This is a genomic window from Companilactobacillus paralimentarius DSM 13238 = JCM 10415, from assembly GCF_001434985.1.
GTDB classification, from domain to species: Bacteria; Bacillota; Bacilli; order Lactobacillales; family Lactobacillaceae; genus Companilactobacillus; species Companilactobacillus paralimentarius.
The window spans coordinates 1-43,698 of the sequence record NZ_AZES01000017.1 but is presented as its reverse complement, the minus strand read 5'-3'; the positions used below and the strand labels follow the sequence as shown (position 1 = coordinate 43,698).

Sequence of the window (43,698 nt, the reverse complement as noted above, 5' to 3'; positions counted from 1 at the left end):
ACTTGGATTCAATTTATTTTGTCCAAGTGGCTAACTTGTTATTGAAATTTTCGAATAATTTATTTTCGAAATAAACTGTTATTAACAAAACTATTATCAAAGCGGGAAAAATCAATTTACCTCTCATTAGCTTAAACTGTCAGTTGATCTTTCAGTTTGGCTAAACTCTTCTCACCAATCCCTGAAACATTAATTAAATCATGTAGTGTCTTGAATTGACCATGTTCTTCACGATAAGCAATGACTTTTTCGGCTTTTTTAGGACCTATACCTGTCACATCTTTAAAATCATCAACTGTCGCCGTATTAATATTCACTATTTTTTTGTTTTGAGTATCGTTTGATGAATTTGTACTGGTAGGAGTTACTTTCTCACCTTTAATTGGAATATAAACCTGCATCTGATCAACTACTCTTTTGGCTTGGTTGATTTGTTTCAGATCTGCGTTGGCAGTAAACCCACCAGCTGTCTGTATCACTTCTTGTATGATTGCTTTATCCTTTACATGGTAAACGCCAGGCTTTTGGACGGCACCTTGTACATCAACAACTATCATCTATGGTTCTTTTGCTTTCGAATCAGTTTTACTCTTTTTAGTTTCATCTTTTTGAGTTGTTAATTCTTGCTTAGGCTCTAACGTACTAGTAGGCGTTACCTTGTGGAAAAGGAAAAAATATCCTCCTAGTACTACAATTACGATACCCGTCAATAAAACAATTTTTTTATTTCGAACGTATTGATAAACTTCTTCCATTTCAATCACCTCAAATTAAATTACGAAAAAAAACAGCCCTTATTTGGACTGTTTTGTTTTTTCAAGATAATTAATTGCATCATTTAAGTTCTTTACGGGTACAATTTTCATCTTCGTATGAATTTTTTTAGCGGCACGTTTGGCTAAATTGTAATTGTTAACGTAACCTGGTTCATATTTTTTAATTTCTTTTGTTACAGGATCATCCGGAGCAAAGAAAATTGTTGCGCCCATTTCGGAAGCTGCATAGACCTTCTTCTCAATTCCTCCGATAGGACCAACTGTTCCATCTGGGGCAATAGTTCCTGTTCCCGCAATAGTACGACCAGCTTTCAAATCTTTATTACTGATTTGTGAGTATACTTGCAAAGTAAACATTAAACCTGCCGAAGGTCCACCAATACTGCCCGCATCAATTTTTGTTGGAGGATTACCCTTAGCCTGTGTGTTATCAGTCAAAGTAATACCTAAACCGTATCGTTTAGTATCTGCTAGTTTAACAAGTTTACCTGAAGCTGACTTCTTTTTACCATCACGTACGAAATTAATTTTGACAGTAGATTTTTTATTCTGCTTCTTAACATAATTGATAAACTGAGCCGAGTTCTTAAAGTGGTAGTTATTGATGGATGTGATCGTATCACCAACTTGCAATTTATTCTTAAAAGCAGAGTTATCCATGATATCCATAATATAGACACCTAAATACTTCTTAGTAAATGGCTTTCCCGCCTTGGAATAAGCTGCTTGAATCGCGTTATTAGTTGCTGATTTCATATAGTACTGTTGAACTTGAAAATATTGTTGGCTATTTTCATTTCCCATCAATTCTTCTTGTGAGTAAATAGTTTCAAAATCATTTCCCAATGACTTAAGCAATGTAAATGGCGTCCCACTTACAATTCCAACTGTCGTTAATAGCAAGTTACCCTTTTTCTTATCTTGCTTACCATTGACCTTTACAAATTGAGAAGTATCTTCGGCACTACCTGGAACTTCTAAATAATAACCTGTTGGTGTAAAGAAGAATGCCATGACAACAATAAAAATAAATATAGCACCAAAGATTTTATTTCTAGTTTTGTTAAATCTCAAAATAGTTTATTCCTTCCTCAATTTCTTTATCAATTCTAAAGCGACTGCTTGAGGTACAAATTCCGATATATCGCCACCAAACCTGGCCACTTCTTTCATCATTGATGATGATATCGTAGCATATTGATCATTTGCTAGCAGGAATATCGTTTCAATATTCTTATCTAAAACTTTATTAATTGAGGCTACGCCTGACTCATAACCAAAATCATCCGGATTACGCATCGATCGAACCATGAAACCGGCCCCTAATTGACGAGCCAAATTAGTTGAAAGTTCCGATTTACCATCTACGACAGAAACATTACTTAGATCCTCGATTTCAGCTTCAATGAAGGCTTTCTTTTCCTGATAAGAAAATAAATATTTTTTTGATGTATTAGTCATAGGTGCTACGTACAATTTATCAAACAACTTGGAGGCACGACGGATTATATCCAAATGACCATTAGTAATGGGATCAAAACTACCTGCATAGAGTCCAACTCTTTGTGACATACTTATCCTCCAAACTGATACAATGCAACTTTGGTATCTTTATAGTTCTTTTCTTTGAGTAAATCTATTTTGCCAAAATTAGCGAGGTCAATATCATAATCTGTTTCATCAACAATAATGGCGCCAGGGTTTAATAAATCCCCTTCTACCATATCTTCTATGATCTGCTCTGTGATCTTCATACGATAAGGTGGATCCAAAAATACCAAATCAAATTTTACTTGATCATTTTTAAATTTAGTTAAAGCTTCAGTTGCCGCAGTTTTCATAACCACAAAACTTTCATTGGCACGAGTCTTATCAACGTTCTCTTTGATTGTATTAATAGCTTTATAAGCTTTATCAACTAAGTAAGCTGTTTTATAACCACGCGATACAGCCTCGATACCTAAACTACCAGTTCCTGCAAACAGATCTAGGGCCACACCATCATCAACTAGATATGGCGTTAACATGCTAAAAACCGCTTCCTTAACTTTAGCTGATGTAGGGCGAGTATTATTGCTAGGAACTGCCTTTAAATTCAATCCACGAAACTTTCCTGATACAACTTTCATTAATTTTCCTCTTGCTTACTTTCAGAAGTTTTTAAAACATAATGTTCATCTAATTCTTTACGATGAGCCAATGAAACTCTTTTTACGTAATTCTTGGAATTCAATTCTTTTCTAACTTCTGCAACTCGATTAGAGTTTACGTACATCATTACATATTTCATTTTAGGGGAAGTGTAGTAGATTGTACCGTAACGTTGCAATTTCTTCCGCCATTTGAGTGAATAGACCCAAACATACAAAGCTTGGCGCTCCACTTTTTTAAACATAAGATCACCTTGTTCTTTCAAATTTATTCGTAGCATCCAGATTAAGCACGATTCCTAAAGCAATCGACAATATCAGCATACTGGACCCACCATAACTGATGAACGGTAAAGTAACACCTGTTAGAGGAATCATACCGAGTAATCCTCCCACGTTAAGTATTACTTGCGTCAACATCATTGTTGCCACTCCATAACAAACTAAAGCATTATAATTTTTCTTAGCACGGACACCAATAAGGATGATCCGTAATATAATCAACGCTAAAAGTGATAACACAACGATATCACCTACTAAACCCAATTCTTCACTGATAACAGCTAGAATAAAATCGGTATGTGGTTCTGGTAAATAGCCACGTTTTTGAATCCCATTACCTAAACCAACACCAAAAACACCACCATTACTAATTGCATAAAAGGAATTAACCAACTGTGCACCAGCGTGCTGCTCCAATTTAAAGGGATGTTGCATCGCAAGAATACGTTGGTATTGATAATGACTAGTAATAATTGAAGGAGCCAATTTAAAAATGCCATAGATTGATAAGCCTAAAAAAGCACCTAAGCCCACACTCAATCTAACAATATATTTACCGGGAATCGTTGAAGCACCCAAAAGAACCCACGTAATTAGCGAAATAACGATAGCTCCACCAAAGTCAGGTTGAATCAAAAGTAAAATAACAATTATTGCTACCACTAAAATTGGAGGTAATACTTCAAAACCTATTTCTTTCCAATTTTGATACGACAACAATCGTTCTTGTTTACTAGTTAGTACAAAAGATAAATACAAGATCAGAACCAACTTAGCTAATTCCAATGGTTGATAATTAAATGGTCCAATAGGAATCCACGCTACCGCACCATTAACACGTAAACTGGGAAACAATTTACCTAAAATTGGTAACGCTGCTAAGGACAGTACTGTAAAGAGCAACGCATACTTAATAAAATGACGATTTTTAAAAATCTTAGCTTTAAGGATAAAATTGAAATAACATAAGAATAATCCCAGTATTGCAAAAATGGCCTGTTTAACTAAGTATTGCGTGGTGCTTCCGCCAGAAACCAGTGAATTGTAAAAACTGGCTGAATAAACCATAACGATTCCAATACCTAGTAAGATGATATATGGAATAACAATCCATAAGTCAATTTTTTTTAATTTTTTCACATCTTAGCTCCTAAAATCTAATAATAAGATTATACCACCAAATAATACCAGAAAAAAACTGTCCTACCTTGTCTTTTTGGCATAAAAAAAGAAGCTAAGGAAATTCATCCTTAGCTTCACAGATAATCTATTTATTTAGACATTTTCTTTGTTTTGTCAAACTTCTTACGTTCGTTTGTGTTTAAGATCTTCTTACGTAATCTAACACTCTTAGGTGTTACTTCACAAAGTTCGTCTTCATTTAAGAATTCGATTGATTGTTCAAGTGACATTGCCTTTGGAGTCTTGATAGCAGCAGCATGATCTTTACCTGAAGCACGAGTATTTGTAAGGTTTTTACCTTTAGTAACAGTAACAGCGATATCTTGATCACGACTACTTTCACCAACGATCATACCTTCATATACATCAACACCAGCACCGATGAACAATGTACCACGATCTTCAACAGATTGTAGTGAATAGGTAGTTGATGGACCTTGGTTGATTGAAACCAAAGCACCAGTTCTTCTACCTGGGTTCCAATTTCTAACAACTGGCTTGTATTCTGAGAATGTATGGTTCAAAATACCATAACCACCAGTCATTGATAAGAACTCTGTTGAATATCCAATCAAACCACGTGAAGGTGCTGAGAAAATAAGTCTTGTTTGACCATTTCCAGTACTTTCCATGTTTTGCATATCACCCTTACGTTGTGACATTGAGTCGATAACTGAACCAACGTATTCGTCAGGAGTATCAATAGTTACTTCCTCAAAAGGTTCACACTTTTGATTATCAACTGTCTTGTAAATAACTTCTGGACGTGATAGTTGTAATTCGAAACCTTCACGACGCATTTCTTCAACAAGGATTGACAAGTGAAGTTCACCACGACCTGAAACTAGCCATGAACCAGCTTGGTCTGTGTTTTCAACTTTAAGAGAAACATCAGTATGTAATTGTCTTCTTAAACGATCTTCGATCTTTCTAGCAGTGACTTCTGTACCTTCACGACCAGCGAAAGGTGAGTTGTTTTGCAAGAATGTCATTTGTAGTGTTGGTTCATCAATACGTAGCAATGGAAGTGCTTCTTGATGGTCAACTGGTGTAACAGTTTCACCAACATAGATGTCTTCCATACCAGAAACAGCAATTAAATCTCCGGCTTTAGCTTCATTGATTTCAACACGGTTCAAGCCCATGAAACCAAATAGTTTTGTAACACGGAAGTTCTTTGTAGAACCGTCAAGCTTCATAACAGTAACACTGTCACCAACCTTGATCTTTCCACGGAAGATACGTCCGATACCGATACGACCAACGTAATCGTTGTAGTCTAGTAAGGCAACTTGGAATTGTAGAGGTTCATCTGAGTTGTCAACTGGTGCAGGGATTGTCTTCAAAATAGTATCAAAGATAGGGTTCATTGTGTGTTCTTGGTCAGCAGGATCATCTGAATAACTTGATGTTCCGTTAATAGCTGAAGCATAAACAACTGGGAAATCAAGTTGTGAGTCATCAGCACCTAATTCGATAAATAATTCAAGAACTTCGTCAACTACTTCAGCAGGACGAGCACCTGGTCTATCAATTTTGTTGATAACAACAATTGGTGTTAAGTGTTGTTCCAAAGCCTTCTTCAACACAAAACGTGTTTGTGGCATTGTACCTTCATAAGCATCAACAACCAAAAGTACACCATCAACCATCTTCATAATACGTTCAACTTCACCACCGAAGTCCGCGTGTCCTGGTGTATCCAAAATATTGATCTTCTTGCCATCGTAATCAACAGCAGTATTCTTAGAAAGGATTGTGATTCCACGTTCTCTTTCAATAGCATTTGAATCAAGGGCACGATCTTGAATTTCATAATGTGATCCTAGTGTGTCTGATTGTTTTAACATTTCGTTAACTAATGTAGTTTTACCGTGGTCAACGTGAGCGATGATCGCAATGTTTCTAATATCTTCTCTTCTCTTAGTCAAATTAGTTCTTCCTTCCATAAATACGTGTTTAAATTACTAGCAATAAAAAAACTGTGAAACTTCTCACAGTTCACTAACGCGTTTTGACTGTCGTCAGTGCTTCAGAAACAACTTTCTGAGTACCAACTATTACGACTTGTGATTTTAGCATATTTATTGGTGCATCGTCAATACTTACCACACTCATACCTGCAGCTTCACATAAGACACGCCCGGCAGCCAAGTCCCATGGTGCTAAGTATGACATATACATGACTTCTTTTCCAGTCAAGAGATGACCAAAAATAATTCCTGCACTTCCATAAACCCTGAAACCACTACTTTTCTTAATGACATCCTGAACATTAAATTTATTAGCCAAAGCCATCGGTGCCGAAACATCGACTAAACCTTCAACCAAAGGTAAATTTCTTGGAATATCTATTCTCTCATCATTAATGAACAAGCCAATTTCTTTACCGCCGTGGTAAATGTTATTACCCATAACATCTATAATAGCACCAATTAATGGTTTACCATCAATGTAAGCGCCAATCATTGATGCAAAATCGTCTCCACGTTTAACAAAATTCATTGTACCGTCGATTGGATCAACAAAAAATACCAATCCTGACATGTCTGTTACTAAGTCACCATAGCCCTCTTCACTAACAATCGTAGCCTCAGAAAAAGCTCTTTTTAGTTCGGAATTAACATAACGTTCAGTTTTTTTATCAAAATTTGTCACTAAATCATTTCGATTCTTTTTTGTATCAACTGATTTCTTTTTTAGAGCATCATCTCTCAAACTCTTACCCACATTTTGTAAAAGTTCTACTAGAAATTTATCTATTTCCCTACTGTCTACTGTCATTGTGAATCCTTACTTTCTCGCCTTTTTTTGCTGTACGACACTTTTTAAACACTTGATAGATAGAATAGCCCGATTCAAACTCAAATTCTTTGTCTAATTTCTTTTGCTCCATTTTCATTGGAACCACTTGTTGGAATGAGCGATATTTTTGCAAAAAATCATCGCTTTTTATACTTGATTCGTAGGCTTTTTCAACCGCATTATATAAAGCAATCACTTTAACAATTTCATCTTGTGACCATGTCTCATCAAGAGGATAACTGTAATTATGCATTGATAGCTCCCTTCATTTTTACTCTACTATACAAAAAAAGCGATACAATTGCATCGCTTTTTTACGGAAATAATTAATTTAGTATACGAAAAATCCTCTTTTCGGTTTCTAAACGTTCTTCCCTTTTCTCTATTAAATGTGTGTTGGATAGCCAATTAAAATATCGGCAGCTTCTTGAATAGGTTCACCCAAAGTTGGATGTGGATGAATTGTGAGCGCAATATCCTCAGCATTAAGTTGACAGTTAACAGCTACACTTAATTCAGAAATCAAATCACTAGCTCCTGGTCCAACGATTTGACCACCTAGTAAAGTACCTGTGTCTTTTTGAGCAATCAATTTAACGAATCCTTCAGCAGCATCAAGTGAGACAGCACGTGCATTTCCGGCGAATGGGAATTTGGCCACTTTGACATCAATTCCTTTATCCTTAGCATCTTTTTCTGTCAAACCTACACTAGCTAGTTCAGGATCGGTGAAACAAACCGCAGGAACACCAATATAGTCGTTAGCTGTATGTTTACCTGAAATTGCTCCAGCAGCTGTCTTAGCCTCAAAGAAGGCTTTGTGGGCCAAAGCTGGTCCTGGTGTAATATCACCAATTGCATAAATATTATCGACGGAAGTTTTACCTTGTTCGTCTACTTCAACTAAACCTTTTTCAGTCAATTTAACATTAGTCATTTCAAGTCCAAAATTATCAGTATTTGGACGACGACCAACGGTTACCATACAATAATCAGCACTGATTGTTGTTGGCTTGCCATCGACTTCATAAGTTACTTCAACACTATCACCCTTGTTTTCACTCTTCTTGGCCATAGCGTTTGTAATAATTGTAACGCCCTTCTTTTCAAGATTCTTTTTAACGATTGAAACCATATCTTTTTCAAAGTTAGGAATAATGTTAGGTGAACCTTCAAGGATGGTTACATGTGAACCCAAATCAGCATATGCTCCGGCTAATTCTGTTCCGACATAGCCACCACCAATAATGACGAATTCCTTTGGAACTTCTTTCAAATTAAGTCCGCCGGTTGAATCGATGACACGATCATCAAACTTAAATCCTCTAATTTCGATAGGACGACTACCAGTTGCTAAAATTAAGTGCTTGAACTTGATGGTTTGTCCACCACCATTGTCCATGAACTGTCTAGGACCACTTGGCATAACTCTCAATTGTGTATCGCTATCTAAATAAGCTTCACCATTGATTAATTCAACATGATGTTTCTTCAAAAGCATTTGCACACCGCCAGTCATTCTGGCAACGACTTTTTCATCTTTCCAAGCTTGAGTTTTAGTAAAATCAATTGTGGCATCACTAGTGGTAATTCCATAAGTTGATGAATCTTTGGCTTGTTGTAGTCTGTGTCCAGCTGTAATTAAAGCCTTTGATGGAACACAACCAACATTTAAACAAACACCACCAACAGTATCTGATTTTTCAATAATAGTAACATCTTGTCCTAATTCTGAAGCTCTGATTGCTGCAACGTAACCACCAGGGCCGGAACCAATAATAACGGTATCTTTTTCTATTACGTTTTCTGCCATGTTAACTAGCCCTCCATTAATAACATATCTGGATCATGCAACAATTTCTTCAAAAGATTCAAAGCATTTTGTGCTAAAGCACCGTCAATCAATCTGTGATCGTAACTCAATGATAACTTCAACATGTTACCTACTTGAATGTTGCCATCCTCATCAACATAAGGTTCTTTAGCAATTTTACCAACACCAAGAATTGCTACTTCTGGATAATTAATAACTGGTGTGAACCAGCCACCACCAATAGAACCGACATTACTAATTGTAATTGAACCACCTGACATCTTATCCATGCTCAATTTGTTGTCATAAGCAGCTTGTGAATTTTCAGTGATTTCTTTAGCAATTTCAAACATACCCTTAGAATCAACGTTCTTAACATTTGGAACATAAAGTCCATGTTCTGTGTTAGTTGCAATACCAACATTGTAATAATGTTTGTAAACAATCTCTTCAGTAGAGTCGTCAATTGAAGCATTCAATTCTGGATATTCTTTCATTACGGCAACCAAAGCTTTTACGATATAAGGTAAAAATGTTAAATGAATGCCCTTATCAGCGGCAATTGCTTTATATTTCTTACGGTTGGCCATCAAAGCGCTTACTTCAACGTCATCAAAACTAGTTACGTGTGGAGCTGTGTGTTTACTATTGAGCATTGCTTTAGCAATAGCTTTTCTAGTCATAGACATCTTCTCACGTGTTTCGAGTTCTGGAGTAGCCGACTTGTATGGTGTAATTGTATTTGTTGATGCTGGTGCTGCCGGTGCTGCAGATTGAGTAGCTGCTTGTGGTGCAGCACTACCATCGAATGAATCTACATCAGCTTTAGTAATCTGTCCGTGCTTGCCACTAGGTGTGACCTTTGCCAAATCTACACCTTTGTCACGAGCATACTGGCGGACTGAAGGCATTGCCAAATAGTGAGCATCAGCTGATCCAGTAGCTGGACCGGCAGTAGCTTCTTCTTTAGATGCACTTTCAGTTGTTTTATCAGAATCGGACTTTTCAGCTTCTTTATCATCTTTAGCTGGTTGGTCATCGTCACCTGTATCAGGAGAACCATCGTCAATCACAATCAAAGTGTCACCGATCTCAACTGTATCTCCCTCTTGAGCAACGATTTGTTTAACAGTACCAGCAACTGGTGAAGGTAGTTCTTCAACAGATTTGTCGTTTTGAATTTCTACTAAGGAGTCATCTTCTTTAACTGTGTCTCCTTCTTTTACTAGCCAGCTGGCGATTTCACCTTCGGCCATCCCTTCACCTAATTCAGGTAATTTAAATTTGTAAGCCATAGTTGGATTCCCTTCCTTCGATTAATTAGTAGTTGAGAATTTCATTTACTTTTTCTTCAATTTCTTTTGCACGTGGAATCCAAATGTCTTCACCTAAAGCAAATGGATATACACTATTTGGAGCTGCAACTCTACCAATTGGTGCATCAAGAGAAAGAACCGCATCTTCGGCAATAGCTGAGGCAACTTGTGCACCCACACCAGCTATTTTTTGTGCTTCTTGAACGATAACTACTTTATGAGTCTTTTCGATTGACTTAAAAATTGTGTCGGTATCAATTGGTGAAACTGTTCTAAGATCAATAACTTCAACAGAGATATTCTTCTTTGCCAAATCATCAGCAACTTTCAAAGCTTCATTTACTTCAGCACCGTAAGCTACGATAGTGATGTCATTACCCTCACGAGCAACATTAGCCTTATCCAAAGGAACTGTATACTTGCCATCAGGAATATCATCTTTCATTGAACGATATAATTTCAAATTTTCCATAAATAGTACAGGATCGTTATTTTCAACTGATGAAATCAATAATCCCTTAGCATCATATGGATTACTTGGCATAACAACACGTAATCCTGGAGTACTTGCAAAAATATTTTCCAAGTTATCAGCATGCATTTCAGCTGTATGGGTACCACCACCATAAGGTGTACGAATTGTTACGGGTGCTGTCTTTAATCCGTCAAAACGGAAACGCATTCTAGCTTCTTGACCAATAATTTGATCAACAGCTTCAAGTGAAAAGCCCATAAATTGGATTTCAGGAATTGGACGCCAACCAGTTAAGCCTAATCCAGTTGCTAATCCTAAGATTCCTGATTCAGCTAAAGGTGTATCGAAGACACGATTTTCACCGTATTTCTCTTGAAGCCCTTGAGTCGTTCTGAAAACACCACCGTTTTTACCAACGTCTTCACCAAAGATCAAAGTTTTTGGATCATCTTCAAGAACAATGTCTAAGGCGTCTGTAATTGCTTGAATGTAAGTTTTCTTAGCCATTTTTACTTCGACTCCTTTGCTTCAAATTTAGCGATTTCTTTCTTCATTTCTGGAGTTGGAATTTCAAAGGTACGTTTCAACATATCTGAAACCTTATCCTCGGGAACTGCATCAGCTTCCTTAATTGCTTCCTTGAATGAAGCTTTATATTCATCAACTAACTTATCTTCTTGTTCTTCAGACCATAGACCCTTGTCTTCAAGAACTTTTCTTAAACGAATTAATGGATCTTTATCAAACCATGGTTGTTCTTCAGCCTTAGTTCTGTAACGTTTAGGGTCATCACCAGCACTTGAGTGAGCACCGAAACGATATGTTAAGGTTTCAATCATTACAGGACCATTCCCAGCTGTAATATATTCACGAGCAGCTTTAGCTACAGCATAACAAGCTAAGATATCCATACCATCAACTTGAATACTTGGAATACCAGCAGCAACAGCCTTTTGAGCTAGTGTTGGGGCAGATGTTTGTTTTGCACGTGGTGTTGAAATGGCAAAACCGTTATTTTGAACAATGAATAGAGCAGGTACTTTAAAAGCACCAGCAAAATTCATTCCTTCGTAACTATCACCTTGGGAAGTACCACCATCACCAGTATAAGTAAATGCGATAGCATCCTCGCCGTTCTTCTTTAGACCCATAGCTACACCGGCTGCCTCATCATATGCGGCACCAATGATAATTTGTGGCATCATAGAACGAGCCTCAAACTTGTTACCAGCAACATGTCCACGTGACCACAAGTATGCTTGAGTTACTGTTGCACCATGTTGAATTAATTGAGGCACATCACGATAAGCTGGAAGAAGATAATCATTCTTCTTCATTGCCAAAACAGTTCCCATCTCAGAAGCTTCCTCACCTTCAGTCGGTGCATAGAAACCCATCCGACCTTGGCGAGAGAAGTTCATTGTCTGTTCATGCAATGCACGCTCCCATACCATCTTTTTCATAAACTCAACTAAATCATCATCTGAAAATGAATCAAAGACTTCTTGATCTGTTATCTCAGCTTTTTCATTCAATACTTGAATGGGTTTTGAAACATTTGATAAATTATTTTTAAGTGCTTCAAAATCAACAATTGGTTTATTTGCCATTCTCCACAGTCCTTTCATAAAAACTTATCCCTTGTGAATTCTGTAAGGGCTTTCATATAAATTTAGTCTAACATTGATTGCTCAAAAAACAAGTAGTTTGGGCATCCTTTGAATATAAAATATTTTATAATAGTTTGTGAAAGTGGTCACTATTTTCCTAAATCTATCTCATTTTCTGAAGCTCCAGTCTTTAATTCTGAAACCATAGCATTTAATGAAACAGTGGCCATATTTTTAACCGCCTTAGTTGTATAAAATGCGATATGGGGTGTCAGAATAAATCTTGGACTTTTAATTACCTTATCTAGTACTTCATCAGAAAATTCTTGATCACTTAAATCAGAATTGAAGACGCCAACTTCTTTTTCATAAACATCCAAAACAGCCCCATAAAGCTTACCTGATGCTACAGCATCATATAGATCCTTTGTATTGATCAAGTCACCACGTGCTGTATTAATAACGATAGCGTTATCTTTCATTTCAGAAATCGACTTACTATTAATTAAAGTATTACCTTTACCAAGACTTGGAATATGTAGAGTTACCACATCAGATTCCTTTAATAGAGTATCGAGATCATCGACATACAATCCTTCTTTTTCCAATTCTGGATTGTGAAATTTATCATATGCTATAACTTTTGCTCCAAATCCTTGATAAATTTTTATAGCTGCACGGCCAATTCTTCCGGTACCAGCGACACCCACTGTAAGTTGATTTAGCTCACGGCCGATATCCGGAGCCCATTGAAAATCATGTTGGTCCACTTTTCTGATCATATGTTTTAGATTTCTTAACAAGGCCATTAGACCGGTAACTGAGTATTCTGCAATAGCCTCTGGTGAATAACTAGGTACATTAGTTAAACGAATCTGATTCTTCTTAAGAGCTGCAAATGGAACATTATCAACACCGACATTTCGGAGTGAAAGAACATGAATTCCATATTCATTCATCGTATCGAAAATTTTCTCATCATATGGCAATTGTTGATAAGCAACAATTCCGTCGTAACCCTTTGCTAGCTGAACGGTCTCAGGCGTTAGTAAATCGGAAACGATTTTTACTTCTATATTACTCTCTTTAGACCATTCCTCGATATATTTCTTTTCATCTTCTCTGACACCAAAGTCAATTAATTTCATATAAAACCTCCAGTAGCAATATTTATGCATTATCGTGTAATCGATAACATATAAGAATATTTTATCATGTACCCCCTTCTCAAAACAAAGATAGTACATTCGAAATCGCTTTCTAAAAATTCTCAGACATGTTTTTTATCAAATCCTTCTATTTTTGTCGAAAAATAATCTATAATAGATATACTGAAGTATTTTTATACAATTAAACATTTGGAGGAAACTATGTATTTTATGAAAGATATCGTCCGTGATGGCGATCCTGTTTTAAGAAAAGTTGCAGCAGATGTTAAATTCCCATTAAGCGATGAAGATAAAGCTTTGGCTGCTAATATGATGGAATATCTTGTTAAGAGTCAAGATGAAGAATACGCTGAAAAACACCAACTACGTGCTGGCGTCGGTTTGGCTGCTCCTCAAGTAGGCGTTTCAGAAATGATGGCCGCTGTTTTAGTACCAAACGAAGAAGATCCTGATAAGCCTCTTCTAAAAATCACTTTGATCAATCCTGTTATTGTCAGAAATTCAGTTCAAAAGGCTGCTTTATCTGAAGGTGAAGGCTGTCTCTCAGTTGATAAGGACGTACCTGGATTCGTACCACGTGCTGATCGTATTACTATTAAATATGATGATTTTGAAGGTAATTCTCAGACATTACGTGTCAAAGGTTACCCTGCTATCGTTTGTCAACATGAAATTGATCATTTGAATGGTCATTTATATTATGACAAGATCGATAAGAAGGAACCATTCACTCTCGATCCAAGTACTGTTGTAATTTCTTAATACAGCCTTCAAGTATACTTACTATTTTATATATGGTAGAATTGTGCTATCTATTGATTAACGCACAAATGGACTAGAAAAAACGTCAAATGAAACTGACCTGTTTCATTTAATTCGATTTAAAGGAGAAAATCATATTGATTTATAAAGTTTTATATCAAACAAGCGAACTAGATAACCCCCGTCGTGAATTTACACATTCACTATACATGGATGCTGAATCAAGCATTGCTGTACGTGAAGCAGTTGAAAAGAATACCGACTATAACATTGAATTTATTCAGGAACTCGACGAAAAGCACTTAGAGTACGAAAAAAAGAGTCCTGAGTTTAAATTGACGGAGTTTTAGTTAATGTCATTTAAAGTTAAAAATAATGAAGTTGCCGTTTTTGCCATCGGGGGCCTTGGTGAAATCGGTAAAAATATGTATGGAGTTCAGTATCAAGATGAGCTAATTGTTATTGATGCAGGAATTAAGTTTCCCGAAGATGAACTTCTTGGGATTGACTACGTCATTTCCGATTACAGTTATTTAGTAGAAAACAAGGATAAGATCAAGGGACTATTTATCACTCACGGTCACGAAGACCACATCGGTGGTATTCCTTATCTACTCCAACAGCTTCCAAATATCCCTGTTTACGCCGGTCCATTGGCATGTGCATTGATCAAGGGTAAATTGGAAGAACACGGATTATTAAGAACTACAGAAATGCATGTCTTACATGAGGATGATGTTATCAAATTCCCTAAGACAAGTGTTTCCTTCTTTAGAACTACCCACTCTATCCCTGATACTTTAGGTGTCGCTGTCCATACGCCACAAGGTATTATCGTTGAAACTGGTGATTTCAAATTTGATTTGACTCCAGTTGCTGGCCTACCATCACCCAACCTACAAAAGATGGCTGCTTTAGGACAAAAAGGTGTCTTGTGTTTACTATCAGATAGTACTAATGCTGAAATCCCTACATTTTCAAAATCTGAACGTTCAGTTGGTTTGACAATTCATCAAATATTCGAAACTATCAGTGGCAGAATTATCTTTGCTACCTTTGCTTCTAATATTTATCGTATATCACAAGCTGTCGATGCTGCTATTCAACAGGGACGTAAGATTGCTGTCTTTGGACGAAGCATGGAACAAGCAATCGAAAATGGTCGTGAACTAGGTTATCTTAATATTTCTGACGATATGTTGATTGATCCACATGCTTTGAATCAGACACCTGCAAATGAAACTTTGATTCTTTGTACCGGATCACAAGGTGAACCACTAGCTGCTTTGAGTCGTATTGCTAACGGAACACATAGACAGATCACTATTCAACCTGGGGACACTGTTATCTTTTCAAGTAATCCAATTCCTGGTAATACTATCAGTGTTAATCACTTGATTAATCAATTATCAGAAGCTGGTGCCGAAGTCATTCATGGTAAAGTTAACAACATTCATGCTTCAGGACATGGTGGACAAGAAGAACAAGAATTAATGCTTCGTTTAATGAAGCCTAAGTTCTTCATGCCGATTCACGGTGAATATCGTATGTTGAAGATTCACACTGAACTTGCTGCTCTCTGTGATGTTCCTCAAGATCATTCATTCCTCTTGGAAAATGGTGATGTTCTAGCATTAACTAAAGACAATGCTAGAGTTGCAGGTCACTTCCCCGCTGGCGATGTTTACGTTGATGGCAAGGGTGTCGGTGATATTGGTAATGTTGTTATTCACGATCGTCAAGTTCTTTCAGAAGAAGGAATGGTCGTTGTTGTAGCAACTATTGACTATCAAAAGCACATTGTTCTAGCCGGTCCTGATATCCTTTCTCGTGGCTTCGTTTATATGCGTGAATCAGGTGAATTGATCAACCAAGCACAAAAGCGTGTTTTCCACTTGATCAAGAATGCTTTTGATGATGACGAGAATAAAGTAACAGAAGCTATTCTTAAACGAGTTATTATTGAAGGATTACAAGAATTCCTCTACAAACGTACTGAACGAAATCCTGTTATTCTTCCAATGCTTATTGGAACTTCAATCTAAATTCAATTTTAAAGTAGATCACTTGATCTACTTTTTTTATTTAAAGGGTTACAAAATGGAAAAAACTGAAAGAATCGAAATAATTTTAAACCATCACGCTGGAAGTGGACGTGCTCAAAAAGCTTGCAACAAAGTTACAAGTTTTCTAAAACAAATAGATATTCCATACGAAATTCACTTAACTAAATGTAACGGTGATGGTCAAAGAATTGCTAAGCAATTAGCCAATCTCCATCAAGCTAATAAAATTGTCGTCATCGGTGGCGATGGTACTTTAAATCAAGCCGTTAACGGTATTAAGTCTTCTAACTATCCAGACACCGCCTTAGGCTATATTCCCGGTGGTTCTGGTAATGACTTTTGTCGTGGTATTAAATTAAAGACCAAAGATCCAGTCATTTTAATGCAAGCTATCCTTTCCTTGAAAGAACCACGGATGATTGACGTTGGGAAAGCTACTAGCAAAGACTTTTCTCATTATTTTATTAATAATATTGGAATCGGTTTTGACGCTAGTACCGTCTATTACACCAATCATTCAGAAAGAAAAGAATTTCTCAATAATTTAGGCTTAGGAACACTCTCCTACTTTACCAACCTGCTAAAAGTACTTAAACGTCAGAAAGCCTTCGGATTAGATGTCAATTACCAACAACATCAAAAACACTTCGATTCTGCTTACGTCGTTGTTGCAACCAACCATCCCTATTTTGGTGGTGGCTTTGCTATTGATCCTACCGCATCTCCTTTTAACCATCATTTAAATTTGGTAGTGGTTAAGAAGATCAGTACACCTAAACTTGTTAAATTATTGACCAGATTGTTAACAAATGGATCACACTTACAAGATAAAAATGTTTGGCATATTGAAGCTGAACAGTTCGAATTAAAAAATTACACCGAACAACATGGCCAAATGGATGGCGAAGAATTAAATCAACATGAATTTGATTTTAATTTCGAAACTAGTCGACACCCGTTCTGGTTACCTATAAAAAATAACGCTTAATGTGACTTCTCAATCACACTAGGCGTTATTTTTTTAGAGAAAATTATATGGAGTTACATTATCCATACCAATCATTGGATCAATAGAATTATTCATTACCATATCCAATGTTAAATGATAATCCTTCGGTTCAGCCTTATCCTCTTCAGGCTCTTCCCTTTTAGGGTTAATTTTAAAAGTAGCAAAAATTCGTTCCTTTAAAGTAGTCTGACGTTCGTTTGACTGATCACGAATGGACCTTTCAAAAGCCGAACGGTCGCCAACCATAATCAAGAGACGTCTTGAACGAGTTACTGCTGTATATAGTAAATTACGACGTAACATTCTTGATTCTTCATTGACTAAAGGTAAAATAACCATTTCGAACTCCGAACCCTGAGCCTTATGAATCGAGGTACAGTAAGCTAGAGAAATATTAATCCAATCCTTACGATCCAATGAAACTTCATTACCATCAAAATCAATAATTAGTTTATCAACGTGATCGGTATTTTCCTTAGCTAAAATTATCCCGACAATTTTACCAATCTCACCATTAAAAACATTATCTTCTGGAGTATTAACCAAATAAACGACTTTATCATTAATCCGATACTTAGTATTACCAACAGAAACTTCTTTTCGTTTAGGTGCCATTGGATTCACAACATTTTGAATAACAACATTCAAATTATCAATACCTGCTTGACCTCGATACATCGGTGCCAAGACTTGAACATCAGCAATATCAAACCCACGGTCCTCTGATTTGCTAACAATTTGTGATAGAACCTCTGGAACATTTCGACTATTACAATTGATAAAACTTCGATCAGCTTTATTTTGGAAAATAGCATCATCAATAATACCTTCATTAATATCATGTGCCAATTGAATAATAGTTGAATCCTCATCCTGACGGTGAATTTCATTCAAAATTGTTGTTGGGAAAACATCGCTGTTGATCAAATCTGAAAACACTTGTCCTGGTCCTACTGATGGTAACTGATCTTTATCACCTACAAGAACAACTTGTGTACCAGGTTGAACTGCATTGATTAGTGTTCTAAAGAGTTTTGTATCTACCATGGACATCTCATCAATAATCAAAAGCTTACAATCTAAAGTTGGTTCGGCAAATTCATCATCTTCAGTTCCTGTTAAACCTAGTAAACGATGAATTGTCATTGCTGGTAAACCAGTAGACTCACCCATATGTTTAGCCGCCCGACCTGTTGGTGCAGCTAAAGCAATCGCATAATCTTCAGAACTAGGATCAAGTGTTGCATCATTTAACTTAGCATAAGATGACACAATAGCATTAATAATAGTAGTCTTACCAGTTCCAGGACCACCGGTTAAAAGAAAAATTGAATGCGTTAATGATTGTTCGATGGCTTTTTCTTGTGACTCATCATATTGAACTTTAAAAGTCTTTTCAACATGTTTCAATTCCTTTTTAAATTGATGTTTGGTCCATTCCACACCTTTAAAAGTATCAGTAATCATTTTAAGTGACTGTGCAATCGACCATTCACTATCAGACAAATTCTTTTCGTAGACGTGTCCATCTTCAACTGCCAATGCACCATCATTGACTAGTTTTTTCAAGCCTGATAATAATTTTTTATTCAAATCCGGAGTTGAATTGGCATTCAGAACACCACTTGCACGTTTGATCAGATCATTCTGAGATACAAAAGTATCCCCCGTTTCATTGATGATCAAACTAACCATTTGAATCAAAGCACCCTTAATTCTTCGAGGATCATCACCCGTGATACCCAAACGTTTAGCTAATTCGTCAGCACGTTTAAAACCAACACCTTTGACATCCAAAACTAACTGATATGGATCCTCTGTAATTTTATCCAACGTTTGAGCACCGTATTTTTGAAAAATGCGAGCACTCAAAGTAGTTCCAAAGCCATAATTATTCAGTTGGTACAGTACTTGCTCGGTTAGATGATTCTTAGAAATTTGATCAACAATATTGTTAGTTTTTTCTTCACCCAACTTCAAGAAATCGAGAGCATGAGGATCTTGCAAAATTTTATCAATTGCATTCTCTCCCAGCTCATCAACAATCTTTTCAGCCTTCTTTTTACCGATACCGGGAAATTCATCGCTGGAAAAGAAACTAATCAATTCTTTACGTCCACTAGGACGACTACGCTTATAAGAAGTGGCTTGAAATTGTTTACCGTATTTTGGATGATCAACCATATTGCCTTCAAAACGATATTCTTCTTCTTCTGAAATTTCACCAAAACTACCAGTTACGACAATATCATTAGCATCCCAATCTGTATTGGTTTTCTTGATCTTGATCGTAAAGATTTTAAATAAATTTTCAGGATTCTCAAAGAATATGGCTTTAACGGTGCCAACAAAATACTGTTTATCACTTTCAGTCATTCTTCTCTCCTTGTTGTTTGATAAATTCTTGGAGATCGGCTAATTTTTTTTCATGTTTCAAATAGTAGGCCTGATCTAATTTTTTAGATTCATTTAAATAACTTTGATAATCCTTCTTAAGATTCATTGCACATAATGCCATATTAAAGTAATTCTTGGCCTCTGGATGGATTTCATTAGCTGTCCTGTAAAATCCTAAGGCCTCATCAAAATTACCGTTAGCCAGCAATAAATCGGCTAATAATTCATTAGCTTGTAAATCTTTGGGAGCTTTTTCAACAGCTGTCAAAGCGTACATAATTGCTAATTGACGTTTTCCCTGCTGATCCAATGTTTTAGCCATCATAAAATAAGCTTCAAAGGCATAATTATCATCAATCAGATTCTGGAAAATTTGATTAGCTTTATCATACTTATCAGCCAAATAATAAACATTTCCCAAGTTATAAAGTAGATCTTGATTGTCTTTAAACATTTCCAAGGAACGAGCCAAAAGTTCTTCAGCTTGCTCCAAATCTCCAGCTTGCACTAAATAAGTTGATAATTGTAAAATTTCTGGTAATTGTTTCGGATTCTTATTTAAATCAGCAACAAGTAATTTAATTGCCTCTTGTTTATTCCCATCGTTAAATAATTGTTCTGCTTTTTTATCCATCTAATACCTCAAATCGTATCGGAACTCTCAAGTTTCTTGTGTAAGTATCCCGTTTCATTCCATTCGACCAACTTATATTGGCCATCTTTATATTGTAAATGTGTCAAACTTGTATTTGACAATCCACCATCTTTTCTAATTTCATCAACTTTTGTACCTAATAATGATTGAATCATCGTAACTAAAGCAGCACCATGACTAACAATTACAACACTACCTTTTTCATGATTGGCTTCAACAATCCTTTGCACAGCATTCGTTGTTCTCTTTGCTACTTCTTCAAAAGACTCCCCACGAATTAAATCATAATCGTAATCTTTAGGTTGATGCCTAAAAGCATAAATAACTTCAGGCATTTCACGCTCTAACTCTGAAAATTTACGACCTTCCATAATACCTAAATCGAATTCTCGTAAATCACCAACAATGGACAAGTCAATGTCACGATGCAAATCTTTAATTAAAGTTTCAGCTGTTGTTCTAGCACGTGGAAGTGGACTTGAATACATATGATCAATCTCCACATTTTCCAATCGCTTTGCTAACAAGCCAATATCATGCAAGCTTTCTGACAACAAAGGCGAATCCCCATGTCCACCCTGATATTTTCCCTCTAAATTCCATTGGGTCTTTCCATGTCTGACAAAATACAATTCCATTTTTCTCTCACCTTACAAAGTTAATTAATTACAATTATGGATTTTTTAACATCTTTTTTCAAGTTAAGCCCAATTTTTACAGAGAATAAAAAAACATCCGTTAGAGATACACATATCATCTATGTGTATTACAAACTCTAACAGATGTCTATTTTTTAATCATTAAATATATTGTAACTTCTTTGCAGCCATGTAAGCAGCATCGATAGTAGCACCGCCAAGGCACTCCTCACCATCATAGAAAACAACCTCTTGTCCAGGTGTAATCGCACGAACAGGATTATCAAACTCAACGTTAACCTTACCATCACCTAATACGTGAACTGTAACGCCAGTATCTTGTTGACGATATCTGAACTTAGCTGTGGCATGGAAAGTATCGCCATAATCTAAGCCTGTGATGAATGAAAGATCTGAAGCTTCTAGATGATCAGCATACAATCTAGGATTATCGTATCCTTGGTCAACATAAAGAACATTCTTCTTCATATCCTTACCAACAACGAACCAAGGCTCGTTAGACTTACCGTTACCACCGATACCAAGTCCTGATCTTTGACCGATTGTGTAATACATTAAACCAGCATGATCACCCTTGATCTCACCAGCAGGTGTCATCATCTTACCAGGTTGTGCAGGCAAAAACTCGCTCAAGAACTTACGGAAGTTTCTTTCACCAATGAAACATACACCGGTTGAATCCTTCTTCTTAGCCGTAGACAAACCAGCCTCTTCAGCAATACGACGAACCTCTGACTTTTGCATACCACCAATTGGGAACAAAGCCTTTTGAAGTTGCTCTTGTTGAACAGTACTTAGGAAGTAAGTCTGATCCTTGTTGGCATCGCCACCACGTAACAAATGAACAACGCCATTGTCATCGCGGAATGATTGAGCATAGTGACCCATTGCAATGTAGTCAGCATTTAGCTTGTTGGCATAGTCCAAGAAAGCTTTGAACTTAACCTCTTTGTTACACATAACATCAGGATTAGGAGTTCTTCCCTTACGATATTCGTCTAGGAAATACTCAAATACACGATCCCAATATTCTTTTTCAAAATTAACTGAGTAATAAGGAATACCAATCTTATTGGCAACCTTAGCAACATCTTCATAGTCCTCAGTTGCAGTACATACACCGGAGTCATCTGAGTCATCCCAGTTCTTCATAAATACTCCGATAACCTCATAGCCTTGTTGTTTCAAAAGAAGTGCACTAACTGACGAGTCAACGCCACCACTCATACCTACTACAACACGCTTCTTCTTATTATCCATTTTAAAACCTCATTTATTTTGCTAATACATGTTTTTCTTTCAAAAAGTCCATTAAATATCTGTAATCTTGAATCTCTTCTTCAGAATCCTTCAATTTAAAGATATTAATATTGTGCATACCACTTTTATCGGTAATTGATAGTTTCAAACTACCTAAATCTTTACTAACAACAGCCTTAACAAAAAATCTAGCTGCATATGGGGAAGTCCCATTGAGTGGATGTTCCAAACGGAATCCACCCTTGTTAGTTTCCTTAAAACCACTATCCATTAGTGAATAACGTTTGACCTCTGGACTTAATTCATAAACTTCTTGGTCCCCAAGTACTTGAGCTTGTTTTTTATCCATATTTATCATCCCTTATAAATAATCATTATTAGTTATAAGTTTGAATAAAATTAATTAATTAGTCAAGTCGGAAACGATATCTACTAACTTATTTGTAAATTTAACAATTTCGGCCTCAGTATTGTCCTTACCAAAACTAATTCGTACTGAATCATTAATTTTAGGACTATCCTCACCAAACATTGCTACTAAGACATGAGAAGGTTCCAAACTACCGGCCGTACATGCAGAACCACCAGAAATAGCGAAGCCTTCAAGATCTAAACGAGTCAACAAGACCCCACGATCAATACCTGGCAAATACAAATTCATCACATGATTTAATGCATGACTATCAGTAGGCCCATTAATTCCAAAAGGAATATTGTTTTCTTTCAAAATTTCTTGAATCTTTTGTTTGAAACCAAAATAACGATTTTGACGAGCTTTCTTTTCATCTGGTGTGATCAATTGTACTGCTTTAGCAAAACCAGCAATGGCAGGCACATTTTCAGTTCCTGCACGACGTTTAGTTTCTTGATCTCCACCCTTAACAAAAGATGGAATATGAATATCGTCATTAATATATAAAAAACCGATAAACTTAGGACCATTGATTTTATGTGCTGATGTTGAAAGCATATCAATGTGTTCAGCTTTGACATCAATATCTTCCATGCCATAAGCTTGTACAGCATCCGTATGGAAAAAGGCTTGATGATCTTTTAATAATTCACCAATTTCTTTAATAGGATTCATTGAACCAACTTCATTATTACCATACATGATTGTTACTAAAATAGTATCATCACGTAACGCATCTTTAACTTGTTGAACAGTAACTTCACCACGTTCATTAGGCTTAAGATAAGTAACTTCAAAGCCAAGTGATTCCAAGTAGGCTAATGGTTTCAAAATAGCTTCGTGTTCAATCGCTGTTGTTATAATATGTTTTCCTAATTTTTGTCTAGATAAAGCTGTTTCAACGACAGCCGTATTGTCACTTTCAGTACCACCACTTGTAAAAACAATTTCTGAATTTTTTGCATTGATACTTTGAGCGATTACATGCCGACTTTCATCTAAAACTTTACGAGCTTGACGCCCAAAATAATTGGTAGCAGAAGCATTACCAAAATTATTTGTCATTTGATCGCTGATCACATCGACTACAGATGTAGCCATTGGTGTCGTAGCAGCATTATCTAAATAAACAAATGCCACAATAAATCCCCTCTATTCTTGGTCTAAAAAGTTCAGCAACATTGTTACTGATTTGCGTCCAGCTTGTAGAACAAATTCGTCAAAGTTTACACTAGCACTTTCGTCACCAACATCACTCATTGAACGAATAACAACGAATGGTGTTTTGAATTGTGTACAGACTTGAGCCACAGCTGCACCTTCCATTTCAGATGCTAAGGCATCTGGGAAAGACTTTTTAATTGTAGCAATTTTTTCAGCTGCGTCAATAAATTGGTCTCCAGTTACAATCAAACCAACACGTGATGTCAAACCTGTTCTCTTAGCAGCGGCCGCAATCTTTTCAACATAAGTCTTATCTGCATTAAAGTAAAGCTCTTGTTGAGGTAACTGACCAACTTTATAACCAAAGCCAGTTGCATCAACATCGTGATAAGCCATCTTGTCTGAAATAACAACATCACCAATATGTAGACCTTCACCAATACCACCAGCTGAACCAGTATTAACAATAAAATCTGGTTGATAACGTTCATTGATAATTGTCGTTGTCATTCCCGCTTGTACTTTACCAATTCCACTTTGAGCTAAATACACTTGATGATCTTTATAATTACCAATTGTAATATCTACTCCAGCTACAGAATCTTTTTTAACATCGGTTAAAGATTCCTTCATTAATTTAATTTCTTCTTCCATTGGAACGATTACACCAATTTTCATACTTTACTCCTCAAATAAAAAATAATATTAAAAACACTAAGATAATTAGGCCGAATACTGTAATGATTGCAATATTTAACTTTTTTTTCAAACGATTTGTCTTATTATCAAAAGATTGCATTTTTTCTTCAATAATTTGCTCAGGATGCTGTTTTGCATACTCTTGTTCAGCTCGACGGCGTTCCTGCATACGCAACTTTTCCTGTTGCTGTTCAACCTGATCAGCTCGTACTACGGTCTGTGGTTGATCAGTTGATTTAATTTTTGAATGATAATAGTCTTTCAATTTAGAAAACATTTATTTTTCCTTTGCTTCCATTAATTCCCAGTAAGTAACTGCATAGATTGATTTGGAGTCACAAATAACACCTTTGTCAATTTGTTCTTTAGCCTCAGACAATGTTAATTCTTCTACATTTAAAAATTCATCAGGATCCAATGGACGTTTAAACTCGACTTTCTTCAAATCAGTTGCTTTAAAGACCGTCAATTTCTCATTTGAATATCCAGGACTGGCAAAAAAAGCTGTCACTTTTTCAAGATTATCAGTTGTTAATCCTAATTCTTCATCCATTTCGCGTAAGGCGACCTCTTTCAAGTCACTACCTTCATCCGAATCAATTTTACCAGCGGGAATTTCCAAAGTTTCTTGTTCTAAAGGTGTCCGCCATTGTCTAACAAAAATCATCTTGCCATCATTAGTAAATGGAATAATTGCGACAGCTCCATGATGTTGAACAACTTCACGAATATCAGGGATTCCGTTTGGCAAAACTACTTGTTCTACATCAACATCAAAAATTTTGCCTCCGAACATTCTCTTCTTAGCAACAATCTCTTCATAATATCTTGAATCTTCTTTACTCATTACTTGACCTTCCTGACTTTATTAATCTTACGACCGACATCACAATTGCAATCAAACAAATAACTACTGCAAATGACATTGTAACACGCATCCCGTCAATAAAAATATCCGGTCTACCTTCAACGTAAGTAGTGACTGACTTACCATAGAATTTACTCATTGATAAAAATAGGACTGTTGTGGAAACAGAAACTCCAATTATCATACCTAAATTACGAGATAAGGCATTCAATCCACCAGCAATTCCTAAATCTTTAGTCTCAACTGAACTCATAATCATTGTATTATTCGGCGCCTGGAATAAACCATTACCCAAGCCATTTAACCCGATACACAATAAAATAAACCAGATTTCTGTCTTCAAATTGAAAGCTAAATATCCCAATTGGGCCAATTCGATTACAACCAATCCAACAATTGTTAAAACAATTGGATTAACCTTTGCTGATATTTTACCAGAAATAGGAGCAACTACAACCTGTACTAATGGAAAAGCCATTAAGATGTAGCTTGCCGTTGAAGCAGCGATACCCAAGGCATTTTCTAAATAGAATGGTGAAATCACATTGAAGAAGAAATTAGTGACGAAAATAAAGAATCCCGCTACTAGTCCTAACGTGAAATTATGATTACGAAAAATTCTTAATTCAATCATCGGATTAGTAACTTTTTTCTCAATCGTCAAGAATATTCCAAAGAAAATTATAGCAGCTACAAATGCCACAATAATATAAGGATTAGTAAATCCAATTGATTGACCAACAAAAATAGCTCCAAAGAAAAGCAACAATGTTACAAAATATGCTGCAAAACCAGTTTTATCAAATTTAACTGGATTGGTTTTTTCCACTTTAGGCAAATTGACATAGCCCAAGATCAATGCTACCAAACCAATTGGAATATTGATCCAAAAAATATAACTCCAGTGAAAATGGCCTAAAATTAAACCACCAATTCCTGGTCCGGCAATTGCTCCTATAGATACAAATGAACCAATATAGCCCAAAGCATAACCGCGTTCTCGTAAGGGGAATGTTTCAGTAATAATGCCGTTATTAGTAGCCATTGCCATTGATGCACCAGTAGCTTGGATTACTCTACCTACCAGTAGCATTACTAAATTATCACTCAAACCACAAACGATGGAACCGATAATAAACATTACTGAACCAATCTTGAATACTTTTATTTTACCGATTGAATCAGCAATTTTTCCAAACATTAATAAGAAAATACAAATTGTGACTAAATAAATGGAAACGACCCACTCAGCCATATTCATTTCGATATTCAAATTTTTACTAATAACCGGCAAGGCAATATTTACAATTGAACCGTCAAGCGTTGCCATTAAAGTAAAAATACCAACTGAGATCAGAATCATCCATCTTCTTGGATTTGCTTGCTCGTCCATATTTTTTCTCCTATTTTCTCCTCAAAGAAAAAGAAAGCACTATTCAGCGCTTTCTTCTTTTTTGATATTAATATTAACAGCTTGTGGTCCCTTATAACCAGGTGCAATCTCAAAAGTAACGCCGAGACCTTTTTCAATATAAAAGTCCTCACGATTAAGAATTGAGTCCGCAAAGAAGAAAATATCTTCTTCCCCATTATTTATAAAACCAAAACCACGGTCCTTATTGAACCTTACTATTTTTCCTGTGAACATTATTCACCATTCCTAATCATCAAAGCCCTCAGTCTTTGTTTCTGGATACTCTTCAGCAACAATCTTAGCACATCTAGCACAGAATGTTGGATAATTACTATCACTACCAACGTCAGTCTTGATCATACGACATCTTTGACAAACGTCTCCTTGAGCCTTTTCAACTAAAACATCAGCAAGTTCATACTTATCGGCATTGGCTAATTCTTGATCTGAAAGTTCAAATTGAGAAACGATTAATAATTGACCAAAATTACTATCAATTTTATCAAGAACAGCTTTTAAGTCAGTACTTGGATGAACGGTTACTTTAGCTTCAAGTGATTTACCAATCATTTTATCAGCACGGGCAACTTCAAGTGACTTCAAAACATTGTCTCTAAAGTCCATGAAGGTTGTCCAATCACTTTCGATTTCAGCTTGATCAGGAAGATCTTCAACTTCTGGCATTTCTGCTAATTGAACATAATCTTCTGATTCTTTAAGGTATTCCCAAACTTGTTCCATAGTATGTGGCAAGATTGGTGTCAACATCTTAGCTAATTTAACAACTACGTCATAGATAACAGTTTGCATTGAACGACGAGCATGTGAATCCTCAGCATCAATATAAACAACATCTTTGGCAAAATCTAAGTAGAATGTTGACATTTCATTAACAATGAAACTAACAATTGATTTCTCAACGTCAGCAAAATCATATTTGTCATAATCTGCCAAAACATTCTTAACTAAGTCATTCAACTTGACCTTGATATATTTATCTTCTGGACGAAGATCACTATATGCGACAGCGTTAGTCTTTGGATCAAAATCAGTTGTGTTAGCTAACATGAATCTGATAGTATTTCTGATCTTACGGTATGTTTCAGAAACTTGTTTAAATGAGTCAACTGAAACAGAAACATCAGAACTTGAGTCAACTGAAGCAACCCAAAGACGGATAATTTCGGCACCAAATTGTCTTTCGATATCACTAGGTGAAATGACATTTCCAAGTGATTTACTCATTTTAACGCCATTCTTATCCAAAGTGAAACCTTGTGACATAACAGCCTTATATGGTGCAACTCCATAAGCAGCTACGGAAGTTACTAGCATTGAGTTGAACCAACCACGATACTGATCAGAGCCTTCAAGAATTAAGTCAGCTGGGAATGTTAAATTATCACGAGTCTTAGCAACACCTGAATGAGCTGTCCCAGAGTCAAACCAAACATCCAAGATATCAGTTTCCTTAGTAAACTTACCATTTGGACTACCTGGATTTGTATAGCCTTCTGGAAGAAGATCCTTAGCATCCTTTTCGAACCAAACGTTAGAACCATACTTACCTACTAGGTCTGCTACATGGTCAACAGTTTCCTTAGTCATGATAGGGTCACCATTTTCGGCATAGAAAATTGGTAGTGGAACACCCCAAGCACGTTGTCTTGAAATTACCCAATCACCACGATCACGAATCATGTTGTAAAGACGTGTTTTACCCCAAGCAGGTTTGAAGTCGATTTTTTCGATTTCATCAAGAATTTGTTGTCTAAACTTATCAATTGAAGCAAACCATTGTGGTGTAGCACGGAAAATAACTGGTTTCTTAGTACGCCAATCATGTGGATAACTGTGAGTGAAGAAACTTAATTTCAATAATGAACCATTTTCCTTCATACGTTCAGTAATCATCTTGTTAGCATCATCGTAGAAGACACCCTCATATTCTGGTACTTCATCTGTGAAACGACCTTGTGCATCGATTGGTGAGAAAACAGGCAACTTGTATTTCATACCAACAACAAAGTCATCAGCACCAAATCCAGGAGCTGTATGAACCAAACCAGTACCATCATCAAGTGTAACGTGGAATCCAAGAATTAATTCTGATTCACGATCATAGAATGGATGTGTAGCTGTCAAACCTTCAAGTTCAGCACCCTTAAATGTTTTAAGAATTTCAACATTTTTCCAACCAAGTTGTTCTTGAACGAATTGGATTCTTTCTTGAGCAACAACATATTTCTTACCATCAGCATTAACTTCAGCGTAAATAAATTTAGGATTTACACAGATAGCTTCATTAGATGGAATTGTCCATGGAGTTGTTGTCCAAATGATGAATGAAGCATCACTGTCAACTACACCTTTACCATCGCGTACTTTGAAGGCAACAAAGATTGATGGTGACTTGATGTCCTTATATTCAACTTCAGCTTCAGCTAGAGTTGACTCAGATGATGGTGACCAGTAAACAGGTTTCTTACCACGGTAAATGTAACCTTTATCGACCATTTCACCAAAGATCTCTAATTCAGCCTTTTCAAATTCAGGTTGGTAAGTAATGTATGGGTGATCCCAGTCAGCTGAAATACCTAAACGTTTGAACCCAGCCATTTGTTTCTTAATTTCACCCTGAGCGAAATCGTAACATAACTTACGATATTCGGACATGCTCATTTCCTTACGTTTGACACCCTTTTTAGCCATTTGTTGTTCAATTGGAAGACCATGAGTATCCCAACCAGGAACATAAGGTGAACGGAATCCATTCATTGATTTGTAACGAACGATAATATCCTTTGAAACCTTATTTAATGAATGTCCCATATGGATATCACCATTAGCAAATGGAGGTCCATCTAGTAATTCAAAAGTTGGTTTACCTTCGTTTAATTTTTGTCGCTTTTCGTAAAGTTTGTTTTCTTCCCAAGCCTTTTGCCATTCAGCTTCTTTGTTTGGCAAATTACCACGCATTGGGAACTTAGTTTTACCTAAGTTAAGAGTATCTTTTACTCGCATTCTTTCACCCCTTCTAAAATAAAAAGAACCCATCCAATCTAGGACGAGTTCTCGCTATACCACCTATTGGTAAATTAATATACGGTTTTTTAAGAGCCGATATACCTAAAGAATTTTTACTAACCTCACACCATTTGCTAGCTCGCTGAAAAAATTTACTCTAAGCACTTATTCTCTTAATTTTCCTTCGAATCACCATCAGCGTCATCTTGAAAATTGAACGTAGGTTCATTTTGTTGATGATTAATCGTATAAGATTCGTCTGGTTGGTCATTCTGAATATTATCATTATAATTCATTTGATCTGACTTTGAAACCTGATCTTGCATATTTTCATTATTTTGTACATTAGGTTGATAGTCTTGAGTAGTACCATTGGCTTGATCACCAATTTCCTGTTTTAATTTTTCAGTAGATGTACTGTCATTAAGCTTAGACCACTCAGGATTTTCAACCATGTCAAGTTGTTGCTTGAGCATTCCTTGAAGACCTTGACGGAATGAATTAACTGATTTTTTCAAATTATCAGTCTCAATGGTGACTTGACGGGCACGATCAGATGCATCCTGCAAAATCCGATTAGATTTATCAGTTGATTGATTTAGTAAATCACGAGCTTTTTTCTGAGACTCTTCTACAATAATCTGTGCTTCCTGTTCTGATTCGGATTTCACCTTTTCAGCCGCTTCTTGAGCAACCAAAATAGATTGATTCAAAGCATCCTTCATATCAGTAAAATACTTTAATTGGTCAGTAGTATCTTTAAGTTGTTTTTCTAACTCAGCATTTTTTTGTAATGCCAGATTATAATCTTGAGCTGCTTGTTTCAGAAAGTCATTCACTTGGTCGCGGTCATAGCCTCTAAATTTACTATCAAATTCTTTATCATGTATTTCTACTGGTGACAATACCATAACTTCACGCCCCTATTATTTCTTAATAACATTTACGAACAGAATATATTTATTATTCTTTGATCGTCCCATAATGTCGTTAATTCTTATTCTACCAAAACCTCTTACACTAAGTGTATCAGTTATTGTAATAAATGAACTAGCATTCTTATTAACAGCCCAATTTATTTGAACTTTCCCATGATCTACCAGCACTTTAGCATTTTGTCTGGATAAATCGTAAACGGTAGCGACGATTGTATCCAAACGTAATGATTGTACATTGATTGTCTCATCCGTTGAATCATCTTTGGGTAATAACAGATCTTGAAAATCCTTTTCCATCAAATGCACCTTGAACGGACCAATTTTCTTAACTTGTTCCTCAATATAATCACTCATTGATTTGAAAACAAAAAATTGCCAATTTTCACCATCAGTAATGATGTCACCAAATCGATCACGGTCAATTCCTGAACCAGTCAACGATCCGAGAATCTGTCCGTGATGTAAATTAGCAAATTTTTCTGGATACCGAATTTCATACATGGATATATCATAATCAGATTCCTGAGGCACAAAATAGTCAGGAGCAATTATTCCCCTGACCCTTTCAGCACTATCATATCCACCAAAATAATGTACAAATAAATCATCATACTTATTAATCAGATTGTTTAAAATTGTTTGCTCTCTTAAATTTAAAAAATCCGTCAATTGTGGAGTATACATTGTTTGAGCCTTTAACAAAATATCGCTCATCTTATCAATAAACGGTTTTTCCTCAGGTCTAAAATAACCTCCACCCATGACTCCTTTTTTATCTTCCATCATAAAATTATCATAAAAATCACTTTCTGCAATAATCGTATTAATATTATGGCAATTATTGGAGAGAAATCAAAAAGGCCAATACTTGTTGGTATGACTCTTCTGATTAGATTTAAGAATGGATTTACCATTGAAGCAACAAATCTTCCAAAAGCAGAGTTATATAAAGCTGGTACGAATGACATCAAGCAATATACGAATAAAATAAATTCGTACAATTCAAACGCCCAACTAATGATAAATGGTAGTCCACTTACAATTCGATCCATATCTTTCCTCGACTTACTATTCGTTTATGTCTGGTATACTTCCATCAATTTCAAACTTCGGTGGTGTGCAAAGAAAGATTTTTTCCCCAACACGTTTAATCTCGCCATTTAAAGCAAAGATAGTACCAGTTAAGAAATCTACGATTCTCTTTGATTGTTCATCATTGACATTATTAAAATTAACGATCACAGCTTTATTATTCAAAAGTTGTTTAGCAATAACCTTTGCGTCAGAGTAAACTCTGGGTTGATAAATAGCAATCTTACTATTGACCGCACTTCTACTCTCACTTGCTGCACTCATTGATACGACCTTTTCATTATTTGAATAATTTTTTTTAGGTTGAGGCGTTTCGACTGGTTTTTCTTCAAAGTCTTCATCGTCATTAATTCCAAAAAAACTGCTTAGTTTTTCAAATGCCATAAGAAAATCTCCTTTTATTTATTGTTACGACGTTTAAAGATTGGAGGAGTTGAATCATCGTCATCATCGCTTAAATCGATAGTTTCAGGTTTTTGGAAAATTTCAAAATCACCTTTTTCACCGGAAACATCCTTTGGTTTAGATGCGTCACGATTAATATCCCAAGCGGCCAATGGATCATTATTAGTTGCTTGTTCCTTTGGCTTAGCTGATTGTTCTTCAGCGTTATCAGTTGCTTTATTTTGATTATTATTAAAAGCAGCTCTTGGATTATTTAAAGGACGTCTAGCTGGTTCACGCTTCTTATCTTCACTTTCAACACCCGTAGCAATTACAGTAACCTTAACTTGGTCACCCAAAGTATCATCAATTGAAGTACCAAAGATAATATTAACATCTGAGGTAGCTTGTTCGGAAACAATTTGCGCTGCATCTTGAGCTTCAAACAATGATAAGTCTGGACCACCAGTAATATTAAGAAGTACCTGTTTGGCACCATCAATTGAAACTTCAAGTAATGGTGAAGAAATGGCCTTCTTAGTTGCTTCAGTAATTCTGTTTTCGCCATTAGCTGTACCGATACCCATTAAGGCTGAACCTTGATCAGACATAACAGTCTTAACATCAGCAAAATCAAGGTTAACAAAACCAGGTGATGTAATTAAATCAGAGATACTTTGAACACCTTGACGTAAAACATCATCGGCAATACTAAATGCCTCACCCATTGGTGTCTTCTTATCTACGATTTCTAATAGTTTGCTATTAGAAATAATAACTAATGTATCAACATCTTTTTTAAGTTCTGTAATACCATCAGCAGCAAAACGTGAACGTTTAGCACCCTCAAAAGCAAATGGACGTGTGACAACGCCAACTGTCAAAGCACCACTTTCCTTAGCAATGTTAGCTACGATTGGAGCAGCACCAGTACCAGTTCCACCACCCATTCCGGCAGTAACAAAAATCATATCGGCACCTTCAAGGGCCTCTTTAATGGCTTCTTCACTTTCTTGAGCAGCCTTTTGTCCAACCTCGGGATTTGACCCAGCACCTAATCCTCTTGTTAGTTTAGGTCCTAATTGAATTTTGGTTTCAGCGTTAGAGCTTTCTAGTGCTTGAACGTCTGTATTAGCAGTGATGAATTGAACACCTTTAATCCCTGCTTCGACCATTCGATTTACGGCATTACCACCAGCGCCACCGACACCGATAACCTTAATTACCGCTCCCTTATTATTGGTTGAGTCTAAAGTATATTCCATTAAGGAGTTCCTCCTAGTTCAAAATTGAATTTAATTTATTTTTATTAATCAAAAAACTTACTCCAAAAGTCCTTAAGCTTCGATGTCTTCTTAGTCTCATCGGGCTTAGAAGTTTCCTCATCAGTGGCTTTAGGTTCTTGAGTTTGTGGTTGTTCTCGCACTGTTGGATTAACCGGTGTTTGAACAGGTTGCTGTGGTTGAGGTTGAGGCTGTGATTGCTGCGACGTATTGTGGCCAATAGTTGCACCATTAACGACATTGTCAGCAATAACCCCAATATCATTCAGCCTAGAAGCATAGGTTACTAAGCCTAAGCCCAACGAGTATGAAGGATATCTCATTCCCATTTGTGTTGGAACATAGCTTCTCACCTTAACATTGAAAATTTTTCGAGCCAACTCTTCGACGTTAGGTGTTGCAGCAACTCCACCGGTTAATACAATTCCACCAGGAAGTGACAAAGCACCTGCGTCCTCTAATGGAGCTTGTAATCTAGTAAAGATTTGTTCCAATCTAGCTTCGATAATTTCAGACAAATATTCTTCTGAAATTGTCTCAGGCTCATTCTTCCCAACCACTTCAACACTGATATTTTCCTCAGTTGATGCTTGAGATGATGAAGCATTACCATAGTAAAGTTTTAATTGATTAGCATTTTCTACTGTTGTATTCAAAACTACCGAAATATCATGAGTGACATAATCTCCACCTTCAAAATCAACTGTAGACAATTTGAGGTTATGGTCGTGAACAACTGAAGCAGTCGTTTGACCAGCACCCATATCGATAATTACGGCTCCAAAGTCACTTTCACCGTCGTTTAATACAACTTGACTTAACGCCATTGGAGAAATAACTTTATGAATAATATTTAGACCAGCCTTTTGGATGGCCTTTTTCGTATTATGTACAATTGTTTTTGGTGCAGTATATATGATTCCCGTCATTTCCAGACGTACACCAATCATTCCACGAGGATCACGAATGTTATTAAACCCATCGACAGAAAATTGTTTGGGAATTAAAGAAACCACTTCTCGCTCACTAGGTAAGTTTTGAACCATTGCAGCCAGCATAACTTGTCTGACATCATTTTCAGTAATTTCCTTTGACTGAGAACCAACCGCTATCATTCCCTGACATTTTTCAATTTGCAACATATTAGCCGATATACCGACTACAACGTCATGAATTGTGATATTTGCTTGCGTTTCGGCCCGCTTAACAGCCCGTCTTATTGCACCTGCGGCCTTATCAATATCGACTATAACGCCACGGCTAACTCCTTGTGATCGTTCGCTTCCTACGCCAACAACACTTAATCTGTCATCTGACGATTCAGCAACCACTACTTTTACTGAATTTGTACCAATATCAAGACCTACAAAAAACTCTGAATTGTCCATTAATCGTGGCAGCCTCCCTTACCTAGAAAAAATCTATTCACTAAAAAATTTTAACACAAAAACGATTAGATTAAACCTATTTCTTATCTTTAAAGGGATAAGAATAGGCTCCTATCTCCAAATCTATAACGCCCTTCTTTTTCATTTGGGCAGCCATACCTGGATAATATTTTAATTTAGTTTTAACAGTTCTCATATCTGCAATAACTTTATTACCATCATTCATATCAATTTTAATTCGATATGGATTTAATTTAGTCGGTGAATTATAGATTTCTGAAATATTTGTTTGTACGTTACTTGGTAATTCAGCATATAAATTAGCAATTTGTTTTAAACGTTTAGTTCCAAAATTACTATATGTTGGATAATTACCAATTGGAGCACTCATTTTCTGATTTATCACATGACCATCATTGATGATACGGTAATAATAGCCATTTTTATTGATGAACCCTAATGTTGAATACTCTTTAACCTGTATCGTTATATCTCGCATATTTCTTGTCTTAATTGACATTGACTTAATAGATGGTAATTTTTTTTCAGTTTTTTCTGTAATTGATTTGTGATGTATCAAAAGATCCAACAGCACCGAATTATCATCTATCTTAGTTGCATTGATAACCTGTTGTGCACCTAAATCATTAACACCTTCAACATTAATATTTCTAACTTTACTCAAAGGCGAACCAAAATAAGCAATAATAATTATGATAAAAACTATTAGAAATATCAATCCATTTTTACTTATCCTAATTCTTTTTTTTAATGCCATCAACATCAATCCTTATACTACTTATTTACCAAGTCGGTTAAAACCTTTATCAAGCGATCAGCTGCATCGGGAACACCGATTTTTTTAGATTTATCGGACATTTTCTCTTGAATCGATTTGCTACTCATAATCTCATTAATTTCTTGGAAAAGAGATTCTGGAGTAAGATCTGACTCAGGAATCAACTTAGCAGCACCGACGTTTGAAACGGATAATGCATTTTTTGTTTGATGATCATGCGTTACATACGGACTTGGAATAAAAATTGCAGGAATACCTAAGGCAGTTATTTCAGCAATACTTGTCGCACCACTACGACCAACAATCAAATTAATGTCAGGAAGAATTTCTGGCATATTATCAATATATGGTAATACTGAAATATTTGCACTCATTAGGTACTTAGAATCGATTTTTTCGACCACATTATCATAATGTACTCGTCCAGTAACAAATAAAACTTGATAATTAGCTGCCGCAAACTTGTCCATTGCGGCGATTGCTGCCAAATTAATCGGCTTTGCACCTCTAGAACCACCAAAAATCATAACAGTTGGTTTATCATCTGCTAAATTGAATTCTTTTAAACGATCGTTCTTTTGAATATTAACGACTTCTTGAGCTCTGGGGTTACCAGCAAATACTAATTTTTTCTTTTCACTGAATTGATCAACTGCATCTGGAAAGGCAATGGCAATTTTATCAACAAAATGTGCTAAGAATTTATTTGTTACACCAGCAATAGTATTCTGCTCATGTATAACTGTAGGAATATGCATGGTATGTGCTGCATAGACAATAGCACTTGAAACATATCCACCTGTCCCTACAACAATATCGGGCTTGAATTCCTTGATAATTTTCTTTGATTTACGAATGCTGGATAAAAAGAGTTCAACAACTTTAACATTCTCAAGTGTCAATTTACGTTTGAAACCACGAATTTCAATTGTCTTAAAGTCAATTCCAGCATTCTTAACTATCTTGCTTTCTAGTCCTTTTTCAGTTCCAACGTATAAAACATCCTCAATCATGTCTCTTTCCTTGAGGCGTTTAATTAAAGCCATTGCTGGATAAATATGGCCGCCCGTTCCACCGCCGGATACGATTATACGCATTTTTGTCATCTATTTAACTTCTCCCTTTAAAGTTTCAACTTCTTGAATAAATTGGTCTCCACGTTGTTCGAAGGTCTTAAATTGATCCCAACTAGCAGCAGCGGGTGAAAGCAAAATTACATCACCAGCATCACTTTGTTTATAGGCTTCAGGAACAGCTTCTTTAAGATTATTTACTTTTACAATATTAGAAACGTCAGCCTTTTCAGCGGATGCAATAACTTTATCAGCAGTTTGACCGTAAACTACTAAGTTGTTAACTTTTCCTTTAAGAGAAGGAATCAATTCATCAAAGCCATTACCACGATCAAGTCCACCAGCTATCAAAGTAATAGGCTTTTTAAAGGCCGTTAAAGCCACGATAGTTGCTTCAACATTAGTTGCTTTGGAATCATTATAAAATTTATGTCCACCGAAAGTATCGACATATTGTATTCTATGCTTGACACCAGTAAATGATGATAGAACCTCAACAATATCCTCATTTGAAACATCATACATTTTAGCAACACTAATTGCCGCTAGGGCATTTTGCACATTATGTTCTCCGGGAATTTGGATTTCATCAGCATTCATGATCTTCTCACCGTTGCAATAAATGACGTCATCCTTGACATAAGTGCCACTAGTAAGCTCTTGATTATCTGAAAATGGCACAATAGTAGCATTTGATTGCTCAGCTAATTTACGCCACTCATCAGTATTCCAATTAATAACAAAGTAATCATTCTTAGTTTGGTTCTTGGTGATATGCATCTTAGCTTTAATGTAGTTGGCACGATTCTTGTGAAAATCTAAATGTGTTGAATAGATATTATTTAATACTGCCACATGTGGATGTAGGTCGATTGTTCCTTGAAGTTGAAAACTTGATAACTCAGTCACTACGACATCATTTTTAGTAGCTTTTTGAATAACATCAGAAATAGGAATACCAATGTTACCAGCATAATATGAATTTTCAAATTTAGGCGAATGTTTCAACATCAATTGAATTAAAGTCGTAACAGTAGTTTTACCATTAGTACCAGTTACGGCAACCATAGTAGCATCTGAATAACTGTAAGCTATTTCTGGTTCTGTAATAACGGGTATATTCAATTCTTCGGCACGTTCAACTAGCTCATTTGAATAAAATATTCCAGGATTCTTCACTAAGTAATCATAAGAATCATCAATCAAATTCTTATCATTACTTCCTGTAATAACTTTAAAACCATCATCAATCAATGCTTTTGCTTCAGCATTCTTTTCCAATGGATTAGAGTCCACAACTGTTACATCTGATCCCATCTTTTTCAAAAGTTTAGCAACTGCAAAGCCACTCTTGGCTAAACCTAAAACTAAGATTTTTTTATTTGAATAATTACTTTTTGTTTTCATTATTATTTTTTACTTCCTATACGAATAAAATTAAATAAATTGCAGAACAAATCAAACCAACAATCCAGAATACGATATCAATCTTCCATTCACTCCATCCCAACATCTCGAAATGGTGATGAATTGGTGTCATCTTAAAAATACGACGATGGAAAACTTTGAATGAAAAGACTTGAAGCATAACACTCATAGTTTCAACTACATAAACGAAACCAATCAACAATAGTGACCAATAATGGCCCAAAAGAATTGAGATTGCTGCTAAACCAGCACCTAAAGCTAATGAACCAACATCACCCATGAAGATCTTAGCTGGTTTGTGATTGAACAATAGGAAAGCTAATAAGGCACCTACAACTGAGAAACAGACAATCGCAATATCAGCACGATTTTGGTTTAAAGCAATAATTCCATATGTAGCATAAGAAATCGTTCCTAAACCACCTAATAGTCCATCCAAACCATCAGTCAAATTAGTAGCATTAGAGAATCCTACCAACCAGAAAAGTGTAAACAAAATAAAAATTACAGCTGAATCAATTGACAAAACACCAGGAATAGTAAAATTCATTGGCAATTGATCGCCATTATAAACATATAAGAATATTATCCCAACAATTATTTGTAAAAGTGCTTTCTGCCAAGCTCTAAGTCCAAGATTTCTCTTTTTGAAAACTTTGATGAAATCATCAATAAAACCAATGCATCCATAAAGAACAATAACAAAGGTTGTAATTAAAAGTGAATGAGTGAGCTGGCCTTGCCAAGCACCAACCCAAATATTTGTAACCAAAGCAGCTAAAATAACTAAAAGTCCACCCATCGTTGGTGTACCAGACTTTTTCTCATGCCATTTAGGCCCTTCCTCACGAATTGATTGACCTTCTTTATGTGCAACTAAGTAGCCAATCAGAAATGGCATTAAGATTGCCACAATTACAAATGAACTAACTATGTCGAAAACTATATGACTAATTTCCATGAAAATCCCCTTATTTTATTTGTTTTTCAATGTAACTACAATTTTACCACTGTCATTTATCACATGACCAGAGCTGACCGATTGTTTGATAACATATCCATCGCCTTTGGTTGTGACTTGTTTACCAGTAATCTCAGCAAACTTCAAAACGTCGTTTTTTGACCACCCTGTGAGATCTGGCATCGTCATGGCACCATTAGTCAATAAGACCATTCTTTGTCCTGGCATTACCTTCTCACCACTTGCAGGTAGTTGTTGAACGACCTTATTACCAGTACCAATAACACCCGATTGTAACTTAAGATCACTGATCTTACTCAAGGCATCATTAGTCGATTTATCTAACAGACTTGGAACTTTAACATATTGATTGCCTGCCTGAGTAGTATTTGTTTGTGATTTACCTTGATTTACCAAACGTTTAACTAATGGATTAAAGACTTCAGATAAGATTTTTTCAGGCGACTCAGTCATCTTCTGTGGCTGTCTCATTGTTATATAAACAATATAATTAGGATCATTATAAGGAATCATCCCTGTGACTGAAAAAATATAATTATTATTACCTGTCAAATAACCACCATTTGGTGAAGCAATTTGTGCTGTACCAGTTTTTACTCCAACCTTGATACCAGGAATGTTATAAACAAGACCTGTACCATAGTTCTTTGTAACAACTTGACGCATAGCCTTTTGAACTTGTTTAGCCGTACTCTTTTTAATCGGCTGTCCAACCACTTTTCGTTTAAAGCTCTGTGTTGTTTTACCAGTATTAGTATTAACAACCTTTTGAACTATCTGTGGTTTAATCATTTTCCCACCATTAGCAATTGCCGAAAATGCTTGCAACATTTGAATCGTATTTACATTGACACTTTGTCCAAATGAAGTCATCGCTTGATCACTAGTATGTTGGAACGAAATACCTCCAGCTACTTCTCCTGGCAATGGAATGTTAGTTTTGTCACCAATATCGAAACGACGCATATACTTCATCCACGTTTTCGATCCCATCTTCTGTTCCAATTTAACCATTCCAACATTAGATGATCTTGGAAAAGCCTCTGACAAAGGTATATAACCCCAGCCAGCATTATTCCAATCACTGATTGTTCTTCCGCCTACTTCAACGGAACCAGATTTGTACAATTCATCTGGATCATAATTACCAGAATCAATTGATGCCGATAAAGTCAAAATTTTCATGACAGAACCCGGTTCAAATTGGTCCTCAACTAAAGTATCACGCCAACTATTAGCTAGGCCCTTACCAGTTGTCGGATTAAAAGTTGGACGTTGTGTTGCTGCTTCAATCGCACCGGTTTTAGCGTTCATAACTAAAACTTGTAAATTCTTAGGTTCATATTTATCGGCAGCTTCTTGAGCCAAAATCTCAGCATATTGCTGAATTTTACTATTCAAAGTCAAATAAACATTCGATCCATCGATCGATTGCTTCTCATTTACTTGAGAATTAGGTAATTCATTACCATTAAAGTCAACCTTAGTAATCTTCTTACCATCTTGACCAGATAGCAATTTGTTGAAGTATTTTTCAACTCCCATCACACCACTAATATTGCTATTTTGATCATTAGCATTATCAGCTTTAGTAATACCAACTAAATTAGTAGCAAAAACACCATTAGGATAAGACCTTGATGGAAATTCTACGAAATGAATTCCAGGTAACTTCTGAGCTGCAATTTTACGCTTGATTTCAATTGATAGATTACGTCCAGCTTGTCCAAATTCTACTTGATATTGTTTCTTATTTTGAGGAGTTAAATATTTAACTAATTGCTTTTCAGAGAGTGGTAAATACTTACTCAGCATCCTAGCAGTCTTTTCCTTATCAACTACATAATCAGCCTTACCTGTGGCTGTTTTAGACTTATGATTTACAATTGCATAAATATTATAAATCGTTGAATCTCCCGCAATCATATCACCATTAACATCAAGGATATCACCACGTTTAGCATTAACCTTTGTTACTTTTTCATATTTAGCTTTAGTTCTTTTTTCTAGATTTACTCCATCATATTGTTTACTTACAGAGATATAAGCAAATCTTTGGATAAAAAGGATAAAAGAAAAGGCAGTCACAATCAAAATTAATATACCAACTATATAATGATTGCGTCTTGCCTTATTTTTTAATAGTTTTCCGAACTTACTCATTTTGATATATTCCTTACATTATTATCGCTCATTTTTAAATTATGCTTCTTAGCGAAAGAAGAGAACCGATCAAAACTGCTTAATTCAGAAATTTCTTGTCTTAAATTAACATTACTCGTATTAGTCTTAGAGATTTGATTAGTAAGACTATCTAACTCATTTTGAGAAGAAGTCATCGAAACTTTTATACTAACTAAAGCTACCATTAGTACCAACGTTAAAAGAAAGAGACCTACAATAGAAAAAGTCTCAAATTTTGACAGTTTAACACTATGTACCTTGGGAGCTGCTTGAACAACCTTCTCGGGCTGTGGAGCAACTTGATAGTCTTGTAAATTTCTAGCCGTACTTTCTTCTCTCATATTATTTCTCCATTATATCTTTTCAACAACGCGTAATTTAGCACTATGTGCCCGATTATTTTCAGCTAATTCCTTATCATTAGGCAGAATTGGTTTCCGTGTTATCTGTTTCAAAACTGGTTTAATGTCATCTGGAATAACAGGTAATCCGCGGGGAACATCAACGTGTGAATTATCCTTAAAAATATGTTTTACAATTCTGTCTTCTTTTGATTGAAAAGTTATAACGCTTATTCTGCCCTTTGGTGCCAACAATTTAATTGCTTGATCTAAGGATCTCTCAAGAGAACCCAATTCATCATTTACTGCAATTCTAATTGCTTGAAAGACACGTTTAGCAGGGTGACCACCTGTTCTTCTAGCTGCTGCAGGAATAGCATTTTTGATAATATCCGCTAATTCCAATGTAGAAGTTATACGATGGTCCTCACGTGTTCGTTCAATAGCACGAGCAATCTGTTTAGAAAATTTTTCATCACTGTATTTATAGAAAATACCAACTAGTTCACTATAAGACCAGTCGTTAACAATTTTCTCTGCATCTAAGTCTTGTCTTTGATCCATTCTCATGTCAAGACGAGCAGCCTTCTTATAACTGAATCCTCTGACTGCATCATCAAATTGTGGAGACGAAACTCCTAAATCGTAAACAATCCCATCTACCTCAGTAACGCCCAAATCCAACAAACGTTCTTGCATATTTTCAAAATTATCACGTATTAACGTCAACGTATTATCGCCAATGATAGCTGGATCATTTTGAATACTCTCACCGACTTTAATGGCGGCCTCATCGCGATCAAAAACATAAAGATGGCTATGATGCATGCGGCTCAATAATTCTTTACTGTGCCCTCCACGGCCAAAGGTAGCGTCTACATAAATACCATTATCATGTGGATTTACCTCATCAATTGTTTCTTTTAAAAGTACTGTTTTATGTTTATATTCGTTAGAAGTCAAAGTCTGTCATTTTCTCCGATATTTCTTCAAAATTATCTTCAGCCTCTTGGCTAAATTTATTCCAGCATTCCTCATCCCATATTTCAATACGATCAGAAACACCTACGATTACACAATTCTTATTTAACTTAGCAAATTTAATTAACGAAGTCGAAAGATTAATCCGACCTTGTTTGTCAAATTCAACCTCTGCAGCTGCAGAATAAAAGAATCGAGTGAAGGCTCTTGCATCCTTCTTGGTCAGTGGTAACTTATCCAACTGCGCTTCAAGCTTATTCCACTGCTCCAGCGGGTAACCAAAAAGGCAACCATCCATTCCACGAGTTATTACGAACTCATCACCAAGCAATTTTCTAAATTTAGCAGGCACAATAATTCTACCTTTATTATCAAGTGTGTGATGAAATTCACCCATGAACATGGATATCACCTCGATTCTTTAACACTTCCTAATTTACCACAAATCACCACAATTAACCACAATTAACCACACGATATTTGACAATCAGTCTAAAGTAGTTAAAAAACTTGTAAACGGTTGGTAATCATACATTTATAAGGGTGGGGAGTTTTCCCAAAAGTAAAAGAGAAAACCATTACAATATTGCATAAATTTCCTTTGTGAAGTACCATTTCACTATATATAAATTAGGTGGTGGAAGTTTTGGACGAAAAGAAACCTAAAAGCACATTAACTAAAATTATTCAAATTGTCGTTTGGTTGATGATTATTGTCACAATTGGTGGCGTTGTTCTCGGTTCAATTATGAGTTTTATCTAAAGAACGCAAAAAAAGGGTTCTATACTTTCTGGTATCGATGAATAATCAATACCAGTTTTTTAATCTCTAGAAAATAAAAAAAGAACATCACT

Annotated in this window: 46 protein-coding genes; 5 read left to right on the top strand and 41 right to left on the bottom strand. The window is 35.9% G+C overall.

The window, feature by feature from the left end:
• Positions 1–131: 131 nt before the first annotated feature.
• The 15 genes from FD33_RS01705 to FD33_RS01635 all read right to left on the bottom strand — a co-directional run bounded on the left by FD33_RS01705 (position 132) and on the right by FD33_RS01635 (position 13,557).
• A complete protein-coding gene (locus FD33_RS01705) occupies positions 132–557 on the bottom strand; it encodes a helix-hairpin-helix domain-containing protein (RefSeq protein WP_051564114.1) in 426 nt (141 codons plus the stop codon).
• A complete protein-coding gene (locus FD33_RS01700; protein ID WP_051564116.1) occupies positions 558–755 on the bottom strand; it encodes a hypothetical protein in 198 nt (65 codons plus the stop codon).
• Between the two features lie 39 nt (positions 756–794).
• A complete protein-coding gene (locus FD33_RS01695) occupies positions 795–1,850 on the bottom strand; it encodes a SepM family pheromone-processing serine protease (RefSeq protein ID WP_034543883.1) in 1,056 nt (351 codons plus the stop codon).
• 6 nt (positions 1,851–1,856) lie between these two features.
• Positions 1,857–2,348 (bottom strand): pantetheine-phosphate adenylyltransferase, encoded by a 492-nt coding sequence (gene coaD, locus FD33_RS01690; RefSeq protein ID WP_025084711.1) that lies wholly within the window; start codon positions 2,346–2,348, stop codon positions 1,857–1,859.
• Between the two features lie 2 nt (positions 2,349–2,350).
• Entirely contained in the window at positions 2,351–2,905 is a 555-nt protein-coding gene (gene rsmD, locus FD33_RS01685; protein WP_025084712.1) for a 16S rRNA (guanine(966)-N(2))-methyltransferase RsmD, read from the bottom strand.
• A complete protein-coding gene (locus FD33_RS01680; protein ID WP_025084713.1) occupies positions 2,905–3,171 on the bottom strand; it encodes a DUF2129 domain-containing protein in 267 nt (88 codons plus the stop codon). Before FD33_RS01680 ends, rsmD begins: the two co-directional genes overlap by 1 nt.
• 4 nt (positions 3,172–3,175) lie before the next feature.
• Complete coding sequence (locus FD33_RS01675; protein ID WP_025084714.1) at positions 3,176–4,348, bottom strand: FtsW/RodA/SpoVE family cell cycle protein; 1,173 nt, start codon at positions 4,346–4,348, stop codon at positions 3,176–3,178.
• A gap of 131 nt (positions 4,349–4,479) precedes the next feature.
• Positions 4,480–6,339 carry a translational GTPase TypA gene (typA, locus tag FD33_RS01670; protein WP_034543886.1) on the bottom strand — a complete coding sequence of 620 codons (1,860 nt, stop codon included), beginning with the start codon at positions 6,337–6,339 and terminating at the stop codon, positions 4,480–4,482.
• 55 nt (positions 6,340–6,394) lie between these two features.
• Positions 6,395–7,174: an inositol monophosphatase family protein gene (locus FD33_RS01665; RefSeq protein WP_056955700.1), complete on the bottom strand. Its 780-nt coding sequence runs from the start codon at positions 7,172–7,174 to the stop codon at positions 6,395–6,397.
• Positions 7,158–7,448 (bottom strand): UPF0223 family protein, encoded by a 291-nt coding sequence (locus tag FD33_RS01660; protein WP_025084716.1) that lies wholly within the window; start codon positions 7,446–7,448, stop codon positions 7,158–7,160. Before FD33_RS01660 ends, FD33_RS01665 begins: the two co-directional genes overlap by 17 nt.
• Positions 7,449–7,580: 132 nt before the next feature.
• Positions 7,581–9,008, bottom strand: a complete 1,428-nt coding sequence (gene lpdA / locus FD33_RS01655; protein ID WP_025084717.1) for a dihydrolipoyl dehydrogenase — start codon at positions 9,006–9,008, stop codon at positions 7,581–7,583.
• Positions 9,009–9,013: 5 nt separating this feature from the next.
• Positions 9,014–10,303, bottom strand: a complete 1,290-nt coding sequence (locus FD33_RS01650; RefSeq protein ID WP_056955699.1) for a 2-oxo acid dehydrogenase subunit E2 — start codon at positions 10,301–10,303, stop codon at positions 9,014–9,016.
• Between the two features lie 25 nt (positions 10,304–10,328).
• Entirely contained in the window at positions 10,329–11,306 is a 978-nt protein-coding gene (locus FD33_RS01645; RefSeq protein WP_056955698.1) for an alpha-ketoacid dehydrogenase subunit beta, read from the bottom strand.
• Between the two features lie 2 nt (positions 11,307–11,308).
• Entirely contained in the window at positions 11,309–12,409 is a 1,101-nt protein-coding gene (gene pdhA / locus FD33_RS01640; RefSeq protein WP_025084718.1) for a pyruvate dehydrogenase (acetyl-transferring) E1 component subunit alpha, read from the bottom strand.
• A 149-nt stretch (positions 12,410–12,558) separates the two neighbouring features.
• The gene (locus tag FD33_RS01635) at positions 12,559–13,557 is read right to left on the bottom strand and encodes a D-2-hydroxyacid dehydrogenase (RefSeq protein WP_025084719.1); all 999 of its coding nucleotides are present in this window, start codon (positions 13,555–13,557) and stop codon (positions 12,559–12,561) included.
• A gap of 222 nt (positions 13,558–13,779) precedes the next feature.
• Between FD33_RS01635 and def the strand changes: the two genes are divergently transcribed.
• The 4 genes from def to FD33_RS01615 all read left to right on the top strand — a co-directional run bounded on the left by def (position 13,780) and on the right by FD33_RS01615 (position 17,394).
• Positions 13,780–14,340, top strand: a complete 561-nt coding sequence (gene def / locus FD33_RS01630; protein WP_025084720.1) for a peptide deformylase — start codon at positions 13,780–13,782, stop codon at positions 14,338–14,340.
• 137 nt (positions 14,341–14,477) lie between these two features.
• The gene (locus tag FD33_RS01625; RefSeq protein WP_025084721.1) at positions 14,478–14,690 is read left to right on the top strand and encodes a DNA-directed RNA polymerase subunit epsilon; all 213 of its coding nucleotides are present in this window, start codon (positions 14,478–14,480) and stop codon (positions 14,688–14,690) included.
• 3 nt (positions 14,691–14,693) lie between these two features.
• The gene (gene rnjA / locus FD33_RS01620) at positions 14,694–16,385 is read left to right on the top strand and encodes a ribonuclease J1 (RefSeq protein ID WP_025084722.1); all 1,692 of its coding nucleotides are present in this window, start codon (positions 14,694–14,696) and stop codon (positions 16,383–16,385) included.
• A gap of 55 nt (positions 16,386–16,440) precedes the next feature.
• Positions 16,441–17,394 carry a diacylglycerol/lipid kinase family protein gene (locus FD33_RS01615; RefSeq protein WP_056955697.1) on the top strand — a complete coding sequence of 318 codons (954 nt, stop codon included), beginning with the start codon at positions 16,441–16,443 and terminating at the stop codon, positions 17,392–17,394.
• Between the two features lie 33 nt (positions 17,395–17,427).
• On the opposite strand, the gene recD2 is transcribed toward FD33_RS01615, so the two are convergent.
• The 26 genes from recD2 to mraZ form a co-directional block, all read right to left on the bottom strand.
• Entirely contained in the window at positions 17,428–19,791 is a 2,364-nt protein-coding gene (recD2, locus tag FD33_RS01610) for an SF1B family DNA helicase RecD2 (RefSeq protein ID WP_056955696.1), read from the bottom strand.
• Positions 19,784–20,446: a tetratricopeptide repeat protein gene (locus FD33_RS01605; protein ID WP_025084724.1), complete on the bottom strand. Its 663-nt coding sequence runs from the start codon at positions 20,444–20,446 to the stop codon at positions 19,784–19,786. The genes recD2 and FD33_RS01605 overlap by 8 nt, the downstream gene beginning before the upstream one ends.
• Before the next feature lie 8 nt (positions 20,447–20,454).
• Complete coding sequence (locus FD33_RS01600; RefSeq protein ID WP_025084725.1) at positions 20,455–21,105, bottom strand: histidine phosphatase family protein; 651 nt, start codon at positions 21,103–21,105, stop codon at positions 20,455–20,457.
• A gap of 162 nt (positions 21,106–21,267) precedes the next feature.
• Positions 21,268–22,386: a tRNA 2-thiouridine(34) synthase MnmA gene (gene mnmA, locus FD33_RS01595; RefSeq protein ID WP_025084726.1), complete on the bottom strand. Its 1,119-nt coding sequence runs from the start codon at positions 22,384–22,386 to the stop codon at positions 21,268–21,270.
• Positions 22,387–22,399: 13 nt separating this feature from the next.
• Positions 22,400–22,735, bottom strand: coding sequence for a hypothetical protein (locus FD33_RS01590; RefSeq protein ID WP_025084727.1), 336 nt, complete (start codon positions 22,733–22,735; stop codon positions 22,400–22,402).
• Between the two features lie 54 nt (positions 22,736–22,789).
• Positions 22,790–23,938: a cysteine desulfurase family protein gene (locus tag FD33_RS01585; RefSeq protein WP_025084728.1), complete on the bottom strand. Its 1,149-nt coding sequence runs from the start codon at positions 23,936–23,938 to the stop codon at positions 22,790–22,792.
• A gap of 12 nt (positions 23,939–23,950) precedes the next feature.
• Positions 23,951–24,640, bottom strand: a complete 690-nt coding sequence (locus FD33_RS01580) for a 5'-methylthioadenosine/adenosylhomocysteine nucleosidase (RefSeq protein ID WP_025084729.1) — start codon at positions 24,638–24,640, stop codon at positions 23,951–23,953.
• 10 nt (positions 24,641–24,650) lie between these two features.
• Entirely contained in the window at positions 24,651–24,938 is a 288-nt protein-coding gene (locus FD33_RS01575) for a hypothetical protein (RefSeq protein ID WP_025084730.1), read from the bottom strand.
• Positions 24,939–25,508 carry an NUDIX hydrolase gene (locus FD33_RS01570; protein ID WP_025084731.1) on the bottom strand — a complete coding sequence of 190 codons (570 nt, stop codon included), beginning with the start codon at positions 25,506–25,508 and terminating at the stop codon, positions 24,939–24,941.
• Complete coding sequence (locus FD33_RS01565) at positions 25,501–26,922, bottom strand: MFS transporter (RefSeq protein WP_025084732.1); 1,422 nt, start codon at positions 26,920–26,922, stop codon at positions 25,501–25,503. Before FD33_RS01565 ends, FD33_RS01570 begins: the two co-directional genes overlap by 8 nt.
• Positions 26,923–26,961: 39 nt before the next feature.
• A complete protein-coding gene (locus FD33_RS01560) occupies positions 26,962–27,177 on the bottom strand; it encodes a cold-shock protein (protein ID WP_025084733.1) in 216 nt (71 codons plus the stop codon).
• A 12-nt stretch (positions 27,178–27,189) separates the two neighbouring features.
• Complete coding sequence (ileS, locus tag FD33_RS01555) at positions 27,190–29,967, bottom strand: isoleucine--tRNA ligase (protein ID WP_025084734.1); 2,778 nt, start codon at positions 29,965–29,967, stop codon at positions 27,190–27,192.
• A 176-nt stretch (positions 29,968–30,143) separates the two neighbouring features.
• Positions 30,144–30,881, bottom strand: a complete 738-nt coding sequence (locus FD33_RS01550; protein WP_056955695.1) for a DivIVA domain-containing protein — start codon at positions 30,879–30,881, stop codon at positions 30,144–30,146.
• 15 nt (positions 30,882–30,896) lie between these two features.
• The gene (locus FD33_RS01545) at positions 30,897–31,691 is read right to left on the bottom strand and encodes a YlmH family RNA-binding protein (protein WP_025084735.1); all 795 of its coding nucleotides are present in this window, start codon (positions 31,689–31,691) and stop codon (positions 30,897–30,899) included.
• Entirely contained in the window at positions 31,691–31,960 is a 270-nt protein-coding gene (locus FD33_RS01540; RefSeq protein ID WP_025084736.1) for a YggT family protein, read from the bottom strand. The genes FD33_RS01545 and FD33_RS01540 overlap by 1 nt, the downstream gene beginning before the upstream one ends.
• Before the next feature lie 16 nt (positions 31,961–31,976).
• Positions 31,977–32,384, bottom strand: coding sequence for a cell division protein SepF (locus FD33_RS01535; RefSeq protein WP_025084737.1), 408 nt, complete (start codon positions 32,382–32,384; stop codon positions 31,977–31,979).
• A 14-nt stretch (positions 32,385–32,398) separates the two neighbouring features.
• Positions 32,399–33,649, bottom strand: a complete 1,251-nt coding sequence (gene ftsZ / locus FD33_RS01530; protein ID WP_025084738.1) for a cell division protein FtsZ — start codon at positions 33,647–33,649, stop codon at positions 32,399–32,401.
• A gap of 44 nt (positions 33,650–33,693) precedes the next feature.
• Complete coding sequence (gene ftsA, locus FD33_RS01525; protein WP_025084739.1) at positions 33,694–35,055, bottom strand: cell division protein FtsA; 1,362 nt, start codon at positions 35,053–35,055, stop codon at positions 33,694–33,696.
• Positions 35,056–35,131: 76 nt separating this feature from the next.
• A complete protein-coding gene (locus tag FD33_RS01520; protein WP_158136972.1) occupies positions 35,132–35,833 on the bottom strand; it encodes a cell division protein FtsQ/DivIB in 702 nt (233 codons plus the stop codon).
• Between the two features lie 17 nt (positions 35,834–35,850).
• Positions 35,851–36,951 (bottom strand): undecaprenyldiphospho-muramoylpentapeptide beta-N-acetylglucosaminyltransferase, encoded by a 1,101-nt coding sequence (gene murG, locus FD33_RS01515; RefSeq protein ID WP_025084741.1) that lies wholly within the window; start codon positions 36,949–36,951, stop codon positions 35,851–35,853.
• Positions 36,952–36,960: 9 nt separating this feature from the next.
• Positions 36,961–38,334 carry a UDP-N-acetylmuramoyl-L-alanine--D-glutamate ligase gene (gene murD, locus FD33_RS01510; RefSeq protein ID WP_025084742.1) on the bottom strand — a complete coding sequence of 458 codons (1,374 nt, stop codon included), beginning with the start codon at positions 38,332–38,334 and terminating at the stop codon, positions 36,961–36,963.
• Between the two features lie 16 nt (positions 38,335–38,350).
• Positions 38,351–39,316, bottom strand: coding sequence for a phospho-N-acetylmuramoyl-pentapeptide-transferase (gene mraY / locus FD33_RS01505; RefSeq protein ID WP_025084743.1), 966 nt, complete (start codon positions 39,314–39,316; stop codon positions 38,351–38,353).
• A 15-nt stretch (positions 39,317–39,331) separates the two neighbouring features.
• On the bottom strand, positions 39,332–41,500 hold the full coding sequence (locus FD33_RS01500; protein WP_034543890.1) for a penicillin-binding transpeptidase domain-containing protein: 2,169 nt from the start codon (positions 41,498–41,500) through the stop codon (positions 39,332–39,334).
• Positions 41,497–41,862 carry a cell division protein FtsL gene (ftsL, locus tag FD33_RS01495; protein ID WP_056955694.1) on the bottom strand — a complete coding sequence of 122 codons (366 nt, stop codon included), beginning with the start codon at positions 41,860–41,862 and terminating at the stop codon, positions 41,497–41,499. Before ftsL ends, FD33_RS01500 begins: the two co-directional genes overlap by 4 nt.
• Before the next feature lie 12 nt (positions 41,863–41,874).
• Positions 41,875–42,825, bottom strand: coding sequence for a 16S rRNA (cytosine(1402)-N(4))-methyltransferase RsmH (gene rsmH, locus FD33_RS01490; RefSeq protein WP_025084746.1), 951 nt, complete (start codon positions 42,823–42,825; stop codon positions 41,875–41,877).
• Entirely contained in the window at positions 42,815–43,246 is a 432-nt protein-coding gene (gene mraZ / locus FD33_RS01485; RefSeq protein ID WP_025084747.1) for a division/cell wall cluster transcriptional repressor MraZ, read from the bottom strand. Before mraZ ends, rsmH begins: the two co-directional genes overlap by 11 nt.
• A gap of 234 nt (positions 43,247–43,480) precedes the next feature.
• Here mraZ and FD33_RS12380 point away from each other — a divergent pair, with 234 nt between their 5' ends.
• The gene (locus tag FD33_RS12380) at positions 43,481–43,606 is read left to right on the top strand and encodes a DUF4044 domain-containing protein (protein WP_371125782.1); all 126 of its coding nucleotides are present in this window, start codon (positions 43,481–43,483) and stop codon (positions 43,604–43,606) included.
• Positions 43,607–43,698 lie beyond the last annotated feature (92 nt).

Coding starts and splice junctions, on each gene's coding strand:
- typA (WP_034543886.1), bottom strand. CDS start 6,339: ATGGAAGGAAGAACTAATTTGACTAAGAGAAGAGAAGATATTAGAAAC.
- FD33_RS01590 (WP_025084727.1), bottom strand. CDS start 22,735: ATGGATAAAAAACAAGCTCAAGTACTTGGGGACCAAGAAGTTTATGAA.
- ileS (WP_025084734.1), bottom strand. CDS start 29,967: ATGCGAGTAAAAGATACTCTTAACTTAGGTAAAACTAAGTTCCCAATG.
- FD33_RS01570 (WP_025084731.1), bottom strand. CDS start 25,508: ATGAGTAAAGAAGATTCAAGATATTATGAAGAGATTGTTGCTAAGAAG.
- coaD (WP_025084711.1), bottom strand. CDS start 2,348: ATGTCACAAAGAGTTGGACTCTATGCAGGTAGTTTTGATCCCATTACT.
- FD33_RS01575 (WP_025084730.1), bottom strand. CDS start 24,938: ATGTTTTCTAAATTGAAAGACTATTATCATTCAAAAATTAAATCAACT.
- FD33_RS01705 (WP_051564114.1), bottom strand. CDS start 557: ATGATAGTTGTTGATGTACAAGGTGCCGTCCAAAAGCCTGGCGTTTAC.
- mnmA (WP_025084726.1), bottom strand. CDS start 22,386: ATGGATAATAAGAAGAAGCGTGTTGTAGTAGGTATGAGTGGTGGCGTT.
- FD33_RS01550 (WP_056955695.1), bottom strand. CDS start 30,881: ATGGTATTGTCACCAGTAGAAATACATGATAAAGAATTTGATAGTAAA.
- rsmD (WP_025084712.1), bottom strand. CDS start 2,905: ATGAAAGTTGTATCAGGAAAGTTTCGTGGATTGAATTTAAAGGCAGTT.
- FD33_RS01645 (WP_056955698.1), bottom strand. CDS start 11,306: ATGGCTAAGAAAACTTACATTCAAGCAATTACAGACGCCTTAGACATT.
- FD33_RS01520 (WP_158136972.1), bottom strand. CDS start 35,833: ATGGCATTAAAAAAAAGAATTAGGATAAGTAAAAATGGATTGATATTT.
- murG (WP_025084741.1), bottom strand. CDS start 36,951: ATGCGTATAATCGTATCCGGCGGTGGAACGGGCGGCCATATTTATCCA.
- FD33_RS01560 (WP_025084733.1), bottom strand. CDS start 27,177: ATGTTCACAGGAAAAATAGTAAGGTTCAATAAGGACCGTGGTTTTGGT.
- ftsZ (WP_025084738.1), bottom strand. CDS start 33,649: ATGGAATATACTTTAGACTCAACCAATAATAAGGGAGCGGTAATTAAG.
- FD33_RS01540 (WP_025084736.1), bottom strand. CDS start 31,960: ATGGATCGAATTGTAAGTGGACTACCATTTATCATTAGTTGGGCGTTT.
- FD33_RS01535 (WP_025084737.1), bottom strand. CDS start 32,384: ATGGCATTTGAAAAACTAAGCAGTTTTTTTGGAATTAATGACGATGAA.
- mraY (WP_025084743.1), bottom strand. CDS start 39,316: ATGGAAATTAGTCATATAGTTTTCGACATAGTTAGTTCATTTGTAATT.
- rnjA (WP_025084722.1), top strand. CDS start 14,694: ATGTCATTTAAAGTTAAAAATAATGAAGTTGCCGTTTTTGCCATCGGG.
- murD (WP_025084742.1), bottom strand. CDS start 38,334: ATGAAAACAAAAAGTAATTATTCAAATAAAAAAATCTTAGTTTTAGGT.
- FD33_RS01700 (WP_051564116.1), bottom strand. CDS start 755: ATGGAAGAAGTTTATCAATACGTTCGAAATAAAAAAATTGTTTTATTG.
- FD33_RS01665 (WP_056955700.1), bottom strand. CDS start 7,174: ATGACAGTAGACAGTAGGGAAATAGATAAATTTCTAGTAGAACTTTTA.
- FD33_RS01545 (WP_025084735.1), bottom strand. CDS start 31,691: ATGGAAGATAAAAAAGGAGTCATGGGTGGAGGTTATTTTAGACCTGAG.
- FD33_RS01605 (WP_025084724.1), bottom strand. CDS start 20,446: ATGGATAAAAAAGCAGAACAATTATTTAACGATGGGAATAAACAAGAG.
- FD33_RS01660 (WP_025084716.1), bottom strand. CDS start 7,448: ATGCATAATTACAGTTATCCTCTTGATGAGACATGGTCACAAGATGAA.
- FD33_RS01650 (WP_056955699.1), bottom strand. CDS start 10,303: ATGGCTTACAAATTTAAATTACCTGAATTAGGTGAAGGGATGGCCGAA.
- FD33_RS01680 (WP_025084713.1), bottom strand. CDS start 3,171: ATGTTTAAAAAAGTGGAGCGCCAAGCTTTGTATGTTTGGGTCTATTCA.
- recD2 (WP_056955696.1), bottom strand. CDS start 19,791: ATGACTGAAAGTGATAAACAGTATTTTGTTGGCACCGTTAAAGCCATA.
- FD33_RS01500 (WP_034543890.1), bottom strand. CDS start 41,500: ATGAGTAAGTTCGGAAAACTATTAAAAAATAAGGCAAGACGCAATCAT.
- pdhA (WP_025084718.1), bottom strand. CDS start 12,409: ATGGCAAATAAACCAATTGTTGATTTTGAAGCACTTAAAAATAATTTA.
- FD33_RS01615 (WP_056955697.1), top strand. CDS start 16,441: ATGGAAAAAACTGAAAGAATCGAAATAATTTTAAACCATCACGCTGGA.
- lpdA (WP_025084717.1), bottom strand. CDS start 9,008: ATGGCAGAAAACGTAATAGAAAAAGATACCGTTATTATTGGTTCCGGC.
- FD33_RS01565 (WP_025084732.1), bottom strand. CDS start 26,922: ATGGACGAGCAAGCAAATCCAAGAAGATGGATGATTCTGATCTCAGTT.
- FD33_RS01580 (WP_025084729.1), bottom strand. CDS start 24,640: ATGAAAATTGGTGTAATCGTTCCAATGGAAGAAGAAATTAAATTAATG.
- FD33_RS01635 (WP_025084719.1), bottom strand. CDS start 13,557: ATGAAATTAATTGACTTTGGTGTCAGAGAAGATGAAAAGAAATATATC.
- mraZ (WP_025084747.1), bottom strand. CDS start 43,246: ATGTTCATGGGTGAATTTCATCACACACTTGATAATAAAGGTAGAATT.
- ftsL (WP_056955694.1), bottom strand. CDS start 41,862: ATGAGAGAAGAAAGTACGGCTAGAAATTTACAAGACTATCAAGTTGCT.
- FD33_RS01600 (WP_025084725.1), bottom strand. CDS start 21,105: ATGGAATTGTATTTTGTCAGACATGGAAAGACCCAATGGAATTTAGAG.
- ftsA (WP_025084739.1), bottom strand. CDS start 35,055: ATGGACAATTCAGAGTTTTTTGTAGGTCTTGATATTGGTACAAATTCA.
- def (WP_025084720.1), top strand. CDS start 13,780: ATGTATTTTATGAAAGATATCGTCCGTGATGGCGATCCTGTTTTAAGA.